39 protein-coding genes are annotated in these 46,509 nt (G+C 33.2%); 25 read left to right on the top strand and 14 right to left on the bottom strand.

The window, feature by feature from the left end; genetic code table 11:
- Window positions 1-95: 95 nt before the first annotated feature.
- Together ACKI42_RS07660 and ACKI42_RS07655 are read right to left on the bottom strand one after the other, a co-directional pair.
- Window positions 96-371 (bottom strand): hypothetical protein, encoded by a 276-nt coding sequence (locus ACKI42_RS07660; protein WP_407404106.1) that lies wholly within the window; start codon window positions 369-371, stop codon window positions 96-98.
- Between the two features lie 88 nt (window positions 372-459).
- On the bottom strand, window positions 460-732 hold the full coding sequence (locus ACKI42_RS07655) for a hypothetical protein (RefSeq protein ID WP_407404104.1): 273 nt from the start codon (window positions 730-732) through the stop codon (window positions 460-462).
- Between the two features lie 483 nt (window positions 733-1,215).
- Between ACKI42_RS07655 and lpdA the strand changes: the two genes are divergently transcribed.
- Window positions 1,216-2,619: a dihydrolipoyl dehydrogenase gene (gene lpdA, locus ACKI42_RS07650; protein WP_407404102.1), complete on the top strand. Its 1,404-nt coding sequence runs from the start codon at window positions 1,216-1,218 to the stop codon at window positions 2,617-2,619.
- 66 nt (window positions 2,620-2,685) lie between these two features.
- Here lpdA and ACKI42_RS07645 read toward each other — a convergent pair whose 3' ends face one another.
- Window positions 2,686-3,162: a GNAT family N-acetyltransferase gene (locus ACKI42_RS07645; RefSeq protein ID WP_407404100.1), complete on the bottom strand. Its 477-nt coding sequence runs from the start codon at window positions 3,160-3,162 to the stop codon at window positions 2,686-2,688.
- A gap of 219 nt (window positions 3,163-3,381) precedes the next feature.
- Between ACKI42_RS07645 and ACKI42_RS07640 the strand changes: the two genes are divergently transcribed.
- From ACKI42_RS07640 to ACKI42_RS07610, 7 genes are all read left to right on the top strand, one after another.
- Entirely contained in the window at window positions 3,382-6,117 is a 2,736-nt protein-coding gene (locus tag ACKI42_RS07640) for a TonB-dependent receptor domain-containing protein (RefSeq protein ID WP_407404098.1), read from the top strand.
- A 9-nt stretch (window positions 6,118-6,126) separates the two neighbouring features.
- Complete coding sequence (locus ACKI42_RS07635; RefSeq protein WP_407404096.1) at window positions 6,127-7,476, top strand: DUF4876 domain-containing protein; 1,350 nt, start codon at window positions 6,127-6,129, stop codon at window positions 7,474-7,476.
- Window positions 7,477-7,482: 6 nt separating this feature from the next.
- A complete protein-coding gene (locus tag ACKI42_RS07630; RefSeq protein ID WP_407404094.1) occupies window positions 7,483-9,033 on the top strand; it encodes a DUF6850 family outer membrane beta-barrel protein in 1,551 nt (516 codons plus the stop codon).
- Window positions 9,034-9,046: 13 nt separating this feature from the next.
- Window positions 9,047-10,177, top strand: a complete 1,131-nt coding sequence (locus ACKI42_RS07625) for a cytochrome-c peroxidase (RefSeq protein WP_407404092.1) — start codon at window positions 9,047-9,049, stop codon at window positions 10,175-10,177.
- A gap of 291 nt (window positions 10,178-10,468) precedes the next feature.
- Window positions 10,469-12,268, top strand: coding sequence for a 30S ribosomal protein S1 (rpsA, locus tag ACKI42_RS07620; protein WP_407404090.1), 1,800 nt, complete (start codon window positions 10,469-10,471; stop codon window positions 12,266-12,268).
- Between the two features lie 248 nt (window positions 12,269-12,516).
- Complete coding sequence (locus tag ACKI42_RS07615; RefSeq protein ID WP_407404088.1) at window positions 12,517-13,497, top strand: EamA family transporter; 981 nt, start codon at window positions 12,517-12,519, stop codon at window positions 13,495-13,497.
- 86 nt (window positions 13,498-13,583) lie between these two features.
- Entirely contained in the window at window positions 13,584-14,579 is a 996-nt protein-coding gene (locus ACKI42_RS07610; RefSeq protein WP_407404086.1) for an alpha/beta fold hydrolase, read from the top strand.
- A gap of 61 nt (window positions 14,580-14,640) precedes the next feature.
- Here the strand turns inward: ACKI42_RS07610 and rplS are convergent, their stop codons facing one another.
- Window positions 14,641-14,997, bottom strand: coding sequence for a 50S ribosomal protein L19 (rplS, locus tag ACKI42_RS07605; protein ID WP_407404084.1), 357 nt, complete (start codon window positions 14,995-14,997; stop codon window positions 14,641-14,643).
- A gap of 214 nt (window positions 14,998-15,211) precedes the next feature.
- Here rplS and ACKI42_RS07600 point away from each other — a divergent pair, with 214 nt between their 5' ends.
- Window positions 15,212-15,910, top strand: coding sequence for a CoA transferase subunit A (locus ACKI42_RS07600; protein WP_407404082.1), 699 nt, complete (start codon window positions 15,212-15,214; stop codon window positions 15,908-15,910).
- Between the two features lie 207 nt (window positions 15,911-16,117).
- Here the strand turns inward: ACKI42_RS07600 and ACKI42_RS07595 are convergent, their stop codons facing one another.
- Window positions 16,118-17,902: an ABC transporter ATP-binding protein gene (locus ACKI42_RS07595; protein WP_407404080.1), complete on the bottom strand. Its 1,785-nt coding sequence runs from the start codon at window positions 17,900-17,902 to the stop codon at window positions 16,118-16,120.
- Window positions 17,903-18,033: 131 nt separating this feature from the next.
- Here ACKI42_RS07595 and ACKI42_RS07590 point away from each other — a divergent pair, with 131 nt between their 5' ends.
- The gene (locus ACKI42_RS07590) at window positions 18,034-18,687 is read left to right on the top strand and encodes a CoA transferase subunit B (RefSeq protein WP_407404078.1); all 654 of its coding nucleotides are present in this window, start codon (window positions 18,034-18,036) and stop codon (window positions 18,685-18,687) included.
- A 333-nt stretch (window positions 18,688-19,020) separates the two neighbouring features.
- Here the strand turns inward: ACKI42_RS07590 and ACKI42_RS07585 are convergent, their stop codons facing one another.
- Window positions 19,021-19,851, bottom strand: a complete 831-nt coding sequence (locus ACKI42_RS07585) for a DUF4197 domain-containing protein (RefSeq protein WP_407404076.1) — start codon at window positions 19,849-19,851, stop codon at window positions 19,021-19,023.
- 255 nt (window positions 19,852-20,106) lie between these two features.
- On the opposite strand from ACKI42_RS07585, the gene ACKI42_RS07580 reads away from it, so the two are divergent.
- The 10 genes from ACKI42_RS07580 (at window position 20,107) to kbl (ending at window position 31,486) form a co-directional block, all read left to right on the top strand.
- Entirely contained in the window at window positions 20,107-20,694 is a 588-nt protein-coding gene (locus ACKI42_RS07580) for a methyltransferase (RefSeq protein ID WP_407404074.1), read from the top strand.
- Between the two features lie 34 nt (window positions 20,695-20,728).
- Window positions 20,729-21,292: a YeeE/YedE family protein gene (locus ACKI42_RS07575; protein WP_407404072.1), complete on the top strand. Its 564-nt coding sequence runs from the start codon at window positions 20,729-20,731 to the stop codon at window positions 21,290-21,292.
- An 18-nt stretch (window positions 21,293-21,310) separates the two neighbouring features.
- Window positions 21,311-21,796 carry a DUF6691 family protein gene (locus ACKI42_RS07570; RefSeq protein ID WP_407404070.1) on the top strand — a complete coding sequence of 162 codons (486 nt, stop codon included), beginning with the start codon at window positions 21,311-21,313 and terminating at the stop codon, window positions 21,794-21,796.
- Window positions 21,797-21,835: 39 nt separating this feature from the next.
- Complete coding sequence (locus tag ACKI42_RS07565) at window positions 21,836-22,393, top strand: hypothetical protein (protein WP_407404068.1); 558 nt, start codon at window positions 21,836-21,838, stop codon at window positions 22,391-22,393.
- Between the two features lie 9 nt (window positions 22,394-22,402).
- Complete coding sequence (locus tag ACKI42_RS07560; protein WP_407404066.1) at window positions 22,403-23,071, top strand: copper homeostasis protein CutC; 669 nt, start codon at window positions 22,403-22,405, stop codon at window positions 23,069-23,071.
- A gap of 40 nt (window positions 23,072-23,111) precedes the next feature.
- Window positions 23,112-24,020: an AEC family transporter gene (locus tag ACKI42_RS07555; RefSeq protein WP_407404064.1), complete on the top strand. Its 909-nt coding sequence runs from the start codon at window positions 23,112-23,114 to the stop codon at window positions 24,018-24,020.
- Window positions 24,021-24,075: 55 nt separating this feature from the next.
- The gene (priA, locus tag ACKI42_RS07550) at window positions 24,076-26,523 is read left to right on the top strand and encodes a primosomal protein N' (protein ID WP_407404062.1); all 2,448 of its coding nucleotides are present in this window, start codon (window positions 24,076-24,078) and stop codon (window positions 26,521-26,523) included.
- A 159-nt stretch (window positions 26,524-26,682) separates the two neighbouring features.
- Window positions 26,683-28,152 (top strand): D-alanyl-D-alanine carboxypeptidase/D-alanyl-D-alanine-endopeptidase, encoded by a 1,470-nt coding sequence (gene dacB, locus ACKI42_RS07545; RefSeq protein ID WP_407404060.1) that lies wholly within the window; start codon window positions 26,683-26,685, stop codon window positions 28,150-28,152.
- Between the two features lie 83 nt (window positions 28,153-28,235).
- Window positions 28,236-30,155, top strand: a complete 1,920-nt coding sequence (locus ACKI42_RS07540; RefSeq protein WP_407404058.1) for a M1 family aminopeptidase — start codon at window positions 28,236-28,238, stop codon at window positions 30,153-30,155.
- 134 nt (window positions 30,156-30,289) lie between these two features.
- Window positions 30,290-31,486, top strand: coding sequence for a glycine C-acetyltransferase (gene kbl / locus ACKI42_RS07535; protein ID WP_407404056.1), 1,197 nt, complete (start codon window positions 30,290-30,292; stop codon window positions 31,484-31,486).
- A gap of 196 nt (window positions 31,487-31,682) precedes the next feature.
- Here kbl and ACKI42_RS07530 read toward each other — a convergent pair whose 3' ends face one another.
- The 8 genes from ACKI42_RS07530 to ACKI42_RS07495 all read right to left on the bottom strand — a co-directional run bounded on the left by ACKI42_RS07530 (window position 31,683) and on the right by ACKI42_RS07495 (window position 40,537).
- Window positions 31,683-33,008 (bottom strand): cellulase family glycosylhydrolase, encoded by a 1,326-nt coding sequence (locus tag ACKI42_RS07530; RefSeq protein WP_407404054.1) that lies wholly within the window; start codon window positions 33,006-33,008, stop codon window positions 31,683-31,685.
- A 4-nt stretch (window positions 33,009-33,012) separates the two neighbouring features.
- The gene (locus ACKI42_RS07525; RefSeq protein WP_407404052.1) at window positions 33,013-33,360 is read right to left on the bottom strand and encodes a helix-turn-helix domain-containing protein; all 348 of its coding nucleotides are present in this window, start codon (window positions 33,358-33,360) and stop codon (window positions 33,013-33,015) included.
- Window positions 33,333-33,782, bottom strand: a complete 450-nt coding sequence (locus tag ACKI42_RS07520) for a transposase (RefSeq protein WP_407404050.1) — start codon at window positions 33,780-33,782, stop codon at window positions 33,333-33,335. Before ACKI42_RS07520 ends, ACKI42_RS07525 begins: the two co-directional genes overlap by 28 nt.
- 2 nt (window positions 33,783-33,784) lie before the next feature.
- Window positions 33,785-34,267: a hypothetical protein gene (locus ACKI42_RS07515; protein WP_407404048.1), complete on the bottom strand. Its 483-nt coding sequence runs from the start codon at window positions 34,265-34,267 to the stop codon at window positions 33,785-33,787.
- A gap of 77 nt (window positions 34,268-34,344) precedes the next feature.
- Window positions 34,345-34,869 carry a hypothetical protein gene (locus ACKI42_RS07510; protein WP_407404046.1) on the bottom strand — a complete coding sequence of 175 codons (525 nt, stop codon included), beginning with the start codon at window positions 34,867-34,869 and terminating at the stop codon, window positions 34,345-34,347.
- A gap of 65 nt (window positions 34,870-34,934) precedes the next feature.
- Window positions 34,935-38,012, bottom strand: a complete 3,078-nt coding sequence (locus ACKI42_RS07505; protein ID WP_407404044.1) for a hypothetical protein — start codon at window positions 38,010-38,012, stop codon at window positions 34,935-34,937.
- A 3-nt stretch (window positions 38,013-38,015) separates the two neighbouring features.
- Entirely contained in the window at window positions 38,016-38,540 is a 525-nt protein-coding gene (locus ACKI42_RS07500) for a hypothetical protein (protein WP_407404042.1), read from the bottom strand.
- Between the two features lie 389 nt (window positions 38,541-38,929).
- Window positions 38,930-40,537 (bottom strand): helix-turn-helix domain-containing protein, encoded by a 1,608-nt coding sequence (locus tag ACKI42_RS07495; RefSeq protein ID WP_407404040.1) that lies wholly within the window; start codon window positions 40,535-40,537, stop codon window positions 38,930-38,932.
- A 420-nt stretch (window positions 40,538-40,957) separates the two neighbouring features.
- On the opposite strand from ACKI42_RS07495, the gene tssD reads away from it, so the two are divergent.
- The 5 genes from tssD to ACKI42_RS07470 all read left to right on the top strand — a co-directional run bounded on the left by tssD (window position 40,958) and on the right by ACKI42_RS07470 (window position 46,509).
- Window positions 40,958-41,359: a type VI secretion system tube protein TssD gene (tssD, locus tag ACKI42_RS07490; protein WP_407404038.1), complete on the top strand. Its 402-nt coding sequence runs from the start codon at window positions 40,958-40,960 to the stop codon at window positions 41,357-41,359.
- A 236-nt stretch (window positions 41,360-41,595) separates the two neighbouring features.
- Window positions 41,596-43,542, top strand: coding sequence for a type VI secretion system Vgr family protein (locus tag ACKI42_RS07485; protein ID WP_407404036.1), 1,947 nt, complete (start codon window positions 41,596-41,598; stop codon window positions 43,540-43,542).
- Between the two features lie 2 nt (window positions 43,543-43,544).
- Window positions 43,545-45,308 carry a hypothetical protein gene (locus ACKI42_RS07480; RefSeq protein WP_407404034.1) on the top strand — a complete coding sequence of 588 codons (1,764 nt, stop codon included), beginning with the start codon at window positions 43,545-43,547 and terminating at the stop codon, window positions 45,306-45,308.
- On the top strand, window positions 45,266-45,982 hold the full coding sequence (locus ACKI42_RS07475; protein ID WP_407404032.1) for a hypothetical protein: 717 nt from the start codon (window positions 45,266-45,268) through the stop codon (window positions 45,980-45,982). Before ACKI42_RS07480 ends, ACKI42_RS07475 begins: the two co-directional genes overlap by 43 nt.
- 176 nt (window positions 45,983-46,158) lie before the next feature.
- Window positions 46,159-46,509 carry a hypothetical protein gene (locus ACKI42_RS07470; protein WP_407404030.1) on the top strand — a complete coding sequence of 117 codons (351 nt, stop codon included), beginning with the start codon at window positions 46,159-46,161 and terminating at the stop codon, window positions 46,507-46,509.

Raw genomic sequence — 46,509 nt, 5'->3', positions numbered from 1 at the left:
AATAAAACAATGGCTAGAAAAATATCATTATCGAAAGCATCAAGGAATTAAAAATAAACCCCAAAATAAATACACCAAAGCAGCTTAAAATCCAACTAAGAAATACTAATTTTTGGTCCAGTGAAACGAGGGTAACTTAATATTATCTGCACTATTTTAGAAAATTGAAGTTGATCTTCTGAAGCATCAATATTTGCGTTAATACTTTCTTCTAAAATTAACTTTAGGACCGCCTTGTTATTTTTATATTTGATAATGGCGTGAGCAAAGTCGATATATAATTGTGCAGCCGCCTTATCTTGAGCTATACACTTAATTAGACCCATGTCCATATAAAAAATTCCTTCAGTGAAACTTTTTGTCGATGTCATATATTTTACTTTGAGTGTAGATTAGATTAACTTCTTTATCATTGCTATCTAGTTTTTTTATTAGTTTTTGAAATATTCCCACTCATCATCAGATTCTATAATAAGACCAGCTCTTCGATAAGACATGATAAGAGCATTCTGTATAGTCAATCTCTGCTGGTATTCTATCACTGTTTCCAATAAGCTCTTTAGATTTCTTACCTTTAACTATGGCATCTAGATAATCTCTTCTATCATAAGAAGCTTCAGATTTTATAAGGTAACATATCGCTTTTTCATAGTTATTTTGTGCTACTGCAAGCAAATCATTAGCAGCAGAGGGTAAAGTCTGCGCAAATTTTTTCTCCAGAGAGAATCTCATTGAATTTCTTGGTTGTAGTTGGATCCAAGGTTAGTTGTGCATTTAACTTTACAATTGGAATTAAATAAAATGCAATGCATAGTATTGATTTAAGTTTAATTCTCATTTCAATCACGATATTTATTTTTGAACAATTAGAAGGTTTGAACTTCAGGATCAAAATAATTTCCACGTTATGTTAAGCTCTCAATCTACTATCTAATAATATTCGAAATAATAAAGGTAAATATAGTAAAATTTATTGCCAAAATAAGAGATGATCGTGTTATTTATGTAATAATAAATGTGCATTTATAGGGATTTGAACAGAATTAAGTATATTGTTTTATTTTTCAGAATTTATACATTTATTATCTTTACCGATCATCATTATTTTTTTCTTTTTTGAAGTTATGAATGTGATATATTTCTTGTTTTTGAAACCACGACTATTAAAAAAAAGTCTTAAATTAGCCTCATTAATATATAATAAAATAATATACAATGTCTCAATTCGATGTTACCGTAATAGGTTCTGGTCCTGGGGGTTATGTTGCTGCCATTAGAGCTGCGCAATTAGGCTTCAAAACAGCAATTATTGAAAAATATTCTACCTTAGGAGGAACTTGTCTTAACGTAGGTTGTATTCCGTCTAAAGCACTTTTGGATAGTTCTGAACATTTCGAAAACGCAAAACACACTTTTGCGAACCACGGAATTATTATAAACGAGCCTCAAGCGGATATCGCAAGAATGGTTGCTAGAAAAAATGAAGTAGTAGAGCAAACAACGAAAGGGATTAACTTCTTGATGGACAAAAACAAAATTACTGTTTTTGAAGGTCTTGGAAGTTTTGAATCTGCAACTCAGATCAAAGTAACAAAAAATGATGGTTCTACAGAAACTATAGAATCTAAATATACTATTATCGCTACAGGTTCTAAGCCTTCTTCTTTACCTTTCATTACATTGGATAAAGAAAGAGTGATTACTTCTACTGAAGCATTAAACCTAAAAGAAATCCCTAAACATTTAGTGGTTATTGGTGGTGGTGTTATCGGTCTAGAATTAGGTTCTGTATACCTAAGACTTGGTGCTCAGGTAACAGTAGTAGAATTTATGGACAAAATTATTCCTGGTATGGATGGTGCTCTAAGCAAAGAATTGCTAAAAGTATTGAAAAAACAAGGAATGAAATTCATGCTATCTACAGCAGTTTCTGCAGTAGAAAGAAATGGAGATACTGTGAAAATTTCTGCTAAAGATAAAAAAGGAGAAGAAGTAGTAGTAGAAGGAGACTACTGTTTGGTATCTGTAGGAAGAAAACCTTACACTACAGGTCTTGGACTAGAAAACGCAGGTGTAGAGCTTGACGAAAGAGGAAGAGTAAAAACTAACGATCACCTACAAACTAATGTAGCAAACATTTTCGCTATCGGAGATGTTGTTGCAGGAGCAATGTTGGCTCACAAAGCTGAAGAAGAAGGAACTTTTGTTGCTGAATATTTAGCTGGACAGAAACCTCATATTAACTATAACCTAATTCCTGGTGTAGTATATACTTGGCCAGAAGTTGCAGGAGTTGGTAAAACAGAAGAGCAACTGAAAGAAGAAGGTGTTGCTTATAAAGTAGGATCTTTCCCAATGAGAGCATTAGGTAGAAGCCGTGCATCGGGTGATGTAGATGGATTAGTCAAAATTATCGCTGATGAGAAAACTGACGAAGTTTTAGGTTTCCATATTATTGGAGCTAGAGCAGCGGACCTTATCGCAGAAGGTGTAATTGCTATGGAATTCCGTGCTAGTGCAGAAGATATCGCAAGAAGTTCTCATGCTCACCCAACGTATGCAGAAGCTATCAAAGAAGCTGCATTGGATGCTACAGGAAAAAGACCAATTCATATGTAAATTTTTTAATACAGAAATTATAAAGTAAATAATAGGGGACAACTTTCGTAAGTTGTCCTTTTTATTTTAGAGATTTTTCAGCATCCAAATTGTACAACTCGTATGCCCAGAATCTCCTAAGGGTTGATCTAACATCCAGAACCCTTGCTTTTCGTACATTAATACTGCACTAGCAAACTGTGGTAAGCTTTCCAAATACAATTGTTTATAACCTAACTCTTTTGCTGATTCTATAGTTTTACACATCAGTTCTTTACCAATTCCTTTACCTCTGGATTGAGCAAGTAGATAAAATTTTACGAGTTCTGCACAATTTTCTGGTAAACCTTCTGTTGGATACACTCCACAACAACCTACAATCTCATTATTTTCCTCAGCAATCCACAACACAGCTTTTGGTTCTTGAAAATTTTCAAATAATGTATCAGTTTTGGGATCAGAATAAACTGTACCACATTTTGGAGCATCTAGCTCATCAAAAATAGCTCTTATAAGTTGTGCAAGAATTTCATTATCACTTTTTTCTACTTTTCTTAATCTCATTTTTTTAGTAAATTTATTTAAAATTAATATAGAAAAAAATTCTACTTATAATTTTAAAATATTCATTTTGATAAAAAACCAAACTTTTCATGGATTTTGAAATAGAAGACAGGGAATTTAATTTTCATTTTAGTTGATAAATGTCATTTATAGATTTTTTAAATCTTCAATTAAGTTTATTTAGAAAAAATATAAATAACTTTGCCTAAAATTGATAAATTGAAATCAGGAAAGCTATTTATAGTAATGTTTGGTCTTATAAGCGCTTCAGCTTTTACGCAAAATATTACTGGTAAAGTAATCGATGCAGAAAACAAAAAACCATTATCTGGTGTTTTGGTAAGAATAGAAAATTCAGGAATTTGGACGCTGACTTCTTCTAATGGAGATTTTAACATTAAAGTAAACAAAGGAGAAACGCTAGAATTTAGAAGAGCTGGTTTGCTAGAAGAAAAGAGAACTTTTGAGTATGTACCCGAAAATTCTATCACTGTTCTCATGGAAATTGTATCTACGAGAATAAAAGAAATATCTCTTACCGCAAAAAAGAAAAAATATTCTGAAATTGAAATTAAAGAAGAAGCACTGAAAAGTATTCAGGCATTTTCTTTAAACGAAGTTTTGGAGCAAATTCCTGGTCAAAAACTTCAAAATCTTAATTTTAACGAGTTCAAACCTATCGTTTTTAGAAGTACACAACCAACCAGAGTTAGCAACGATGGTTTTGGTAACAAGTCTTTCGGAACTTCTTTGGTTGTAGATGGTGTACCCATTTCTAACAACGAAAATATGCAAAGCTATTTGGGGAATTATTCTACAAATGGTGCTGTATTTTCAGAGGGTTCCTTATTTCGACCTAATGATATAGGTTTTGGAACGAGTGGAACAGGAGATTTTAATGGTTATTTTTCTAACACCAATTACGGAGCAGATTTGAGAGATGTTGCGGTAGAAAGTATAGAAAGTGTGGAAGTTGTGCAAGGAATTCCTTCTGCAAAATATGGTGATCTTACTTCAGGTTTGGTAAATGTACTGAGAAAAAACGGCGAATCGCCTTACAGAGTTTATTTGGCTTTAAGAGAAGGTACGCAAGAATATAATCTTAACAAAGGTTTTAAACTTTCGGACGGATTGGGTTATTTAAACGCAAATGTTAATTATCTAAAATCGAATTCAGATCCTCGAACAAAATTTAACGTATACGAAAGAGTTTCTGGAAGTCTAATGTGGACGGTTTATAATAAAAACAAAAATATTAGTAACATGATCTCTGTAGATTATACGAATAATTTGGATAATGCCAACTTCGAAGAAGAAGATATCGAAGGAAGAATTATAAAAAATAAAACGAGAAACCTTAGAATATCTAATAATTTCAATTGGAGATTTAAAGAATCCTTTTTTGATAATCTAAATATTATTGCAAGTTATACCAACGGTTACCAAAACTCTTACGATTCTAAATTACTCAATAGTGGAGGAGATATAGTAGGAACAAGCACTACTGAAGGTGTTTTTACCGGTATTTATACGCCAATAAACTACAGAATGGAGAAAGAGATCGAAGGGAAACCTTTGGCTTTATTCGTTTCTGCAGATTTAAAGAAAAAAATTAAAACTAAATCTAATTGGATACACAATTTCCTTATCGGAACTTCGATGAGAAGTAGTGATAACAAAGGTGCAGGAAGATTAGGAAATCCAGAAACATTAGAAAACAATTTTGCGGGTACTGGAACTGCTTTTAGACCGTATAATTTTGGTCAAAATGTACGTGCAGAATATCAATATTCTGTTTATTTAGAAGATAATATTAACAAAGCATTTGGCGTTAATATTTTCAATCTGAATGCGGGTTTGCGTGTTGACAACCAATTTGGAAGCACTGTTTTCCAACCAAGAATTAATACGTTTTTAATTCATAAAAATTTCAAATTTAGAGGAGGTTTTGGTATTGCATCAAAAGCGCCATCTATTAATATGATTTATACGGGTCCTCGTTATTACGACGCTGTTTTGGCAGATCTTAGACTTCCAGGCTATTATAATTTGGGAGTTTTGCAAACATTTATCGATTCTTCTGATAATTTCAATCTAAAACCTTCAAAAAGTATTCGTACAGAAGTAGGTATCGATTATAAATTCGGTATTGGTAATGTAGGAATTACTGCTTATCATAACAAGTTGTACGATGGTTTCACTACCGAAGAATTTGCGGTAAAAAGAGGTTTGGCAGAGCTAGATGTTCAGTATAATGGTAACAATCTTCCAACATACACCGTTTCTGGTTACAAAGATTATTACTACTTACAAAATAGAAATATCAATTCTCTAGAATCTAAAGATACTGGTTTAGAATTAATGGCTAGTTTTTGGAAATTACCCATTCGTAACCTTAGTTTAGATATTAATGGTTCTTATATTAAAACCACAAATAACGCAAGCAAAGAAAAGCTAAATCGTTCTAAAGTAGCTACAGCAAACGAAGTTTATGGAGTTTACAAATGGTACGATACGCATTACGAACAATTGATGTTGGGTGGTGTTCTCAATTATCATTTGCCAAAAGCAGGTTTGGTGGTTTCTTTAAGAACGCAACATTTTATTATCGATAACAAATCTTATAACAACCCAAGATTGCCTTATGCTTATTTGGATAGAGATCTAAACAAAGTTTTGCTTACCGAAGAACAAATAAACGATCCCAATCAGTTTGCAAATATTAAACTGAATGGTGCAGATGTAAACGATGAAAAAGCACAAAGAGTTTTCCATAATTTCAACTTAAGAATTACCAAAGATTTTCTTAATGGGTTTAAATTTTCTTTTTATGCAAATAATTTTTTAGACCTAAAACAAACTTATTTTATCATGGAAAATGGTAAAAATGTACAAAAAGTAAAACCAGATTTGTTAACGCTTTCTTTTGGAGCCAAAATAGAATATCAATTTTAAATTATCATAATGAAACACATTTTATACTTATTTTCTTTACTTTTCATTATTTCTTCTTGTAGAGACGATGATTTCGGAAACAATGGGTCGGGAAGTATGCTGCAACCCGTTTCTTTTAAGGTTTATGTAAAATACGACAACAATTACGGTCAAAAATTAGCCAAAAATGCAACTGTAATCCTTACAAATAGCAATTCTGGAGATGCTTTTACAATACTTTCAGATGATAATGGTGTTGCAACTTTTCCTAATGTAATCCCAGGAAGTTATAAGCTAAATGTATCTAAAAAAATGGTGGCTGCAGAATATCTTTCAACTTTTGGATATGCGCTTCAAAGTGACGAAATAAATTTTAATGGCTCTCAAGAAGGAGTACAAGTGAATCTGAATGTTCCGAGTACTTCTGTAGAATTGAAAGCTGCGAAAGTGGGAGATTTAGTGATTAAACAAGTGTATTACGCAGGTTCTAGTAACTCTCAAGGTGCTGGTTTAAGAGATCAATTTATAGAAATATATAACAATTCTACTGAAGTTATTTATGCAGATGGGCTATATATTGCACAGTTATCTGGTAAATTGAATAATACGCCTTCTAATTTTACATTACCAAATGGACAATTCGATTGGAGCCAATCTCTTGGAATGACGATGGGTAATGCAGCAAATTCCGATTTTGTATATTCTGATTTTGTTTTCAGAATCCCTGGTTCTGGGACTCAATATCCAATTCAGCCAGGTGCTTCAATTGTAATTGCGAGTAACGCAGTAAATCATAAAGCTCCTTTAATTGGAAACAATGGTAATCCCGTTATGGTGCAAAACCCAGAATTAACAGTAGATTTAAGCAATGCCGATTTCGAAGCTTATTTAGGAGATTTTAGGATTTCTATTGGTTCAACAGTTTTCAATACAGATATTCAAAATCCTGCGGTGCCCGATTTACAAATTGCTTATTGGGGAAGGCCTGGATATTATAGTGGAGTTGCAGACATGATTTTGGATACTCTGGGTAGAGATAGTTTTGTGATTTTCAGATCGGATGATTTTAATACTTATAAAGATTACTCTGACCCATCTGTTTCTAATATAGTTACCAATACAAAGTTTTTCCTTCAAATTCCTACAGAAGTTATAATAGATGGTTTAGATACTCAACACTACAATCCGTCTTCACAAAGACCAAAAATGTTGCCTTCGTCTATTGATGCATCTTTTATTAATGTAGATAATATGTACAACTCACAATCGGTAATGCGTAAAACGAAACAAAAGATTAACAATAGAGTAGTATTGGAAGATACAAATAACTCTGCGAACGATTTTGTAAAAATTAAAGCCAACCCAAAAGGGTTTCAATAAAATAATATGAAATTTAATTGCCTTCATATATTTGCAGTATTATCATTTGTTGGGGTTTCGGCTCAAACAAATGATAGTATTCATATCCCAACCAATTCTTTGTACAATGCTCAGTACGAAAAAATTTGGGAAAATCCGATTCAGTATTCTCAATTTAAAGTTAGAGATTTTACAGAAACAGAACTCAGTGCAACAATAAAAGAGCTTAATCTTAAAAGAGCTCAAACAGCCGAAAAAAGCAACATTTTTGCCTTCAAAACGCAGGGGATTTTCAATATTTCAGAAAATTTGCGTGTGTTGGGAGGTTTTGATTATCAGTTTGTGTCGGAAAAAGATTTGGGATATAATTTAACGTCCGAGAGAACCGAAGATCAGTTTGTAATGAATCCTCATTATATTTTTGCGCCAAAAAAAGCCAATTGGGAAAGCCAGAAATACAGAGTTATGGGAGGCTTATCTTACAATTATTCTAATTTCGATTTTGGACTAACCGTGGATTATAGAAACAATAATTCTTTTAGAAAATCAGATCCGAGACCAGCTATTAATACAGCAGATTATTCTGGGAAAGCGTTTGTGGGTTATCATCTAAAAAAACATCAAATATCAATTTTTGGAGGTCTTGGTAGAAAAACCGATTCTTATGATTTGGATTTTGTAAACGACCAAAACAATTCGCCAGCAAACGAAGATTATTTTGTGAGATTTTCTGATGGTTATGGTAGATTATTGCATTTCGTTTCTTATTCTAATTTTGGCTACAAAACGATAAGTGGAAACGCAGGAGCAGGTTATGCTTATCGAGGAGAAAAAAATCTTTTTACCATAAATTACTCTTACAGTAAGTCTATGGAAACTCTTTTTGGAAAATCGGCAAATGGTTATACTTTTTTCGATGAAAGTTTAGAGCAATTGAAATACCGTGTAAAAAATTACCAAACAGATGCAAATTATTGGTACAAAGGTAATTCTATACAATATTTCGGGAATTTAAATTTTCAGAGTATTACAGGAGATAATTATAGCCTAACAGAATTGGGGCAAAATTATCGTATGACATTAGATCGTTTGTCACTCAACCAATCTTTGTTGTGGAAAGATCAAGACAAAACTATTTTGGGATTAGGTTTGCAAACAATTTTTAGTGATTTCTCGGCAAGAGATTTATTAGGAGTTACTAGTAAATATGTAAAAAGTTTAGATATTAATCTTTCTGCAAACAAAGATATTCTGAAAAATGATAAGCAACGTGTAAATATTTTAGTAGGAGCGAAATCGTACTTTCCGATTTCCGAAAGTCTAGAGTATCAAGCTGCTTCATCTACAAATTTGTTTTATGATAACGTTATAAAAAATGATTATTACTATGACAAAACTTCACAATTGGGACCTCAAATTGGGTTACAATTTTTTCAGAGAATAAGTAATAAGACAGACTTAAAAATATTTACTAATTTTGCGACACTTTTCCCACTCAACTCGGTGATGGAAGAAAATGTAAATTATAACGGTAATCCTAATATGATTTTTAATACAGGGATTTCTCTGTATTACTAAAATACAAGATTTAATGAAGTATTTTTTAACGATTGCAGCGGCACTCTTCACAGTGTATTCTTTTACAGAATTTGATGATGGTATTCAAGATGGTTACACCATCCAAGAATTAAGAGATTTGTATAGTAGTGGCAATCATAGCTTATGGCCAAAGCCTCATTTGTTTGATGATGCTAAAGTGGGATTTGAAGATATTGGTTCTTTGGGAAAACCTGTTTTTCCTAAAGAGAATCCTTATTCTAAAGAGAAAGAAGAATTGGGGAAATTATTATTTTTCGACCCTAGACTTTCTAAGTCTGGCCAAATATCTTGTGCAAACTGCCATGATCCTGAGACGGGATGGTCTGATGCTAAAAGAGTAGCCTACGGACATGATAGACAATTGGGGACAAGAAATACACCTACGGTATTAAATATTGCTTTTGCTAAAGAGTTTTTTTGGGACGGTAGAGCTGCAACTTTAGAAGAACAAGTGAAAGCTCCTATAGAAAACCCTGTAGAAATGAATTTTCATACACGATTGGCGGTAAAAACGATTGGTAAAATAAAAGGTTACAAAGAGCATTTTAAGAAAGCTTACGGTGACGAAAAAGTAACGGAAGAGCGTATTACAAAATCTATTGCTACTTTTGAAAGAACATTGGTAAGCCCGAAATCTAAGTTTGATAAATTCATAGCGGGTAAAAAAGACGAATTATCAGATTCTGAAATTAATGGTTTGCATCTTTTTAGAACCAAAGCAAATTGTATTAATTGCCATAACACCGCTTATTTTTCTGATCAAAAATTTCATAATATTGGTCTTACGTATTTTGGTAGAAAATATGAAGATTTGGGACTTTATGCTATTTCTAAAAAAAATGAAGATGTTGGAAAATTTAAAACAGCAACTTTAAGAGAAGTTTCTCAAACTGCACCTTATATGCACAATGGATTGTTTCCAAATATAAGAGGAGTTCTGAATATGTATAATGCCGGAATGCCCGATGAGAAAGGCAACAAAGAAAACCCACTTTTCCCAAAGAAATCTACATTGTTGCAAAAATTAAATCTTACCGACAGTGAATTGGTAGATCTTGAAAATTTCCTAAAAACACTTCATAGCTATAGATACAAAATGCGTCCTCCAGAGCCTGTGAAATAGTATTATCATTTTAAATGACGATAGATATAAAATCTTCACTTGTACTTTTAATAGAGTATAAATGAAGATTTTTTTTTGTTAAAATACTCAACAACAAAGCAATAGTTGGTAGAATAATAGGAATAGATGATAAAAATCTTTAATATCAACTAATATTTTTGTACTTTTGCATCCACTTTTTGTGGGAAAGGTTTGAAAGGGTAACCTATTTATTGATAATAACTTCCGTATTTTTTAAGTCCACATTTATTCAAATCATTAAAAAAGAAGGAATACAAATTTATTTAGAAAATGTCAAAAGAGACAAATTCAGCAGAGGTTTTATTAAACCAAAACGTAGCACCAGAACAATTTGATTGGGATTCTTTCGAATCAGGTCTTGATGCAGATGCTAGAAAAGAAAAAAGCGATTTAGAAGAAATCTACAACGGATCTCTTAGCAGTCTAAACGATAACGACGTTATCACTGGTAAAGTTGTAAGATTAACTGATAAAGAAGCTATCGTAGACATCGATTTCAAATCTGAAGGTGTTATTTCTCTTAACGAATTCCGTTACAACCCAGGCCTAAAAGTAGGTGACGAGGTTGAAGTAATGGTAGACAGAAGAGAAGACAAAACAGGTCAGTTACAATTATCTCACAGAAAAGCGAGAACGCTTAAAGCTTGGGATAGAGTAAACGAACTTCACGAAACTGGAGAAATCGTTAACGGATTTGTGAAGTCTAGAACTAAAGGAGGTATGATCGTTGATATCCACGGTATCGAAGCATTCTTACCAGGTTCTCAGATTGACGTTAAGCCAATTAAAGATTACGATCAGTTTGTAGGAAAAACTATGGAATTCAAAGTTGTGAAAATCAACCCTGAGTTTAAAAACGTAGTAGTTTCTCACAAAGCATTGATTGAAGCAGATATCGAAGGTCAGAAAAAAGAGATCATCGCTCAGTTAGAAAAAGGTCAAGTATTAGAAGGTACTGTTAAGAATATTACTTCTTACGGTGTATTTATTGACTTGGGAGGTGTTGACGGATTGATTCACATTACAGATCTTTCTTGGTCTAGAGTGAACCACCCATCTGAAATCTTAGAAGACGGACAAACTGTGAAAGTAGTTATCCTTGACTTTGATGACGAGAAAACAAGAATCCAATTGGGTATGAAGCAATTAGAAGCTCACCCATGGGATGCTCTTTCTGCTGATATGAAAGTAGGTGACAAAGTAAAAGGAAAAGTAGTAGTTCTTGCTGACTATGGTGCGTTTGTAGAAATCGCTCCAGGTGTAGAAGGATTGATCCACGTTTCTGAAATGTCTTGGTCTACTCACTTAAGATCTGCAGGTGATTTCGTAAAAGTAGGTGATGAAGTAGAAGCTGAAGTACTTACTCTAGATAGAGAAGACAGAAAAATCTCTCTAGGTATGAAACAATTATCTAAAGATCCTTGGGAAAACATCGAAGCTAAATATCCAGTAGGTTCTCAGCACGTAGGTACTGTAAGAAACTTTACTAACTTTGGTGTATTCGTAGAATTAGAAGAAGGTATCGATGGATTAATCTATATCTCTGATCTTTCTTGGACTAAGAAAATCAAGCACCCATCAGAATTCTGTGCAGTTGGTGATAAATTAGATGTAACAGTTCTAGAACTAGACATCCAAGCTAGAAGATTATCTCTAGGTCACAAACAATTGACTGAAAACCCATGGGATAAATTCGAAACTAAATATGCTGAAGGAACTGTACACGCTGGTAAAGCTGTAGAAGTACACGATAAAGGTGCTTCTGTACAATTCGAAGATGCTGAAGTTGAAGCTTTCTGTCCTTCAAGATTATTAGAGAAAGAAGATGGATCTAAAATCAAAAAAGGTGACGATGCTCAATTCAAAGTTATCGAATTCAACAAAGAATTCAAAAGAGTAGTGGTATCTCACACAGGTATCTTCAGAGACGAAGAGAAGAAAAACGTAAAAGAATCTAACAACAATAGATCTAATACTTCTTCATCTTCTTCTAACAACGAAGAAAAATCAACTTTAGGTGATATCGATGTATTAGCTGAATTGAAAAGAAAAATGGAAGGAGGTAAATAATCTCTAGAAATTTATCAATATAAATATGGAGCCAATCTTAGGATTGGCTTTTTTTGTTCCATTTTTTGTAAATTCAAAAATAAGTACATTAAAGATATTACTTTAATATTTTGAGTCACATTTTCCTCCTCAAACAGATTTGATAAATGCTTGAAGTTATTCTTCTATTTTGAACGTCTTTTTTATAATAACATCACTACTTATAACCGGTTTTTAAATTGTAACTTTGCCGGCTCGAAAAAAAAATTATGGAGAAGAAAAATATTTTAAAAGGTGTACTTTTTGTAGGGATTGGCGCAAGTATATATGGGATGTTGGCAACTTTTGTAAAGATGGCTTACAAAGACGGTTTCACTACTTCTGAAGTTACCACATCGCAATTTGTATTAGGCTTTATAGGATTACTTGTTTTAAATCTAATTCAGACTTTTACGTCAAAAAAACCTTTAGCTTCACCCTCAAAAAAGGAATTCAAATTACTCTTGTTAGCAGGGACGTCATTGGGATGTACTAGTTTATTCTATTATATTGCCGTACAATATATCAATGTTTCTATCGCTATTGTGCTTCTTATGCAGTCGGTTTGGTTTAGTGTAGTCGTAGAAAGTTTCATCAAAAAGAAATTTCCAAATCTGAAGAAAATTATCGCAACGGTAATTGTGTTGTTCGGGAGTGTTTTGGCTACCAATGTGATCAATATGGATGTGCAATTGGATTGGCATGGTGTATTTTGGGGCGTTTTGGCAGCAGCATCTTTCACAATCACGATGTTTACTTCTAACACTTTAGCCACACAACTTCCAGTACTTAGAAAAAGCATTATTATGCTTACTGGTGGTGCCGTAATCGTATTTTTATTTCTATTTTTTGCGCAGATTGGTCCTTTACATTTCGAGGGTTTAAAATCATTTTATCTTACCTTTACGCAGAATACAGAACACATTAGACCATTCGATTATTCTATACTTTGGACGTATGGGTTTATTTTAGCTCTTTTCGGAACTATTATTCCTCCAGTTTTATTTAATCTAGGTTTCCCAAATACGGGTCTTGGATTAGGAAGTATTGTTTCTTCCCTAGAACTTCCAGTATCAGTAACAATGGCGTTTGTACTTTTGGGAGAAAAAGTAATTCTCATACAATGGGTAGGAATCGTATTGATCTTATTTGCTATTGTATTGATGAATTTACCTTCAAAACAAGAACTTCCCGAAGGTCAAACTTCTTAATTTTAATTAAATTTATTATAAATAAATCTACTAAAACTGTTTCGCTTGAGGCCGTTTTTTTTAATTTTATACTGAAAATTATGACGATGAAATATATCAAATTATCAATTACTGCGATGATGATTTTAAGTGCTTCTGGCTTATTTCAATCTCAGGTAAAACCAATGGATGCTACACTTTCTACCTACCAATATCCATTTGAAGTGAAGTATAAGGAATTGTATAGCCAGAATCAAAAGTTAAAGATGGCTTATATGCGCCTACAACCTAAAGTATATAATGGAAAAACAATTGTTTTGCTTCATGGTAAAAACTTCAACGGTGCCTATTGGGAGAGAACGGCAAAGGATTTATCGGATAAAGGATTTCAAGTGATTATTCCGGATCAGATAGGATTTGGGAAATCATCAAAACCTCAATCTTATCAATATTCATTTGCACAATTGGCAACGAATACGAAATCTATTTTAAACGAGCTTAAAATTGATAAAGCAATACTATTAGGACACTCGATGGGTGGAATGTTGGCGACAAGATTTTCTTTGATGTTCCCTGAAACTGTGGAGAAACTGATCCTAGAAAATCCGATTGGTTTGGAAGATTACAAATCTTTGGCTAGATATCAAACCATTGATGAAGCATATCAATCTGAATTAAAAAATACAATAGAAACCTATAAAAATTATCAGCTTAAATTTTATTATGATAATAAATGGAAATCCGAATACCAACCTTGGCTAGACCTTATTGCAGGGTGGACATTGCACTCAGATTATCCTAAAGTGGCTTGGAATGCGGCATTAACCAGTGATATGATTTTTAATCAGCCTGTGGTTTATGAATTTAAAAATATAAAAATGCCTACTTTATTAATTATAGGAACGCGAGATAGGACGGCTATTGCTAAAGATAGAGCGCCAAGAGAAATACAAGCTTTGATGGGGCAATATCAAGATTTGGGGAAGATAACTCAGCAGAAAATAGAAGGATCGAAATTGGTAGAACTTCAGAACGTTGGACACTTGCCGCATATTGAAGTGTACGATCAGTTTTTTGATGCTTTATACCCATTTATCAAGTAAATAGAAGGCAAAAAAAATAGGCTTTATCAGATGATAAAGCCTATTTCGTATAATTGGATAATTATTTCTTTTTGTAAGCAGCGTCTTTAATTCTCGCTTTTTTACCTCTAAGATCTCTGAAGTAGTAGATTCTAGATCTTCTAACTCTACCTCTTCTGTCGATTTCAATCTTTTGAAGAGCTGGCATGTTGATAGGGAATACTCTTTCTACACCTACATCACCAGACATTTTTCTGATTGTGAAAGTTTTTGTAGAACCTGTTCCTCTAATTTGGATAACTGTCCCTTTGAAGAACTGAGTTCTTGTTTTAGCACCTTCCTTAATTTCGTAGTAAACAGTGATTGTGTCACCCGCGCTAAAAGCTGGGAATTCTTTTTTTGTAATGTACTTGTCTTGTACGTACTTTAATAAATCCATTATTAATAAAAATAAATTGTTAAGGCTAAGCAACTTACGCGTCTATCGCTAGAGGTTGAATAACAGGTTGCAAAAATAATACTTTTTTATGTAATTACCAACACTTTACCATTTATTTACTACTTATTCTCAAAAAATGCAGATTCGCTCACTTTATAGTTTTCTCATCTCATAAAAATGTCTATTTTTAGATCTAGAAAAATTCTAATATTTCATGATAGACAAAAGAGTAAAAAATGCACAGGAAGCCATTGATGGCATTACAGATGGTATGACCTTGATGCTAGGTGGTTTCGGACTTTGCGGAATTCCAGAAAATTCTATAAAGGCATTGGTAGATAGCGATGTAAAGGAGCTAACTTGTATTTCTAATAACGCGGGTGTAGACGATTTTGGTTTGGGATTATTACTTCATAAAAGACAAATCAAGAAAATGATTTCTTCATATGTAGGCGAAAATGCAGAGTTCGAAAGACAAATGCTTTCTGGCGAATTAGACGTAGAGCTAACTCCACAAGGTACTTTAGCAGAAAAATGCAGAGCTGCACAAGCGGGCATTCCTGCTTTTTATACGCCTGCAGGTTTCGGAACAGAAGTAGCAGAAGGTAAAGACGTAAAAGAATTCAAAGGAAAACCACATATTTTGGAACATGCTTACGAAGCAGATTTTGCTATTGTAAAAGCTTGGAAAGGAGATCACGCAGGTAATCTTATTTTCAAAGGATCTGCTAGAAACTTTAATCATCCAATGGCTGGCGCAGGGAAAATTACCATTGCAGAAGTTGAAGAGTTGGTAGCTCCAGGAGAACTAGATCCTAATGAAATTCATATTCCAGGGATTATGGTACAAAGAATTTTTCAAGGTGAAAATTTTGAAAAAAGAATAGAACAAAGAACGGTAAGACAGAAATAATCTTTATCGGTTTTAATAATTATAAAAGAGATAATTTAAAAATAGTAGATTTCTATTTTTAAATTATCTCTTTTTTTTTAAAATTGACATTTAAGCTAAACATTTAAAACATAAAATATACAAAGCAATCTGACAAATAAAATTCTAACATCGGTATATTTCCAAATTTTCAAATTACCGCATTCTCAAACTCCACAATTAAACCCTTTACTTTCTCTCACCAATCTGCTGTCTCCACATTGCAAAGTACAATCCTTTCAGATCTAGAAGGTCATCGTGAGAGCCCATTTCAATTACTTTTCCACGCTCCAATACGAAAATTCTGTCTGCGTGCATAATGGTACTTAGACGGTGTGCAATAAGAACAGTTATTTGTGCTTTTTCCTTAGAAATATCTCTTATGGTAGACGTTATTTCTTCCTCAGTAATACTGTCTAAGGCAGAAGTAGCTTCATCAAATATTAACAAATGAGGTTTTCTAAGTAATGCTCTTGCAATGGCAATTCTTTGTTTTTCGCCGCCACTTAGTTTCAGTCCACCTTCTCCAATTACAGTTTCAATTCCGTTTTCGGCTCTTTCTAGAAGTGCGGTACAACTAGATTTATCCAAAGCTGCTTTCAAATCTTCTTCAGTCGCATTTGGATTTACAAATAGTAAGTTTTCCCTTATTGTTCCTGCAAAAAGCTGTGTATCTTGCGTTACAAATCCAATTTGATTTCTCAATTCATCAAAATCAAACTCTTTTCCATCTATTTTATTATAAAATATTTGTCCTTCTTTCGGTCTGTATAATCCTACAAGAAGTTTTACCAAAGTACTTTTTCCAGATCCGCTTGGTCCCACAAATGCAATAGTTTCGCCGTTTTTCACTTCAAATGATATACTATTTAGAGCTCTATAATGAGCCGACTGGTGCTGAAAAGAAACATTTTTAAACGCCAGGTTTTCTATTGCACCAATCTTCTTTGGATGCAGAGGTTTTTCTTCTACTTCTTTTTGCATTAAATTTTTAAAATTATTTAGAGAGGCTTCAGCTTCGCGATAAGAGATGATAATGTTACCAATTTCTTGCATGGGTCCGAAGATGAAAAACCCATAAAACATCAAGGAAAGATATTGTCCTGGAGTTACGATATTTTGAAAAATAAGGAAAAGCAAAGTCATGGTAATCATCTGCTGTAGAAAATTGACCATTGTACCTTGAATAAAGCTTAAAGAACGGATACTTTTCACTTTTCTCAGTTCTAAGCCAAGAATTTTATAGGTGTTATTATTCAGTCTGTTCACTTCTTGATTGGTCAGTCCCAAACTCTTTACAATTTCGATATTTCTCAGACTTTCTGTTGTACTCCCTGCTAATGTAGTGGTTTCTGAAACTATTTTTTTCTGAATATTTTTAATTCTTTTGCTTAACAAATTCGTGATAAATGCAATCAAGAATATACCACAAATATAAACGGGCATAATAGACCAATGCAGACGAATTGCATAAATAGAAACGAAAATGATACTTACCAAAATACCGAAAAACACATTCACAAAACTGGTGATGAATTTTACAGAGTCTTCTCTTACTTTAGTCAATATAGATAAAGTTTCACCACTTCTTTGGTCTTCAAATTCTTGAAAGGGTAGGGCCATAGAGTGTTTCAAACCATCTGTAAAAATTTTGGCACCGAATTTTTGCGTAATCACATTCACTACATAATCTTGAAAAGCTTTTGCAATTCTACTAATCATTGCAGTACCTATCAGCAATCCGATGAAATAGAAAACACCATGATAAATTCCGCTTCCATACAAATATTCATTCAAATTTCTTGGAAGTAGTTTTTCTTCATCAAAAAAGTGGGGATTATTGACCAATTTGTCCAAAATATTCCCTGTAATTGCAGGAGCAAAGAGAGAGAAAACTTGATTAATGGTGGCTAATAATAAAGATATAAAAATGAGTAATTTATAGGGCTTAAGATAATTGAGAAGTGTTTTCATAGCATCAAAAATAATGTTGCAAAACTAGAGATATATTTTCAATTCTCATCACTTATATAATTATAGCAGAAATTAGACTTTATACTTCACATTACCATGTTTTTTATTAAATTGCGATATAAGTTTTAACTATGTTGACAAAAGAACAAATTGCACAAAGAATTTCAAAAGAATTAAAAGATAGGTATTATGTAAACCTTGGTATTGGGATCCCTACATTGGTTGCTAACTACGTTCCAGAAGGGATTTCGGTTGAATTTCAAAGTGAAAATGGAGTTTTGGGTATGGGACCATTTCCTTACCAAGGGGAAGAAGATGCAGACGTTATCAATGCCGGAAAACAAACCATCACTATTCTAAAAGGAGGTTCGTTCTTCGATTCTGCTTTTAGTTTTGGGATGATCCGTGGTCAGAAGGTAGATCTTACCATACTTGGAGCGATGGAAGTTTCGGAAAATGGGGATATTGCCAACTGGAAAATCCCAGGGAAGATGGTAAAAGGAATGGGTGGAGCGATGGATCTTGTGGCTTCTGCAGAAAATATTATCGTTGCCATGATGCACGTAAATAAAGCTGGAGAAAGCAAAATCCTGAAAAAATGTTCACTTCCACTTACCGGTGTAAATTGCGTTAAAAGAGTAGTTACAGAATTAGCAGTTTTGGATGTGACGCCACAAGGTTTCAAATTGGTAGAAAGGGCGCCAGGAATCTCTGTAGAGCACATCATTAAATCTACCGAAGCCGACTTAATTATAGAAGGCGAAATCCCAGAAATGGTTTTTTAATTATAAAAGTAAATTAGATTGATAATGGATCTATTATATTCTGGAACGTGCTTACTTTGTATAATCGGGATATTTTTTTATATAAAAAGTAAAAATAAATATAGAGAAAGTAATACTGAGATAGTAAGTCCATTAGATACAGCTATGATAATAAAATATTATGTAGTAATGACATTTCTTGGTTTAATGGTTTTTTATTTTCTACTGAGAGAATAGCGACTATTAAATATTGATAACAATCTGTTTTATAATACTTTCGAACAGTTACATTCAAAATACGAAAACCTTGTCAGCGACAAGGTTTTTACTTTATATTATAAACTTATTAATGGATTACTTCGCACCAAATACTTGTTGTAAAATATTTGTTGTACGCATAGCTGGAGTATTTCTAATACCGCTTTCTTTTTCAGCAACCATTTTGAAAACACCGTTGATGGTTTCATTGGTTACATACTCATTAAGATCCGTAGAAATAGCTTGCCCAGTAAAGGTATTGTATTTTGAAATAAGATTAGACCATACTTTATCTGCACCTACTTTTCCAAGCGAAGCTTTTACTTTAGGTTGAAAAGCATTGAAGAGTTGCGTTTGCGTTTTAGTTTGAAGATAACTTGTTGCAGCATTATTTTTACCTAGCAAAATATCTTTCGCATCGGTAATCGTCATAGAAGTAATTGCTGTGGTGAAAATTGGAGCAGCTTCTGTTACCGCATCTTCTGCAGCACGATTCAGTAATTTCACGCCCTGATCGGCTAAACTTCCCAATCCAATAGTTCGTAATTTTGTGTCTACAGCACGTAGTTTTTCTGGCATTAAAATTTTTACCGCTTCATTTTTTAAGAATCCATCAGAAACACCTAATTTTTTTACACCTTCTGTTACGCCTAAACTTAAAGCCTCTTTCAAACCTGAAGAAATGGTGGACGAGCTTAGTCCACTAAGTAAAGTAGATGACGAATTTTGTGATGAAGTAGCAGTAGTGGTAGTAGTTGTCGTCGTCGTCGTTGTCGATGTACTACTAGGTGTTGTTGTATTTGTTTTTATCGAGTTTAGATCTACACCTGTTTTATCTTTAACCTTATTTTTTAGAATATCTAAAAGTTGCGCTTGCGTAGAGATAGAAAATAAAACTACTGCTACTAGTAAAAATGTCTTTTTCATTGCTTATTTTATGCAAATTTAGATGTTTTTCTTTGGCAAAAGTTAAATGAATAAAAGAATTTTTGTAGATATTTATCTAGATTTCAAAGGAATTACAAGTAATTATCACGATTTTGTAAATTTCCCTATATCCAAAATGTGCTGAACATCAAATCAAGTTAGAGAGTGAACTCCGAAAAGCGATCTTATTAGAAGAAATAATTACCTTAAATTTGCAATTCTTACAATGAAAATGAGTACAAAAATGAAGGTTTTATGATAGATAATAAAGACAAAGACTATTGGGAAAATAGGTGGCAGAATGCTGATACCTCTTGGGATATTGGTTTCGCATCACCCGCAATTGTCAAATACATGGAAACATATTCCAACAAGGATGCCACAATTCTTATCGCAGGTTGTGGAAATGCGTATGAAGCGGAATTTTTACTAAATAAAGGATTTACCAACATCACATTGATTGATATTGCACCCAATGCTGTGAAAATCCTCACCAAAAAATTTAATCAAAATAATGAAATTAATGTTTTATGCGGAGATTTCTTTTCTCATCAAGGGAAATATGATCTGATGATTGAGCAGACTTTTTTTTGTGCAATCAATCCTAATCTAAGACCTGAATATGTATCAAAATCTCATGAACTTCTTTCCGAAAATGGAAAAATTATAGGATTAATGTTCAATACTCATTTTAACCATGACGGTCCGCCTTTTGGAGGCAGTGTCAATGAATATGAAGCCCTTTTCCAAGACTTTTTTATCATCGAGAAAATGGTGGCTTGCTACAATAGTATTCCACCAAGACAAGGACGTGAAGTGTTTGTTGAACTCATCAAAAAATAAGCTATAAAATTCAAATTTTAATTTTTAATAAATAATGCTAGATATATTACAAAATTCTTGGCCTTGGTATGTTGCTGGGCCGCTTATTGGGCTTACGGTACCGTTGTTACTTATATTAGGAAACAAATCTTTCGGAATTAGTTCTTCTCTAAGACACATTTGTGCTTCTTGTTTCCCTGCTAATATTTCTTTTTTTAAATACAATTGGAGACAAGAATTTTGGAATCTTATTTTCGTACTCGGAATTTTCATTGGAGGATTTTTGGCTGCTCAATTTTTATCAGATCCAAATCCTGTAGTCGTAAATGAAAATTTAAAGTCTGAATTGGTTCAATATTCAATTTCAGATTATTCAAATTTAGTTCCTCAAGATCTTTTTAGTTGGGAAAGTTTATTCACACTAAGAGGATTTTTGCTAATGGTTGTTGGCGGTTTTTTGGTAGGTTTTGGAACTCGTTATGCGGGCGGATGCACCAGTGGACATTCTATCATGGGATTATCCAATCTTCAGTGGCCATCTTTGGTTGCAACAATCTGTTTTATGATTGGAGGATTTATAATGGCAAATTACATATTACCCATTATCCTTTCTCTTTAATTTAATTAAAAAAAAAGCATGCTAAAAGATACAGATTTCGAAGTGAAATCCTTAGAAAATACAGAATTAAGAATTGTAAAAGACGTAAAACCCATCAGTTACCTGAAATTTTTGTTGGTTGGGATTTTATTCGGAATAATTATGGTTAAAGGTGAAATGCTGAGTTGGTTTAGGATTCAGGAAATGTTTCGTTTTCAGTCTTTCCATATGTATGGCATCATTGGAAGTGCCGTTGCTGTAGGTTTGATATCGGTTTTCATCATCAAAAAATTTAATATAAAAACTATATCTGGCGAGAAAATAACGTTCACTAATAAAACATTCAACAAAGGACAAATTTTTGGAGGTCTTTGCTTCGGATTGGGTTGGGCAATGACGGGCGCTTGTCCTGGACCCTTGTTTGCGCAAATTGGTTCTGGCGCTACTGCAATCGTTGTAACATTACTAAGTGCTATTTTGGGAACTTGGGTTTACGGAAAATTTAGAGAAAAACTACCTCATTAAAATTGGAATTAATGTAAATTTAAACCCATAAAAATACCCATGATAAAAATAATTCTTCCTTTACTATTATTGATGATTTCTTGTGAAAAAGGAAAAGTAACAGAACCATCAAAGGTAGTAAATTCAATAGCAGAAGAAGTTTCTTCAAAAACTAGAGACAATAGGGATGCTGAATCTGCAAAAGATTGGCTTACAAAGGCAATTTTTAATCAATATAATTCTCCCAATAATTTGGGTGAGGAAAATTGGAAAAAAATAACGACACCAGAGTATTACTCTTACAAAATTGATGCAATGAATGTGGATATGGATGTTGAAGGAAGTCTATCTGAAAAGGAGTTTGAGGGTAAATGGAAAAATAAATTTAATCCCAAAAAAGCAGGCGTAGGTTTGGGATTTCTAATAGATGCACAAGATTGGGATAAAATAGAAATGACAAAATGTGATCTTTTATCTGAGGGAAATAATTCTTTTCTGTTCGATGTTAATTTACTGGATACAGGTTTTAAAGCCAATTATCCTATACAAATAAAAGTTTCGAAAAAAGATTTTCAGTTTCTGATAGCAGATGTTTTGCAAGAACAACCTAACAATTAAAATTAAAAAATGTCAAAAATAGAAATTGCTTGTTTCAACCATGTTTCTGCAATCGTGGCCTTCGAGAATGGTGCAGATCGTATAGAGTTGTGTGATGGTTTTGAGAAGGGAGGAACTACGCCAGAATTTGAGCTTACAAAAGGCGTAAGAAAACTGATTACCATCCCAATTTATGTGATGATAAGACCTCGTGGTGGCGATTTTTTGTATACAAATGCTGAATTTCAACAAATGAAAATGGATATTATTAAATTCAAAACTTTAAATGTCGACGGTTTCGTGTTTGGAATTTTAGATGAAAATCATCAAGTAAATGTGGCTCAAAATAAAGAATTGGTAGAATTGGCTCAACCATTTCCTTGTACATTTCATAGAGCTTTTGACAGAGCAATAGGGTTGAAAGAAACTCTTGAAAATGTCATCGAGTGTGGTTTTTCAACAATTCTTACATCTGGACAAAAGCCAAATGTTGTAGAGGGGAAAGAATATTTAAAGAAATTAGTAGAATGGTCTGATAACCGAATTGAAATACTGGTAGGAGGCGGACTGCGTTCTGGAAATTGTAAAGACATCAGAGAGTACACAAACGCGAATTTCTTCCACTCTTCAGCGATTATCGATAACGGCAATTTTGCCAATCCTTCAGAGATTAAAGCCTTAAAGAAAGCTTTGCAGTAGAATGATGGATGTAAAAATAGATACCTATTTATAAAAAAATATGGTCAATTTTGTTTTAATAGCCGTGTGTATTCTGGCAGGGATGATTTTTAGAGCTACAAAAACAATCCATCCAGATGCGCACAAGGGCATCAATACTTGGATTTTATTTCTTGCTTTACCCGCCGTATCGTTCAATTATCTACCGAAAGTAGTATGGTCTACAGAGATGCTTTTCCCCATACTTTCTACTTTTTTAGTCGCTATTGGAAGTTGGCTTTTTATGATGTTTTATAGCAAGCAAAAAGGGTATTCTTCGAGGTCTAGAAGTACATTAGAAATTATCAGTGGGTATAGCAACACTTCATTTATTGGATTTCCATTGATTTCTGCTTTTTTTGGCGAAAAACTGTTGAGTATTGCCATTATTTGCGATCAAACCATGTTTTTGGCTTTGTCCACATTAGGAATTATTGCTGCTGTAAAAGGAGGTAGCAAATCGGGAAAAGTAAGTGCTCAATTTATTATAAAAAGATTATTCACTTTTCCACCATTTTTAGGTTGTATTTCAGCAATTGTACTTTCACAGTTTTTCAATCTGGATTTTGCAGAACCCTTATTTGATAAATTAGCCTCAACGGTTGCACCTTTAGCCTTATTTTCTGTGGGATTACAATTGAAATTCAACGGTTGGAAAAAATTACTTCCGCAGATGTCGGTTTCCATGTTGTACAAACTTATTTTAGCTCCTGCTATGGTTTTGGGCTTAGCTTTAATTATGGGAATAAAAGGAGACATTGCCAAAATAAGTGTTTTCGAAGCGGCGATGCCAACCGTAGTAACTTCCAGTATAATTGCAGAGCAATACCGTCTGAATACCAAGTTGACGAATCTTACAATAGGTTTCAGTATCGTTATAGGATTTGCTACCACTGCCATATTCTATCATATTCTGCAGGTTTTATTTTAGATAAAATTGTTATTTTATTTTTAAACCTTTATTTTTACGTCATAATCATTCTGTTTTGAAATACGCTCAAATAATTCTTCCCCTCAATCTAAAAGGAACTTACACTTACAAAATTCCAGAAAATCTTGCTAATTCTATTTTAGCAGGAATGAGGGTTTTGGTTCCATTCGGAGGAAAAAAAATTTATACTGGTATTGTTTTAGAATTTCATAACCTAGCGCCAGAAGAATTTGTAGCGAAGGAAGTGATAAGCTTGCTAGATGATACGCCTATTTTACCACCAGAACAACTTAAATTTTGGCAATGGTTATCAGATTATTACCTGTGTAATTTGGGAGAGATCTATCGTTTTGCATTTCCTTCTTCATTGAAACTTCAAAGCGAAACGTATCTCAAACTAAAATCGAATATCGTAATAGAATTCGAGAACTTGGATGTGAATGAGATGTATCTTATTCAGGCTTTGGAAGTGAGGCAATTGATTAATCTTACAGATATAGAAGCTTTTATTCCAAAAAAAGAAATAATAAAAACCATCAATTCCCTGATTGACCTTCAGTATATTGAGATTGATGAAAAAGTAGCTGAAAAATATAAAGCCAAGGAAGTAGCTTATGTAAAGGTAAAAGATGAATTGCTGGATAACCATAACCTATCTCAACTTTTATCTTTATTGAATAAAGCACCGAAGCAAAAAGATTTATTTCTGGCGATTTTATCAAAACAAACCGAAAATCCCAACGGTTTCATTAAGAAATCTGAACTATTTGAAGATAATTATTTCGGGAATGCTCATCTAAAACCATTGGTTGATAAAAATTTTGTAGAAGAATATTATCTTCAAACCGATAGATTAGCAACTTATGAAGGGGAGATAGAATTGGTAGAAGAGCTTTCGGAAGCGCAAAATTTAGCTAAAATTGAAATTGATAAAGCATTTGAAGTTAAAAAAAACGTGCTCCTACATGGCGTTACTTCTTCTGGGAAAACGCACCTTTACCTTCAAAAGATAGAAGATTGCATCAATGATGGTAAAAATGTACTTTTCCTTTTACCAGAAATATCTTTAACCAAGCAGATAACCCAAAGGTTAGAAAAAAAATACGGAAGAGATCTTGGTTTTTACCATCAAAAGCTTACGGATTTCGAAAAGGTAGAAGTGTGGCGAAGGATTAAAAATAATGATGTGAAAATATTAGTGGCAACAAGAAATTCACTGCTTTTGCCTTACCAAAATTTGGGTTTGATTGTAGTAGATGAAGAGCATGATTCTGCCTACAAACCAAGAGAAGTTTCTCCGTTTTTCAATGCTAAAGATGCTGCTTTGGTGTTAGCAAGTTTGTATGATGCACGTGTTATTTTGGGTTCTGCAACGCCTTCAGTAGAAAGTTATTATTTAGCAAAAAAAGAAAAATTAAAGTATGTCTTTCTTAGTGAGAGATTTGGCAATGTAAAACTCCCAGAATTTGAATTAATTAATTTTAAAGAAGCTCAAGAATCCAAAAAAGTAACAGGTAATTTCACACTTCAACTGATTGATGAAATGAAAAATACGTTGGAGGATAAAAACCAGATTATGATTCTCCACAACAGAAGAGGGTATTCTAGTGTCGTGGAGTGCGAGGCTTGTGGATATGTAAACTATTGTTCCAATTGCGATGTGGTACTTACTTATCACAAAGCTGCCAACGAAATGAAGTGTCATTATTGCGGGCAAAAAGCTTCAAAACCTAAAACTTGTCCGAAATGTTTTTCTGAAAAACTCAATGACAAAGGGGTCGGTGTAGAACAAATACATGAGGAAATATCGAAAGTTTTCCCGGATAGTGAAGTGGACAGAATGGATGTAGATTCTATGAGAAAGAAATTTGCTTACGAAAAATTATATGAGAAAATAGAAGATCGAGAAACGGATATTATCGTTGGAACACAAATGATTTCCAAAGGATTGGATTTTGATCATATAGAATTGGTAGCGATCCCAAAGGCAGATTCCATGCTTTATGTACAAGATTTTAGGGCAGAAGAACGTGCTTATCAATTGATTACTCAGGTTTCTGGAAGGGCTGGAAGAGTCTCTGGTAATGGTAAAATTTTAATTCAGACGTATAATCCAGAACATTCTGTTTTTCAATTGATAAAAATGAATAATATCGCAAAAATCTACAAGTATTTTCTTTTAGAAAGGCAAAAATTTCATTATCCACCTTTTACAAAATTGGTCATGATAGAATTAAAACATATAAAAGAAGACAAAGTTAATAGAGCGTCGCAGTTTTTAGGGTCAATACTAAGAAAATATCTGCCCGAAGAATGCGTTTTGGGACCAGAGAAAGCGCCAATTGCTAGACTGAATAACCTTTATCAGTTTCAGATTTTGCTTAAATTACCTCGTGGTAAAAACTATGAGTCTTTTAAGAAAATGATCTTAGTGAGCCTAAAAGAGTTTGACGAAATCACAGCCTACCAGAGCATCAAGAAAGATGTTTTTGTAGACTTTTAACAAACTTTAACTTTATTTTTGAGCTTTTATTATACATTTAGAACGCTGTTCTCACAATAATTTCTACATTTGATTGTTAATTAAAAGAGTGATTTATATTAATTTGACTTTAACTTCTCAAATTTTTATCTATCAAAAGTATAACAAAAAGTAAAATTGATGGTCAACTTTAGAAAATATATTTCAAGTGTTGCGGTTTTAGCTTCTGGGTTTTTCCTTTCGCAATCTACCGTATCCACCGTACTTTATTCTTCCAATGTAGATGCTCCAAAAGTGGTTTCCAATTTACCGTCACCTGCTTCGGCTATAGAAAAAGTATTTCTCTCTCCGAAAGAATTGGTGGATGTGAATGTAAATACGATGCTGAGCGATGTCGTATTGAAAAATGCAAATTGGGGGTTTGTAATCTATGATCCAAAAACTAAAAAAATCATTTCTTCTTATAACGAAAATACACCTCTTGTACCTGCTTCTACAACCAAACTACTTACCACTGAAACAGCGCTCAACCTTTTGGGAGAAAATTACCGGTGGATGACTCAGTTAGAATATTCTGGGGAAATAGATGAAACTGGCACTCTGAATGGTAATTTGTACATCGTAGGAAGTGGTGACCCTTCATTAGGAACAAATAAAGCTGGTGCTTGGAGTTATAAAGAAATAATTTCAGATTTCACTTCTGGATTAACTACGGAAGGTATAAAGAAAGTAAATGGAGATATAATTATTCAGACTGCATTATATAAAAGTAATACCACCAAACTCCCTGAAAGTATAGTTTGGTTAGAAAAAAATAATTATTATTTGCCAGTAGGAACTACAAAAGATATTAATCCCGCTAATGAAAAACTGATTGTAAAAAAGGGAAATATGTCATCTAATGACAAAAGATATTTCTACGTTTCTCCTTACGCCCATCAAATGGTATATGCTGATAAATATGATGGTGAGGGAATTCTGACGACTAAATTACCAGATGCACCCGCATTTTTAGCTAATAGTTTTAAGTCTAATTTGTCCAAGAGTGGCATTGCGATCACTGGTAAAGTTATACCCAAAATGACTGATAACAATCCAGAAAATAGAAAAATGATAGCTGTATACAAATCCCCAACTTTGGCGGATATTGTATATTATACCAATCAGCGTAGTGATAATGGTTTGTCTGAAGCGTTGCTAAAGACGGTTGGTTTTCAAAAAATAGGCGATCAAACTTCAGAATCTGGTAGAGCGGTAGTGAATAATCATCTTAGAGATATATCCTTTGACACAGAAGGTTTATCATACATAGATGGAAGTGGACTTTCTAGAAGCAATAAAGTGACTCCGATTGCACAAGTGAAATATTTAACTTCACTAATGAATCAAAAATATTACAAAACATATTTTGATTCTTTACCTATTGGTGGACAATCTGGAACTTTGAAACGAATGTTCATCAATGAAGGTAATGGGCAAATTTTCGCAAAAACAGGTACTTTAAATAAAGTAAAAACTTTGGCAGGATACATGAAAACAAACTCGGGTAGAACTTTGGTGTTTTCATTATTGGTAAATAACTATGCAGGATCTGTAGACCAAGTAAAAAACAGAATGGAAAAAATATTGCATCCCGCATTGGATTTGTAATCAGTTAACAACCAAAATATATATAAACCTTTTAATCTCAGATTGAAAGGTTTTTTTTATCTTTAAAATCTATATAGATCATAATGACAAAATTTCAACTTCTTACTGCATGCTTATTAACTATTACTACTGTTTCTGCTCAGGAAAGTGTTGAAATGAAAGGATTGAGGACTAAGGAAATGCAATCATTTGAAAAAAAAATGACTTCATTTAACAATAATCCCAACACTCAAAATTATGATTTACAATACCAAAGGATGGATGTTACATTGAATCCTATGGTATACCAGATTTCGGGATCTGTTACTTCTCATTTTAAGCCTAATCAAAGTATTTCAAGTATTTATTTTGATTTATCCGATGAATTGTCAGTTTCTCAAGTTACTTATCACGGAACTAGCATTCCCTATCAACAATTGGGTACTAAGGAAGTGAAAATAGATTTCCCCGCGGCTTTACCGTCACAAGTTTTGGATTCATTAACGATCCATTATTCAGGAGCTCCAGCTACTAATAACAACGCTTTCTCTACGGGATCACAAGGCGGAATACCTTTATTAGCAACTCTTAATGAACCTTACGGAGCTCAAGATTGGTTTCCTACGAAGCAGAGTTTAAATGATAAGATAGATCGGTTTGACCTGAAAATAACAACTCCTTCACAATATAATGTTGCAGCTAACGGGAAATTAATGTCCGAAACAGCGCTAGCAAACGGACAAAAACTCACTTTTTGGCGAACACAATATCCTATTGCTGCCTATCTTATTGCTTTAGGGATCACCAATTATGTGAAAATAAATGATACGATGGGAAACCCACCTTTTCCGTTCATCAATTACTTATATCCATCTACCGTTTCTAATACCGCAAATATGAATAACATTGCTTGGACAAAAACGGTAATGAATACTTTTGAAAATTATTTCGGAGCTTACCCCTTTAGAAATGAAAAATATGGGCATATGGAATTCCAGTTTGGTGGTGGTATGGAACATCAGACGATGTCTTCAATGGGGGCATGGAGTAATCAGCTTATTGCTCATGAGTTGGCACATCAATGGTTTGGTGATAAAGTGACTTGTGGACAATGGAATGATATTTGGCTCAATGAAGGATTTGCTACCTTTGGTGAGCATTTAGCGAATGAAAAATTACTGATGAGTTCTGCAGACTTCCTCACTTATTTGCAAGGAGAAAAAGACTATATTACAAGTAGTCCATCGGGGAGTGTGTATGTAGCGGATGCCAATTTGGGTAATATTAATGCTATATTCAACTCTAGATTATCTTACGCTAAAGGTGGATATGTAGTAAGAATGCTAAAATGGGTTTTGGGTGAGACAGCTTTTTATCAGGCGATCAAAGAATATCATGCAAGACCAAATTTGGCTTATAATTACGCAAAAACATCAGACCTTACCAACTCACTGTTTCAATCCACAGGAACAGATTTTACAGAATTCTTTAATGATTGGATTTATGGTCAAGGATATCCAACTTATGATATTAGGTGGAAGCAAGTAGGGAGCTTTGTAACGTTTAAAGCTAAGCAAACACAAAGTCATTCTTCAGTTAGCTTTTTTGAAATGCCATTGCCTATTAAGGTGATTGGCACCAGTGGTCAAATCGCCCATCTAGTTTTAAACCATACAAGCAATGACCAATATTTTACTGAAGCATTAAGTTTTCCAGTTGCAAGTGTTCAGTTTAATGAAGAATATCAGATTCTTGAAAAAAATTCTACCGTGATTCTAGATGCTGCTCTGTCAACGATGGAAGTAAGCAAAGAAGAAATTTCACTCTATCCGAATCCTGCAAAAAATGAAGTTAATCTGAAAGGTATTGATAAAAGTTTAGAGTATAATATCTATTCAGCGGATGGAAAATTGGTGAGAAAGAATAGGTACACTCCGAAAAAATCTATAGATATATCAGATCTAGTACCAGGAATTTACTTCATTACTATTAATGAAAATACTTTGAAGTTTATGAAGAAATAGGGTTAATCATAATATGGATGATTCTTGAAGAACTAGTGAATACCTCATCAAATACGAACTATAGATTAATTTTTTAATTTACCTCTTGTTTAAAGGGTTTTTATTAAATTAGCAAATCTAAAAATTTAATAAAAATGATCTCAGAAAAATATCTTAAAAATCTGCAAGATGAACTTGCAAATATCGAGAAAGAAGGACTCTTCAAAAAGGAAAGAATCATTACTTCTCAGCAAAGTGCAGAGATAGAAGCTAATGGCAAAAAATTATTAAACTTCTGTGCGAATAATTATTTAGGGTTATCCAACAATTCTGAAGTAATGAAAGCGTCTCAAGATATGATTGCTTCTCATGGTTATGGGATGTCATCAGTTCGTTTCATCTGTGGGACACAGGACATTCACAAAGAACTAGAACAAAAAATTGCAGATTTCTTAGGATTAGAAGATACTATTCTGTATGCAGCAGCTTTTGATGCTAATGGTGGAGTTTTCGAACCTTTATTTACAGAAGAAGATGCTATTATTTCAGATGAACTAAATCATGCATCTATCATCGATGGAGTAAGACTTTGTAAAGCGGCTAGATACCGTTACAAAAATAATAATATGGCAGATCTAGAAGCTCAACTTATTGCAGCTTCAGAGAAAAATCACCGTTTCAAAATTATCGTTACCGATGGAGTATTCTCTATGGATGGTATTGTAGCAGATTTGAAAGGTGTTTGCGACCTTGCGGAAAAGTATGATGCTTTGGTTATGGTAGACGATTCTCACGCTACAGGTTTTATCGGGAAATCTGGTCGTGGTACCCACGAGGCAAACGAGGTAATGGGCAGAGTAGATATTATTACTTCTACTTTAGGAAAAGCTTTAGGAGGCGCATTGGGTGGATTCACGTCTGGTAAAAAGGAGATTATCGATATGCTAAGACAGCGTTCTCGTCCTTATTTATTCTCCAATTCTTTAGCTCCAGGTATTGTAGGTGCTGCACTAAAAGTTTTGGATATGATTTCTGACGATACAACCTTGAGAGATCAGGTAATGGAAAATGCAGACTATTTCAGAACAGAAATGAAAGCTAAAGGTTTTGATATTCCAGATGGAGATGCTGCAATTGTTCCAGTAATGCTTTATGATGCACCGTTGGCTCAAAAAATGGCAGAAAAACTAATGGACGAAGGGATTTATGTCATCGGATTCTTCTATCCAGTAGTTCCGAAGGGAAAAGCAAGAATTAGAGTTCAATTATCTGCTGCACACACAAAAGCACATTTAGATAAAGCGATTGCTGGGTTTACAAAAGTAGGAAAGGAATTGGGAGTAATCTCATAATATTTTCTAAAAATTTAGCTTAAATTATAAAACTCTCAGCAGAATTTCTTTCATTAGAGATTCTGCTTTTTTTTGCAGTAGAAGATAAAAATATGCATTTTCAGAAAAATTAAATGGAATAATATTTGGACAAAAGAGGAGCAATACAATTATTACTCCTAAATAAATTCACAATGTAATTTGAAAAGTATACAGTTTACTCACTTACAATTATTTTTTCTTTATAGCTTTTGTCTTTCGTTTGTATGTCTAAAAAGTAGATTCCTTTTGGTAAATTTGAAATATTTATTCTTTCGAAATTCTCATATAGAATGTTTGCTAAACTTCCATCAGCTCTAATTATCTTCACAGATACGATATCTGTAATTCCTGTGATAACAAAATAATCTTTAGAAGGATTAGGATAGATCTTGGGTCTTTCAGGTGAAGATAACGAAACATTGGTAGAAAGGTTTTGTCCACAATTTGAGGTAAGTAGTCCGTAGTTTGTATTGTATAAAACATCATTACCAAAAGCTGTAAGATTATTGACATTACTTGTTGGACTAATTTTTCTTTCCGAATGCCAATCATGATTAAAGGTCCATACAAGCCAGCTTATTTCTTTTTCGCAAGATTGTGATAATATAGTTTGGTAGGTATAGTCTATATTATATACTCCATCGGCAGGAGCGCCAGTAACATCCTGTCTATTGGAAACTTCTCCGAAAACAAAACATACATTAGAGGTGTTCGCCTCGTTGATTTTGGCGGTTACATCGGACACTGTTGGAGCGTATGCGTACCAATAGGAATGACCAGAAAATATGATCTTGTGCTGAGTATCATGGTTATTGATCTCAGGTGCTATGGATAATAGTTCGCTAGAAGATTGTCCGCAATCGGGTGCATCTATCATGATAGGGACATCTATCCCAGCACTTCTAAGATTGGTGATGAGTTGTTTGTAATTATTCTTAAAAATGTTAAGTGAGGCAGGCTGATTATTAGTCCATCGTACTTTACCAAACTCATTAGCAATATTGATGATTAAATATTCTTTATGTTGCTGGATGAGATTTTTTACATTGGGTTGTAGCCACCAATTTTGAGCTTTGGTCATAAAATTAGTCCAGTTGTTATCACAAGTGAAATCATGAAGTTCTAATATCGGCACCAACCCTTTTTGGTGACAATATCCTATCAGATTGCTCAATTGTCCGTTGTCTACTGCGGCTTGAGGAGTTCCTGTGTTGGGGTAGTTTTTTCGCCAGTGGGCATACTCGTCTGTAAACCATGGGATCCTTATACTATTGGCACCCGTAAGAGCTATTTGATCTATAAAGGCCTTATAAGATTGAGAATTATTAGCCATGATAATATTCCCATTGTCTAGCAAATTGTAGTTCATTCCACGAAGCACAATTTTTTGTCCATTTTTCTTGTATAATTTTCCAGATTGCACATACATGGTAGTGGCTTGTTGTGCTAAAAGTAGAGTAGTATTGGCAAAGAGTGATGCTACTATTAATATTCTTTTCATGCGATTATAATTGGATTGAATTGGTGAATAGTTTTTTCCATTTGCTTACTGTATTTCTGCTCAGTTTGAAATGCAATGCGAGTTGGGTATTATTGAGCTGATTTTTTTCTTGAAATTGAAGTATTTTTTTTATTGTACTTTCATCATAAGATTTGTATCGCTGGTCTGAGATAGAATCTTCTCTTGTAAAATTGAATGCCAATTTTTTTTGTAACATCAGGATATCAAATCCAATTATATTGTCCTTTTCTAAAATAGATCTACACTCCTCAATTTTGTTTGGATATTTGTATGAGATAAGATCTCTATACAATCTTCTGTAGTCTATTCCTTTTTGTATTTGCTTAGCCATTTGTATAGTGTAGTTTTGGGTATTCTGTATTCTTCTATAATCTGTTGTTTGGTCTTTGTATCGGTAGTAATGAGTTCAATAATAAAATCTATTACTTCCTTGGTGTATATGTTTTTTCTGAAAACGGGTAGTGCCTTGGTGGTTTTATTTTTTCCATCCTCTATTGCCGCTGAGGGTGGAGAGTAGAATATAAGATGCTGAGAGTAAAGTCTGAAAAAATCGTACTCCAATATTTTTGAAAATTTTAATAGTAATTCTACATCAATAGTTGAAGAATTGAAGATCTCATTCATTTCATCAACAGTCTTCTTCAGATAATTGCTTAGTCTTTGTTCAGAAATTTCTAATTCCTCTATCCTCTGTTTTATCAATTTGCCAATGAAGATCTCCTTTAGAAAATTGTGCGTTGATGTACTTTTCATAATTAAATTTTTCTATTCAAATCGGTACTTTCTATTTCCAATATTGTGATCTGTGATTTTGTACATGATGAGATGTCAAAATACTTTTTCATACAAATGCCTTTAGAATTTTCAAATCCTATCACAAGATATTTATGAAATAAGTCATCTTGAATTTTGAATGAAATAATATTGGACTTTGGAAGTTCAAATGCATGGTTGGGTTTAGAGATATCTCGATCTGTGGGTAAGTAATATTTTATGCTTAAAACTTCACTTGTACTATCGTAATCTATAACCCTTGAATTGTACAAGCTGTATATGCTATATAGAAAAAAGGCAAGTGAAAGAATAACGATAAGGTAGTCTAATGTTTTGATAGGGAAAATATTAATAAAAGAATAATAAAATCCAAATGTGAGTAGGACACTCAAAATTAGCATTGAGACCATCATTAGCGTTAATCTATATTTTACTCTTTTTTTGCTATTAAATTTTGTTGCCATTGGTGTTAATTTAGCATCTGATAATAAATTTTTTATAAAGCTCCCCAATTCCTTGAGGAGCAATTATAAAAATAAAATTAAGGTTTCCAGAACGTCCACACTGTACCATTGTACACCGCAACTTGTCTTGCTGTTGTATCATAAACCAACATACCAGAGGCGGGATTAATGATATTTAGGTGCGGGCTAGCTACTTTTGGAAGTATCATTGCTTTGTTTTTATCCGACAGAACCAAAATTCCTGGCGTTGTATCGGAAGCTGCATTTTGGCCTATTACTACTTTTGCATCTTGTTTTTCGGATTTGCTATTTTGGATGGTTGCATCTACTTTGCCTGTAGTATCCACAGAAAGATCTTTCCATGCATTATTTACTCTTACTTTTACTTTTTTATCAGAAGTATCATATATAAAAGTTCCATCTACTGCACCTTTCGCTTCCACATCTACGGTAGAATTTACATAGGGTAAAACAAGTCCCTTGTTAGCAGTGCCAAACTCTAGAGATACCGAAGAATTACTTACGGCTGTTTTTCCAATTGCTACTTGAGAATAGAATGAACCTGAGAATACGAATGCTGATAGGTAAATAAGTTTTTTCATAATTTAAATTTTTATAATAAACAATGGCAAATGCTGCCATTGTTTATTTTGTGTAATTATTGTGTTTATGGGCAAGTTTGTGTTGTAAGACAGTTCCAACCGAATGTTGATCCGTTATCTGTGCTTGTATACACTTTAAGGCAATCTGCTTGTTCGTCATACACCATCATCCCTTCTATTGGGTTTGCAATAGCATTTACTTGTGTCGTTGTTGCAATTCTATTGATGGCAAATCCTTTGGTCTTTGCTTCTAACACCGTCCAAGCGCCTTTTCTTACCATCGGCCAATTATCGTCTGCTTGTCCTGCTCTACCAAGCGCAGTGATACCATGCTTAGTATCAAGAGTAGTTCCTGTAGTTACCCCTGGTTTATAGCAAGCACATAGTGGACTGTTTCCGTTTACAATTACAGTACTGCATCCGGCTGGATCTGCAAAGGTTACATTGTAAGGAGTACCTACGGCAATGGGATTAGATGTCCAAGTATTTCCATTCCATGTACCGTTAGCTCCTGTACCAGAAACAGTATAAGATGAAGCTCCCGACATTTCTACAGTCACAGTATAAGTATTATCAGATGTGTTACACACTACATTTCTACTTACCTCTTGTATTGGTAGAACAACAACTACATCCACCGTGTCTTGTCCTGTATAAGGATTAGCACAGCCGTAAGAAGACTTCAATTTGTACTTTACGGTATACGTTGCATTTTGGTTTGCAACCACTACTACACTATTGCCAGTTCCAATAGAAGTTCCACCAGCAGTGAACCATTCTATATCGAATAAACTATTAGGTATTGCAATAGCTAAGGTAGCATCAGAACCTTGGCAGACAGTTCCTGGTACACTTACTGGCTGAGGGAAAACGGTAGTACCTTGTACAATAGTAATGCTCTGTTCTGTAAATCCGCATGCGGTACTCACTCTTACTTTGTAATTACCAGCACTCAGGTTGGTAAATACGTGTGACATTTCACTTAAATTTGTTGTAGTATAAGTTTGTAACGGTGTAGCAGTAGCAGGATCTGCAGTTGAAGGCCATACACCATAAGTTATACTGCCTACTGGTATTCCTGTTGCAGTAACTGCTAATATCCCTGAGTTCGCATCAGTAGGATCACAGAATAAAGAAACTGTAGTGAAGGTAACTTGTTCATAAGGATCTACTTTGAAACTTATAAAATATTCTTGATTCGACCCTGATGTATTTCTTGCAACTGATACATTTGAATCACTAGAATCATAAGGAAGCGCAGTAGTAAGTCTTGGATAATAATTAATATTATCAAATACTAAGAAATAATTACCTGGAGCAATACTAGGGAAAGTACCACTCAATATCTGATTAGCATTGTATCCTGCTACTAAAGATCCTCTTACACCATTATTGTTTTGATATATATAGACTCTACCAATGTTTTGAGTATCTGTATTTACGCCCATATTATAGACTACATCTGAAGCAGCACAACCTACATTGTAAGTAATTGTTGGGTTATATCCCGCTGGTTTTGTAAGATTGATTTCTCTTGTTACAGAATATCCACAACCATCAGTAATAGTAACCACATATTCTCCTAAAGGTAAATCACCAAAAATCGGTCTATCTGAACTCCAATAATCCGTTGGAGCAGTAGTAACAGTTTTTGTATATGGAAATGTAATATTATATGCGCCAGCCAAATTGTAGGGTTGGGAAGCATTAACAGTCATATTTGTTTGACCATCTTTTCTAGCAATATTAAATGTTATAGGATAAGAGAAAGAATCCGTACCAGACCAATTGTAAGCATTGTTTTTATTTACAGATATTGTAGAAGTACCTTCTAAGACACCTGAAATTTCACCTAATACTACTTTGTTAAGACTGTTATCATTAGCAGCATTTCTACCATCAACAATTTTTTCATAAGTATTACAACCATTAAGATCGGTGAATACTACTTTAATTCTAGTATTAGTGTAAGTAGTTTGATATTCTAGCCATCCAGCAACTCCATAATAATTACCGTTACTAAAGTTATCTTCTATCAAAACCCAGTTATCAGACATAGCTGGTACTTCAGCATAGAAAGCAGCTCTTGCACCATTAGAGAATTGCCAGTAATAGGCACCGGTTGTAGAATCTTGTTCCCAAGTCCTATAGGTAAAACTAAATACAGTTTCACAATTTTGATTTGAAGTTGTTTTTAATTGTTGTACTCCCCAAACTTCTGATACAGCTCTTGTGTTTATAACCTTTGTTACGGTTCTACATCCATCTGTAATTGTAATGTTAATATCCTCATTGGCTGGTAAGCCATATGCTGTTCTAAACGCATATCTTCCCGTTGCTGGTATTCCACCTACTTGCGTTAAGTTGTAAACTGTAGGATTGTTACCTATGGTATAGGTTGCATTCCCTGGTAATATGGTTGCTTGTTTATTACCATCTGTCATTTCTATACGCAAATATAGTTGACAAGCATCTGTTAATTGACGTCTAATCGTAGAGTAGGTTAATGGTAACCAATTAGTGTCTGTAATCGTAGCACTCCTAGCTTCTGCACTAGTACAAGTTGTAGAATTATCAGTTACCGTAGCCGTATAGTTTCCTGGTGCCAAATTGGTAAAAGTATGACTTGTAGCTGTTGGTGTATTGAAAGTGTAAGGACCTCCAGGACCAGCTAATGAGATTATAAATGGACCTGTTCCACCAGTAAATGTTACTTTTATTTCACCATTATTAGCGTACAAAGGATCAGTGGTTCCACAAGTGGTATTTCTTGGCACTGCAGTTACTGTTAGTGGTGTATATGTAGATGTTACAGTTACATTTTTGTAACTTGTAGTAGTAGCATTCTGCTGTACCTGAACTTGATAATTACCAGGTGCAAGATTATTGAATTGAGCTGCCCCAGACGCTGAAAGGGATACAAATGCAAGATCTACAGTTTCTCCTTGTTTTCTAATGGTAGCTGTCGCGGTTCCACAGGTAGTTCCACCAGGTATTGCTACTTGTACGGCACCATCTTGTGCGCATACCCCGTTAACAGGAGTAAGATTGAAATTATTAATATTACATTGTGCGCTTAGAGTAGAGCAGAATGAGAGTAATATAGTAATGACAAATACTATTTGATAATAAAATTTATTCATTTTTTAAAAATTGTGTTGTGTTATTTTGTGCTTTGAAACAGCATTTTGGCTTACGCCCAATCTATACTTATACAGTAAGCTTGATGTTTTTTTTTGAGACAAGAGGAGGGGTGGAGGTGGTCTTGAAAATGAAGCTTTTAGAAGAAAGCATTTAAAATAGGGATTATTATAAATCATTCGATCTGATTCCTGATTTCTATTTTTTACAAGATGTAATTTTTGAAAATAAGGAACGAGAAAATGATTATCTTGTTGGTTGGGATAGAAAGAATAAGATTTACTAAGAGTAACAGTTTTTATACTATCAGTGCCTGTAGTTCTAGCAGAGTATAATAAAGTATTAGGATTTTTTTGTATAATCCTACCGATATTTACTTTATTGCGCTCTACATTTTGTAGAGATGAGGTGAAATTAGGAGAAGAATCTTTTTCTGTGAATTCACCAATTTTTATTTCCTCCAGATCATCATATATTTCAACTTCCGAACTGATATATATGGTACTATCATGAATAGATAAAGAGGACATTTTATCAATGCAAAATGCAAGATTTGGAATTAAAGCCAACAATAAAAGGAAGTACATAGTCAATCTCTGACATGTCCTTTTGCATGTTGGCTTATTGATATCCCATTTAATCATTCGTGTGTTTTTGTGAGTACAAAAGTACAAGGGTCAGTACACACAAAAAACAAGATAGCTTTCAGAATTGATAATTCTAAAAGCTATAAAATAATTTTAAAGTGCTGATTAATAAGATTTTATATGATAAATTAAGGAGGCGTCAATGATTTATTTGTCATATCAATTTTTTATAAATAATAAACCTAAGTTCAGTGTTTTGTTGTTTATAATGAACCTATGTTCATTATTTTTTAATTAATTCGGTAAAATTTGACTGCAAATTTTACCAAATTCTAATTTCCACTTCTTTCATTTTTCAAATTCTGAATAAATACGGATGGAGAAATCCCCAAAATGTTTTTAAATATTGTTGCAAAAGAAGAGTGAGATACAAAGCCACAATCTTCTGCCAAATAACTTATTTTGTAATTGAGATATTGCGGATCAGTATATAACTTATTGACGATATAATTGATGCGTAATTCATTAATATAAGCATTGTAATTTTTTCCTTTCTGTTTATTTATGATTTCAGAGAGATAAGTTGTATTTGTTTTTAGTAGTGCTGCCAAACTTGGAAGCGATAGATTTTGATCTTTATATTTTTCTAATGTCTCAAACTTCTGAAGTCCAGCCAAAATATTGTTCTCTAGGTTTTCATTGATATTGTGAGGTGCATTTTTAACGACAGCTACTTTCTCGATTTTTAAATTTTCATCTGCTGGAATCTCTTGCGTTTTTTGAGCCTCATTTTTTATTCGCTCAATAATTTGAAGATATTTTGTCTGATCATTTTTTTTCTTCTTTATATAATAGAGCATCAGAGCAAAGGCAATGATACCTAACGGCAAAATAATCCAAATGATTTTATTTTTTTCATTTATATCTTTCTCATACTCGCTTTCTGTGTACAATTGTGCTTCCTCTACTGCCTTCATCTCAACAGCCTTGTAGGATTTGTCTAAGCTATCTCTTTTGTTGGAATAAAAATTGAAACGGTCTTTATCACCAGTTTGTGCATATATTTTGGATAACAGCAGGTATCTTTCACTATATTCTTCAGGAAAAGTGCTTGTTTCTGGAATTCCTGCATTCTGCAGCTTAGATAAAGCGTCCTTATATTTTCTTTTTTCTATTAGTAGGCGAGCAAGATTATTATTAATACTTATTGTAAGATCTGGTAATATCCCAACATCTAGCTTTTCTGCATTTACTAAGTGTCGTTCAGATATAGAGTATTGCTTTTTTTCAAGATAGCATTTACCTAAGAAATAATTTGCGGTCATCTCTGCAAATTGCGAATATTCAGGTTTTTGCAATTCTCGTTTGTGTTGCAGTATATATTGTGATTTGCTAATACAATCATCGAATTGATTCAAATGAAAGAGTACATCCAACTCTATAAAATATCCAGTATAGTTCAATGCATCATTAATTTTGTTTTTTGGTAGTTTTTTATGAATTGAAAATGCTATCTCCAAATTATTTTTAGACAATTCATACATTTTCAGGTATTTGTAGGTTTCTGCAATACCAAGGTGAATCATAACTTTTTGCAAATCGCTATTTTTCAAAGAATAGATAATTTTCTTAGCAGCTAAATGGTTTTTTAGCAAAAGGGGTTGATCTTTCAAATTGGTCCCGTAGAAAAAAGATTTCTTTGTCAATAACACCAGTTTTGCAGAATCTGCGCTTATTTTTGGCAGTATCTCATCTATTTCATTTACATATTTTTGCTGATTAGTACCTGTTATAGGTATTTGCGTATAGTAATTGAGAATAGAATCTACTTGTTTAGCATTAAATTTCTTTTGTGGTAATATCTTGATCGGTAGTAACAATAGAGAGATAATGAGAAGTATTATTGTTTTATTCCTTTCTGTACTAAATATTCTTTTCATTTTCGATTGTTTTCAGTTATATTTTTTTGCTCATGACTAATTTATTAAATTTATAATTATATTAGTCAATAATTGAAATAAATTTATTTGCAATAGAGTGCTAATCCCTACTTAGGTACATCTATTAATAGGGATTGGAACTAAATTTTAATAGTATTTAAAGTTTGTAAATATAATAAAATTAGTTAATAAAGGTTTATTATTTATGAATTCCTTATACAATGGATTTTAAGAATTAGTATAGTTATGTATAATTTTCAAAAATTAATTAAAGAATAATTAAAATTCAAACGAACGTTTGTTAGTCGTAAAACTACTACACTTTTTCAAATAATTGGGTTTATATTTTTCTGATTTGTGAGTCTGTTTTATATTTGTGTTATACAAATCACAAAATATTAATTTATAAAATCAATCATTATGGCAGACACAAGAGGAATTTTAAAATTCAACGGTAGCGAAGGACAAAAATTATTAAAGCTTAATTACAGCGTTTCTAGAGCAACAGACGTTTCTGGACGTGTAGCTTCGGATCCTTCTAACGCAATTATTAAATTAACAATCGAGGCTACAGAGAAATCTGAAATCCTAGAAAGTTTACTAAATGGTAAATACAAGCCAACAAGCGGAGAAATTACTTTCAACAAATCTCACGAAGAAGGAACATTGATTACCCTAAACTGGGAAAATGGATACGTTATCCAGCATGAAGTAGACTTCGATGCAGTGGACCAAAACTCTATGTTGATCAGCTTTATTGTAAGTGCTGAGAAAATCAACTACGGAAACGCAGCGTATGAAGGTCTTTGGCCATCCGCTTAATTTTCAGCAATTATTTGTTAAAAGTATTATAGAAAAAAGACCGTTCCTCAAAAAGGCGGTCTTTTTTCGCCTTTTTACGTTTCTTTTTGGGTTATTTATTTTGATTAAATGTTTTTTTAAATAGAAAATTAGGCTTTATTTTTATTATTAAAATCATTTTAGAAGTTAAAATAATCAACCATTATGGATTGTATTGCTAATTTGATTAACTTTAAAACTCACAAACACAAAATATTATGTCGACTCCTCATACTTCATCTTTTCGTCCTACCCAAAATGCGGAAGGCATTTCAGAGAATCACCACAATGGCATCAATCGTTTGGTGAAACTGTCTTTGGTGATTGAAGGTAAAATCATTAAATATTACAAACATTTTCAGCTTTCACAAAGCTCGCAAGGTCATCACCAATTCGAAGTGACGCTGGCGCACGATACCTTGGGTGAGCGCCAAACGCATACGTTGGAGGAGGCAAATCAGTTTTTAGGCAAAAGATTTACTGCTGTAATTTCTTACAAAGATGTAGACAAAAGCCCCGAAAGAACCTTTGTAGGCGTGATTACGGGCGTAGGATTTAGTCAGGAAAAAATGAGTTTAGGAAATATTGTTTTAAAAGGTTACAGTCCAACCATTTTGTTGGATGGTGCGCCTCATATTCAAAGTTTTGGTGGAACTCAATCTGTAAATATGGGGATTATCGCTGAAGAAGTGATAAAACAAGGTTTAGATAAAAGCCGATTTGATATCCGAATTGATGCCAACAATTATTCTCAAATCATCTACAGCAGTCAGTATGACGAGACCCACTACAATTATTTAGCGAGAATGGCAGAAGCTTATGGTGAACAGTTTTATTACGATGGTGAAGTCTTGCATTTTGGGAAACTTCCACCACAAAATAAACCCATAACACTGACTTACGGAAGTAATGCGAATGATATTGAGGTTGAACTAAAAGCGGTTCATACCAAGCCTCAATTTTATGGGTACAACAGCGGAAAAAACGAAAAACTTACTTCTGGGCAAACGCCGATACGTCATGTTGGAGATTTGGCCAAAACAGCCTATGCGCATAATGATAGAATTTACAAAACACCTTCTCTAAGAGTTGCTCCGATAAGAGCCAATACGCATTTGGATGTAGAAAATGCACAAAAAAGCAGTTCGGGAAGTGGTGCTGTAGAAGTTTTTACGGTATCAGGATCAACAACAGTTCCATACTTACATCCAGGTTGTGTGGTGGATTTGGAAATGAGAAAACCCGATAGTAACCAAAGTTCTTATTTCACAAGAATTATGATTACCGAAACCACACATGAAATAGATACTATTGGGCATTACAAAGGAACTTTTAAAGGCATTGCATCGGATACAGGATTTTTACCCAAATCAGATTTTACGATACCTAAAGCTGAACCACAAGTAGCCACCGTAATTTCTAACACCGATCCAGAAGGACAAGGAAGAGTTCAAGTAAGATTCGATTGGCAGTTGCATGATACCACACCATTCATCAGAATGATGAGTCCTGATGCAGGAGGAACCGACCAAGTGAGCCAAAACCGAGGCTACGTCGCCATCCCCGAAGTAGGCGACCAAGTAATGGTAGGCTTCGTCCACAACCATCCCGACAGACCTTTCGTAATGGGAGGAATGTTCCATGGACAAGTGGGATTGGGTGGTGGAGTCGACAATAGAGTAAAATCTATCCAAACAAGAAGCGGTCATAAAGTTATTTTCACTGAAGATGAAAGCATTATCATCACTGATAAATCTGGCAATGAAATTCATTTAGATACTACAGGAAGTAATATCAATATCACAGCTCCGGAAACCATGACCCTGAATTGTAAAAACATGAATATTAATGTGAGTGACTCTATGACTTCAACAATAGGCAATAATCAGAGTACATCAGTTGGACAAAATCAAAGCAACACAGTAGGAATGAGTCAAACTGAGGTGATAGGAGCTATTAAAAGTGTAACGGTAGGAGGGAACTTTATGACAAATGTGATTGGAAAAATGATGGAATTTATTAAAGGAAATAAAGAATCTCATACAGAAAGTGATAGATTGAAGATTACAAATGGGAAAATTACAATACAAAGTACAGGAATACACGAGCAACATTCTGAAGACTCGATAGCCAACCGAGCAGCTGAAAAATCTAAAAATCACTAATTATGAGTAAAGAAAGTTACATTGGTGGAGATTATATAGAAACTACAGGAGGTAGTAATAGAACGTTTGCTAAAGGAATTATTGAAAATATTTCTTTGGAAAGCTTTTTTATTCAAAATGCAAGAGGAGAAATATTCTTTACGACAAATGGGCAGGCTCCAACAATTATAGCCGCTGCACATCTTAAAAAATTTTTAATTCATTTTCGACGACCAGCAACATATAATGGAGAATTTGGGTTCGACTGGATGAGAGACGAATATATTTATCCTTTGACAAGTATTAGTGGTACAAATAAAGAATTGAGTTTGGATATTCCGAAACTAAATACAGAATATAAAACTACAGATATTTCTAACCCTGTTTCACCTTATGGTAAAGATTATTATTGCAGTTTTCTCAATCTATTGTTAAATCAAGAAGTAACATTGGATATTGAAGTTGAGGAATTAGAGGCATTGTCTTCTGATGCCACAGAAATTATTTTTGAGAGTAGTAATCTAGATTTAACTATCACTCCCACAAGTATCCCATTGAGTAACTTAATTGCTGGAGGAAAGAAAAATAAATCTTTGGGAGGAACAAACTCAAGAGATTATTATTTGGCAACAAACCAAGTGAAGGTTACATGTAATAAAGTATTTACAAGAAATGAACAGATAAAAATATTTGGCATACTGAAAGACCCAACATCAGGAATGGAAGACAAAATAGAAGTTGGGAAAATGATGGTGATGAAAAACAGTGATCAAGCTAAATATACAATTAATGTGTATGTGATTAAAGCATTTATAAGTGATAATTCTGCTTTTGGAGAAAGTTTTATTGATGCAAAATTTTCAAAAATTGGAGGTTTGGCAGGTTTAGAAAAATATTTAAACGAAAATAGTTTAAACCAAGGATTAATTCAAGTGAAGCTTATTGATACAAAGAATTCAAAGAACTTAAAAATTGAGTTAAGTACAAATACCTTCAATCTTGCTAATAAAGGTTTTAACACAATGACTGGTAAAGCTGATGATGAATATGAAAATTTAAAGGGAATAATTACAGATCCCAACCCTTCAAAATTTGAGGTTGATTCGGGTAAATGTGTAGATTTATTTAATAAACAATCTAATAAGTTATATGGGTTTGATAAAGAAAAATGTATCTTATTATATCTTTGTCCATTAACTACGAAAGATGCTGGTGGCTCTGCATATACAGTCCCTTTAGATAATAAACATTGTATAATTTTTGGAACTAATTTAGATCATACGCAATCATACGCACACGAAATAGCTCACACTTTGGGATTAGAACATATTTTTTTGGATAAAGATACTTCTTGTAATCTGATTAGTTTAGCAGATGAAAAAGCCAGTATAAATAAAGAAACTAATGATTACAAAAGCAAGATTGAAAAAGCTAAACAAAACGTTGACAATAGATGGTTAAAATTTAAGCAGGAAAATAATGCTTATTTTACTCAGAATCCGAATAAAATTCCTGAATATAAAAAGCCATACGATGACAATAAACTAAATTTGGATAAACAATTTAGAAATTATGAAAAAAAACAAAATGATCGTATAAAAGTAATAAATCAGAATGAGCATAGATTTATAAAAGCTACTACTGATAACATTATGGATTATTCATATGAAACTGATTGTTCAACCCCAACCCCTAATATTATTTATAGAGATACTAATAAATTAATTTCATTTTACAAAAATCAATGGAAAATAATACAAAACGAAGCAAAAACATATTATCATTAAGTTGCTCAATATTTTTAATAATATTTTTTTTAATTGGATGTAAAAGTAATGCACAGATTATTCCACCAGTTCCTGAAAAAATAAATGTAAAAGTATCTAATCCACAGATTAAATATGACACTACATTATTTTGGAGCACAGATGCTTATTACTCAAAGCTAAAATACAATGAAAAAACTCAGATTGAAAATGTTTCAACTATTTTAAAAAATTATTCTTTAAAAAAAGGAAAGTTATTTCATAAAGAAAAAGTAGTAGACAGAGCCTATATTAATTTCAATATCGAAAATGATTTTAGTAAAAGTATAATAATCAATAATGGTGTACCTCATTCAGAATATTTATACCACATTAGCTATGTGCCTTCTTATATATTTTCTGACAATGGCGGAATTATTCCAATGAACAAACATTTAGACATTTTTAAAACAGGAAATGGGTACTGGAAAGAATATTATATTTATGAATATTATAAAAATAAAGATTATAAAAATTTAGCAAAAAAAGCAATAATCAAAGAAGAAGGCGAAGTAAAACACAATTTCAAATTTGGCGAATGGAAATATTATAATAAAGAGGGCAAACTAGAAAAAATTAAAATCTACACTTTAAAAGATTCAGTGGATGTTCGTTTTCCACATTGTATTTTTAATCAAAATGAACCTTGTTATTAGGTTCTTTTTTTTTAATTTTATTTTTAAGGTATTCTATATTATGGACATTAAAAAACCGTTAACGCTGCAAATTAATCTTTCTTAAAGATGAAAGCATCATCATCACTGATAAATCTGGAAATGAAATTCATCTAGATACGACGGGAAGCAATATTAATATTACAGCGCCAGAAACGATGACGTTAACTGCAAAAAATCTAAATATCATCATTGGTGAAAATATTAATACAACAGCAGGCATGAATATTTCTGAAAGTGCGGGAATGAACAGAAGTCAATATGTAGGATTAAATACCATACAAACTGTTGGAGGTATGAAAATGACTTCTATTGCGGGTGATGCAAGTATGTTTATTACAGGGAAATTGATGGAGATTATTGATGGGGATGTGCATAGTGAGACGAAACAGGGAAAAACCGTTGTTAATAGTGAAGGAGGAATAGAAAATTCAACTTCTGGTCAAATAAAAAAAGATGCACAAGGAAATATAGATAACCGAAGTGGTGAAAAAGGAAAGTCTCACTAA

The organism is Chryseobacterium sp. (assembly GCF_045629545.1).
Taxonomy (GTDB): Bacteria; Bacteroidota; Bacteroidia; order Flavobacteriales; family Weeksellaceae; genus Chryseobacterium.
Note: the sequence above shows the minus strand (reverse complement) of the source record. Positions and strands in the feature narration are given on the sequence as shown.

Bases quoted from the DNA above. Each gene is read 5' to 3' on its own strand.
- ACKI42_RS07505 (WP_407404044.1), bottom strand. From the start codon at position 38,012: ATGAATAAATTTTATTATCAAATAGTATTTGTCATTACTATATTACTC.
- rplS (WP_407404084.1), bottom strand. From the start codon at position 14,997: ATGGATTTATTAAAGTACGTACAAGACAAGTACATTACAAAAAAAGAA.
- ACKI42_RS07510 (WP_407404046.1), bottom strand. From the start codon at position 34,869: ATGAAAAAACTTATTTACCTATCAGCATTCGTATTCTCAGGTTCATTC.
- ACKI42_RS07555 (WP_407404064.1), top strand. From the start codon at position 23,112: ATGGTCAATTTTGTTTTAATAGCCGTGTGTATTCTGGCAGGGATGATT.
- ACKI42_RS07525 (WP_407404052.1), bottom strand. From the start codon at position 33,360: ATGGCTAAGCAAATACAAAAAGGAATAGACTACAGAAGATTGTATAGA.
- kbl (WP_407404056.1), top strand. From the start codon at position 30,290: ATGATCTCAGAAAAATATCTTAAAAATCTGCAAGATGAACTTGCAAAT.
- ACKI42_RS07515 (WP_407404048.1), bottom strand. From the start codon at position 34,267: ATGGCAACAAAATTTAATAGCAAAAAAAGAGTAAAATATAGATTAACG.
- ACKI42_RS07540 (WP_407404058.1), top strand. From the start codon at position 28,236: ATGACAAAATTTCAACTTCTTACTGCATGCTTATTAACTATTACTACT.
- ACKI42_RS07615 (WP_407404088.1), top strand. From the start codon at position 12,517: ATGGAGAAGAAAAATATTTTAAAAGGTGTACTTTTTGTAGGGATTGGC.
- ACKI42_RS07595 (WP_407404080.1), bottom strand. From the start codon at position 17,902: ATGAAAACACTTCTCAATTATCTTAAGCCCTATAAATTACTCATTTTT.
- ACKI42_RS07610 (WP_407404086.1), top strand. From the start codon at position 13,584: ATGAAATATATCAAATTATCAATTACTGCGATGATGATTTTAAGTGCT.
- ACKI42_RS07565 (WP_407404068.1), top strand. From the start codon at position 21,836: ATGATAAAAATAATTCTTCCTTTACTATTATTGATGATTTCTTGTGAA.
- ACKI42_RS07500 (WP_407404042.1), bottom strand. From the start codon at position 38,540: ATGTCCTCTTTATCTATTCATGATAGTACCATATATATCAGTTCGGAA.
- ACKI42_RS07495 (WP_407404040.1), bottom strand. From the start codon at position 40,537: ATGAAAAGAATATTTAGTACAGAAAGGAATAAAACAATAATACTTCTC.
- tssD (WP_407404038.1), top strand. From the start codon at position 40,958: ATGGCAGACACAAGAGGAATTTTAAAATTCAACGGTAGCGAAGGACAA.
- ACKI42_RS07590 (WP_407404078.1), top strand. From the start codon at position 18,034: ATGTTGACAAAAGAACAAATTGCACAAAGAATTTCAAAAGAATTAAAA.
- rpsA (WP_407404090.1), top strand. From the start codon at position 10,469: ATGTCAAAAGAGACAAATTCAGCAGAGGTTTTATTAAACCAAAACGTA.
- ACKI42_RS07630 (WP_407404094.1), top strand. From the start codon at position 7,483: ATGAAATTTAATTGCCTTCATATATTTGCAGTATTATCATTTGTTGGG.
- ACKI42_RS07635 (WP_407404096.1), top strand. From the start codon at position 6,127: ATGAAACACATTTTATACTTATTTTCTTTACTTTTCATTATTTCTTCT.
- ACKI42_RS07570 (WP_407404070.1), top strand. From the start codon at position 21,311: ATGCTAAAAGATACAGATTTCGAAGTGAAATCCTTAGAAAATACAGAA.
- ACKI42_RS07530 (WP_407404054.1), bottom strand. From the start codon at position 33,008: ATGAAAAGAATATTAATAGTAGCATCACTCTTTGCCAATACTACTCTA.
- ACKI42_RS07520 (WP_407404050.1), bottom strand. From the start codon at position 33,782: ATGAAAAGTACATCAACGCACAATTTTCTAAAGGAGATCTTCATTGGC.
- ACKI42_RS07585 (WP_407404076.1), bottom strand. From the start codon at position 19,851: ATGAAAAAGACATTTTTACTAGTAGCAGTAGTTTTATTTTCTATCTCT.
- ACKI42_RS07475 (WP_407404032.1), top strand. From the start codon at position 45,266: ATGGAAAATAATACAAAACGAAGCAAAAACATATTATCATTAAGTTGC.
- ACKI42_RS07560 (WP_407404066.1), top strand. From the start codon at position 22,403: ATGTCAAAAATAGAAATTGCTTGTTTCAACCATGTTTCTGCAATCGTG.
- ACKI42_RS07575 (WP_407404072.1), top strand. From the start codon at position 20,729: ATGCTAGATATATTACAAAATTCTTGGCCTTGGTATGTTGCTGGGCCG.
- dacB (WP_407404060.1), top strand. From the start codon at position 26,683: ATGGTCAACTTTAGAAAATATATTTCAAGTGTTGCGGTTTTAGCTTCT.
- ACKI42_RS07660 (WP_407404106.1), bottom strand. From the start codon at position 371: ATGACATCGACAAAAAGTTTCACTGAAGGAATTTTTTATATGGACATG.
- ACKI42_RS07625 (WP_407404092.1), top strand. From the start codon at position 9,047: ATGAAGTATTTTTTAACGATTGCAGCGGCACTCTTCACAGTGTATTCT.
- ACKI42_RS07600 (WP_407404082.1), top strand. From the start codon at position 15,212: ATGATAGACAAAAGAGTAAAAAATGCACAGGAAGCCATTGATGGCATT.
- ACKI42_RS07485 (WP_407404036.1), top strand. From the start codon at position 41,596: ATGTCGACTCCTCATACTTCATCTTTTCGTCCTACCCAAAATGCGGAA.
- ACKI42_RS07655 (WP_407404104.1), bottom strand. From the start codon at position 732: ATGAGATTCTCTCTGGAGAAAAAATTTGCGCAGACTTTACCCTCTGCT.
- ACKI42_RS07645 (WP_407404100.1), bottom strand. From the start codon at position 3,162: ATGAGATTAAGAAAAGTAGAAAAAAGTGATAATGAAATTCTTGCACAA.
- ACKI42_RS07580 (WP_407404074.1), top strand. From the start codon at position 20,107: ATGATAGATAATAAAGACAAAGACTATTGGGAAAATAGGTGGCAGAAT.
- ACKI42_RS07480 (WP_407404034.1), top strand. From the start codon at position 43,545: ATGAGTAAAGAAAGTTACATTGGTGGAGATTATATAGAAACTACAGGA.
- ACKI42_RS07470 (WP_407404030.1), top strand. From the start codon at position 46,159: ATGACGTTAACTGCAAAAAATCTAAATATCATCATTGGTGAAAATATT.
- lpdA (WP_407404102.1), top strand. From the start codon at position 1,216: ATGTCTCAATTCGATGTTACCGTAATAGGTTCTGGTCCTGGGGGTTAT.